Here is a 56,415-nt window from a genome sequence, read left to right as displayed (position 1 = left end):
GCGGTGTCGCCTCCAGCGGGGTGCACAGCGCTCATAAGCCGCTCCTGGGTCGGTGTCCCGGACTAGGGACGCGAGTCTCCAACGGGTCCACCCTATCCAGCCGGGGGCATGGCGAAGGGCCCCGTCCGAACACCGGACGGGGCCCTCCTACCGTGGCGTGGCGTGCAGCGATCAGTGGTGGCCGTGGCCGCTCGTGATCTCCTTGTACTCCTCGACCGTGGGCTTGGGGATCTGGTTGTTCTCCCCGTAGTACGCGTTGCTGAGCTTGGCACGCAGCTTCGCGGAGCCCTTGATCTTCCGCTCGACACCGTTCTCGTCGACCGTCGGGCCGAGCTCGACCGGCTTGTACTGCTCGTGCGCCGTGAGCGTGTGCAGCTGCTCCTGGCTGAGCGGCTCGTGGACCTCGATGAACTCACCGTGCGGCAGCCGCTTGATGATGCCCGACTCGCGGCCGTGCAGCACCTTGTCGCGGTCCCGGCGCTGCAGGCCGAGGCAGATCCGCTTGGTGACGATGAACACGAGCACCGGTACCACGAAGAAGGCGACGCGGACGAACCAGGTGATCGCGTTGATCGACAGGTGGAAGTGGGTGGCCCACAGGTCGTTGCCACCACCGACCAGCAGTACGAAGTACCACGAGATCCAGGCGGCACCGAACGCGGTGCGCGTCGGCGCGTTGCGCGGCCGGTCCAGGATGTGGTGCTCGCGCTTGTCGCCGGTGACCCAGGCCTCGATGAACGGGTAGACCGCGATCGCGACCAGGACCAGCGGGAAGATCACCAGCGGGATGAACACGCCCAGGACGAGCGTGTGACCCCAGAAGTTGATCTCCCAGCCCGGCATCGTACGGATCAGGCCCTCGGAGAAGCCCATGTACCAGTCGGGCTGGGCGCCCGTGGACACCTGGTCCGGACGGTAGGGGCCGATGGCCCAGATCGGGTTGATCGTGGCGATCGCCGCGACGGCCGCGATGACGCCGAAGACCAGGAAGAAGAAGCCTCCGGCCTTGGCCATGTACACCGGCATCAGCGGCATGCCGACGACGTTGTTGTTCGTCTTGCCGGGGCCCGCGAACTGCGTGTGCTTGTGGTAGACGACCAGGATCAGGTGGCCGACCACCAGGCCGAGCATGATGCCCGGCAGCAGCAGGATGTGGACCGAGTAGAACCGGGCCACGAAGTCGCCGCCCGGGAACTCGCCGCCGAAGAGGAAGAACGACAGGTACGTGCCGACGATCGGCACGGACAGGATCGCGCCCTCCATGAAGCGGACACCGGTGCCGGAGAGCAGGTCGTCCGGGAGCGAGTAACCGGTGAAGCCGGTGAACATGCCGAGGACGAACAGCAGGAAGCCGAACAGCCAGTTGATTTCACGCGGCTTGCGGAACGCGCCGGTGAAGAAGACGCGCATCATGTGCACGAACATGCCGGCGAGGAAGATCAGCGCCGCCCAGTGGTGGATCTGCCGGACCAGCAGACCGCCGCGGACGTCGAAGCTGATGTGCACCGTCGAGTTGAACGCCTCGCTCATCAGCTGGCCCTGCAGCGGCACGTAACTGCCGTGGTACACCACCTCGTTCATCGACGGGTGGAAGAACAGGGTCAGGTACACACCCGTGAGGATGAGGATGAGGAAGCTGTAGAGGGAGACCTCACCCAACATGAACGACCAGTGGTCGGGGAAGATCTTCCGCATGTTCGACTTGGCCAGGGTGTAGATGCCCAGGCGTCCGTCGGCCCAGTCGGCGACACGCTCGCCGGCCGGCGCCCGTCCGCGCGACGCGGACCCGTTGCTCGTTGTAGTGCTCATCCGCGCTCCCAGAAGGCAGGACCGACGGGCTCCTCGAAGTCGCCGAGCGCCTCGAGGTAACCGTCCGCGTTGACGCCGATGCGCAGCTGCGGCAGGGCGTGACCGGCCGGGCCGAAGATGACCCGGGCACCGTCGGAGAGGTCGAAGGTGGACTGGTGGCACGGGCAGAGGACGTGGTGCGTCTGCTGCTCGTACAGGGAGATCGGGCAACCGACGTGGGTGCAGATCTTGGAGAACGCCACGATGCCCTCGTGGGACCAGGACAGTTCCTTCTTGTCCTTGATGTTCTCCGGCTGGAGCCGGACGATCATCAGCGCCGCCTTGGCGATCTCCACCTGGAAGTCCTCGCTGGTCTCCTCCAGGCCCTCGGGCTTGGCGAAGGTGAGCGAACCGACCTGGACGTCCGAGGGACGCAGCGGCTGGTTCGTGTTCATGTTGACGAGGAGCTTGCCCTTGGACCACATCGTGTGGCGCAGCTTCGTCCCGGGCAGGGGGCCGAGGTCGCGCAACAGGAAGAGGCCGGAGAGCGGGAACATGGCCAGCGCGCCGAGCATCGTGGTGCGGATCAGCTTGCGGCGGCCGATCACCGACTCCTTGGCGCCCTGCCGGAAGTCGGCCATGACCTTGGCCTTGACCTCGGGGGACGCCTCCACCGGGTGACGCTCGTCGGCGATCTCCACGTCGGACATCAGGGTGCGGGCCCAGTGGACCGCGCCCGCGCCGATCGCGAACAGCGCCACGCCGAGCGTCAGGCCCAGCGCGAAGTTCATCGCGCTGATGTGCCCGAGCGGGAAGACGTAGATCGACTTGTCGTTCGGGATCCCGACGTACGAGGCGATGAAGCCGAGGGTGGCCAGCATCGACACGGTGAACAGCAGGGCGACCGTGCGCTCGGAGCGCTTGGCGGCCCGCTCGTCGATGTCCTGGATGCGGTGCTCGTGGGGCGGCAGCCCCGGGTCGGCGAACGGGTTCTCCTCGTCCGCGACGGCTACCGCACCGGACTCGGTGTCCTGCTCAGCGGGCAGGTTCTCTTCTGGAATGTCGTGGCTACTCATGACTTCTTGGCCTTTGCGGTCCGAGCGGCGACCCAGACGGCGACGACGATCAGCGCGCCGAGGCCGAAGATCCAGGCGAACAGGCCCTCGGAGACCGGGCCGAGACCGCCCAGCTTGAGACCGCCGGGGTTCTCGGTCTGGTCACCGTTGACCGCGTTCAGGTACGCGATGATGTCCTTCTTGTTCTGCTGCGACAGCGTGGTGTCCGGGAAGGACGGCATGTTCTGCGGGCCCGTCAGCATGGCCTCGTAGATGTGCTTGGGGGCGACACCCTCGAGACTCGGGGCGAACTTGCCGTGCGTCAGCGCGCCGCCCTCACCGGTGAAGTTGTGGCACTGCGCGCAGTTCGTACGGAAGAGCTCACCGCCCTTGGCGATGTCGGCGCCTTCCGGGCTGTAGTCGTTCTTCGTCGGGATCGCCGGGCCGGCGCCGAGGGACGAGATGTACGCCGCGAGCTGGTCGATCTGCGTCTGGTTGTAGATCGGCTTCTTCCGCGGCACCTGGGCGCCCTGCGAGGTGGCGGCCGGCATACGACCGGTGCCGACCTGGAAGTCGACGGCCGCGGCACCCACGCCCACCAGGCTCGGACCGTCGGAGCTGCCCTGACCGTTGGTGCCGTGGCAGCTGGCGCAGCCCACCTGATAGAGCTTCTTGCCCTCGTCGATGGCGAGGGACTGGGCGGTCGTGTCGGCCTGCGCCTGGGTCGCGGGCGCGAACGCTGCGTACAGCCCCCCGGTGGCCGCCAGCGCGAGGAGTAGGACGACGACAGCCGCCAGCGGATGGCGTCGTCGTGCGGAGAGCTTTTTCACGGATTACCCCGGTGTCAGGATCTTCTGCGTCGATGCTTCTGGAAGTGGATCGGGTCGTCGGGGGCGATCGGCTCCCCCGATCGGGGGACCGTCCGCCGCGCGGCGGCCGACTACCGGATCATGTAGATCGTGGCGAAGAGGCCGATCCAGACGACATCGACGAAGTGCCAGTAGTAGGACACGACGATGGCGGCGGTCGCCTGCTCATGCGTGAACCTGCGCGCCGCGTAGGTGCGGCCGAGGACCAGCAGGAAGGCGATGAGACCACCCGTCACGTGCAGGCCGTGGAAGCCGGTGGTCAGGTAGAACACCGAGCCGTACGGGTCCGAGGACAGCGAGAGGCCGTCCTTCTTGACCAGCTCGGTGTACTCGAAGATCTGACCGCCGACGAAGATCGCACCCATGATGAAGGTGACGATGAACCAGCCCCGGAGCTTCTTCACGTCCCCGCGCTCGGCGGCGAACACGCCGAGCTGGCAGGTCAGGGAGGAGAGCACCAGGATCGTGGTGTTCGTCGCCGAGAACGGGAAGTTGAGATGGCTCGCCATCTCCTTCCAGTGAGCCGGCCCGGTCACCGATCGCAGGGTGAAGTACATCGCGAAGAGGGCCGCGAAGAACATCAGCTCGGAACTCAGCCAGATGATGGTTCCGACGCTGGTGAGGTTCGGCCGGTTGACCGACGGGTGCGCGTGCCCGGTTTCTACTGTCGTTGCTGTCGCCACGACCGACATTATGTCGGTCGCTTATCTCGCCCTCACTCCGGGGGGTGCCGTTCGGAGTGTCCGTACCGTCTGTAGTGCCCGGATGGCGCACCGAAGAGGCGTGCGCGCCGGTGTCGACCCCGTGTTCCAGGGGGTAGCATCCGCACTGATGGGTCCGTTCCGTACGACGACGACGTCCCGGAGGGAAGCATGCAGCCGACCGCCACGGTGCTGGTCTACAGCGACGACTCCAACACCCGCGCCCAGGTGCGGCTGGCCTCCGGGCGCAGGCCGGCTCCGGACGTTTCCGAGGTGGAGTTCGTGGAGTGCGCCACGCCGGGAGCCGTGCTCAGGGAGCTGGACAAGGGCGGCATCGATGTGTGCGTGCTGGACGGCGAGGCCGTGCCGATGGGGGGCATGGGCGTGTGCCGGCAGATCAAGGACGAGATCTTCAATTGTCCGCCGGTGCTGGTGCTGATCGCTCGGCCTCAGGATGCGTGGCTCGCGACCTGGAGCCGCGCGGATGCCGCGGTGGCGCTGCCGGTCGAGCCTGTTGAGTTCGCCTCTGCTTTGGCCGGTCTGTTGCGGCGTCGGGCCCTTTCGAGCGCCTGAGAGCTCGGTCCCCGGCATCTGGTGGCGACTGCCGCTGCTGTGTGGTTGTTCGCGCCCACGCGGCGGAGCCGCATACCGACACAGCCCCGCGCTCGTGAGTGCGCTACACGCTCTCCGGACTCAACCGTGCCGTCATCGCGGGGTTCGAGGTGCCGGGGGCGAGGGCGCTGCCCTTCTGCCACTTCTCCCAGTCCACATTCCAGTCGCCGAAGCCGTTGCCGAACGGTTCCATCTGTTTGCCGCCCGAGTTGACGACCTGGACGATGTCGCCCTGCCGGACCGTGTTGTAGAACCACTGGGCGTACGAGGTGCTCATCCCGGTGCAGCCGTGGCTGACGTTGGCGTACCCCTGGGAGCCCACGGACCAGGGTGCGGCGTGCACGTACTCGCCGCTCCAGGTGACCCGGGCCGCCCAGTAGACGTTCAGGTCGTAGGAGTCGCTGGAGCCCGCCGAGATGCCGATGGTGGATCCGCGCATCCGTACGACGTAGCTCTTGTTCAGGATCACCTTGACGCCGTTGCGGGTCTCGTAGCCGGGCTTGCCGGTGGTGATGGGGATCTGCTTGATCGCCTGGCCGTTCTTGTAGATCGTCATCCGGTGTGACGCGGAGTCCGTGACCGCGATGACGCTGTCCCCCGTGGTCAGCTTCACCGGCTTGGTGTCGCCGCCCCAGAGGCGTTCGGCGATCTTCACCCCGGCGAGGTTGCTGTAGGCCGTGACGGTGGCGTGGACGGGCCAGTAGTCCTTGGGGCGGTAGTGCAGCGTCTTGTCGTCCACCCAGTACCAGGAGCCCTCCACGGCGGGCACCGAGTCCACCCTGAGGGCACGCTCGACGATGGCCCGCTGCGCCCTGTCCTTGACGGGCTGGCTGAGGGTGGCCGTGACGGGCTGGCCGACGCCGTACGTCCCGGAGTCCGGGCCGAAGGTGACGTTCAGGACCTTCCTGGCCTTCGGGGTGCCGGTGTCGAACTCCAGGGTCTTGCGGCCCGGGTTGCCGTCCTCGTCCTCCGTGCTGATCTGCACCGTGTAGTGGGTGCCCGCGGCCAGCGGCGAGGTGCTGTGCCAGCGGCTGCCGTCGGCGGAGAGTTCACCGGCGACGTAGCGTCCTCGGGAGTCGGTGGCGGTGACGTCCGTGATGCGCGCGTCCGAACCCGAGGCGGTGATCTCCAGAGGTTTGTCCGGGTCGACCTGCTTGCCGTCGCCGACCGGGGCGTTGAAGGCGATGTCGTCCGCCGCGTCGTACGGCTTCGCCGCCGGGTCCCCGTCCCCGCTGCAGGCGACGAGACCCGCACCGAGGGCGATCACCACCAGGGTGCAGCCGACGACCGTGCCGTTCCTCAAGAACGCTGTGTGGCTCATGCCCTCACGCTAGGAACGTCCGTCAGGCATGGCGCGCCGGGCAATCCGTGTGGGGGACGCAAGGCGCGGCAAAAGAGGGAGCCCCGACACTCCAGGCGGTGTGTCCGGGCTCCCGTCGCGCTCGGCGCGTGTTACTGGGTGCGGTTCTCGCCGCGGTAGTACTCGAAGACCCAGCCCCACAGGCCCACCAGGACCAGCGGGGCCGAGAAGTACAGCAGCCACCAGCCGATCGCGATCGCCAGGAAGGCGAGCGCGCCGCCGATGCCGAGGGCGAGCGGCTGCCAGCTGTGCGGGCTGAAGAAGCCGATCTCACCGGCGTCGTCGGCGACGTCGGCCTCCTTGTTGTCCTGCGCTCCCGCGTCGACCCGCCGGGCCGTGAAGGCCAGGTAGTAGCCGATCATCACGCTCAGGCCGAAGGCCAGGAAGAGCGCGGTGGTGCCGGCCGGCTCCTTCGACCACAGGCCGTAGATGATGGCCATCACGAGGATGAAGACGGCCAGCCACAGGAACATCTTGCCCTGGATCTTCACTTGCCGGCCTCCTTGCCACCAGCGACGCCCTTGCTGCCGGCACCCGCGTACTCGAGCTGCTCGAGCGCGGCGATCTCCGGGTGGTGCAGGTCGAAGGCGGGGGATTCGGAGCGGATCCGCGGCAGCGTGAGGAAGTTGTGCCGCGGCGGCGGGCAGGAGGTCGCCCACTCCAGCGAACGGCCGTAGCCCCACGGGTCGTCGACCTCGACCTTCTTGCCGTACTTGGCCGTCTTCCACACGTTGTAGAGGAACGGCAGGATCGACAGGCCGAGCAGGAAGGAGGAGATCGTCGAGATCGTGTTCAGGGCGGTGAAGCCGTCGGCGGCGAGGTAGTCCGCGTAACGACGCGGCATCCCCTCGGCGCCCAGCCAGTGCTGCACCAGGAAGGTGCCGTGGAAGCCGATGAACAGCGTCCAGAAGGTGATCTTGCCGAGGCGCTCGTCGAGCATCTTGCCCGTCATCTTCGGCCACCAGAAGTGGAAGCCGGAGAACATCGCGAAGACGACGGTGCCGAAGACCACGTAGTGGAAGTGCGCCACCACGAAGTACGAGTCCGAGATGTGGAAGTCCATCGGCGGCGAGGCCAGGATGACACCGGTCAGACCACCGAACGTGAAGGTGATCAGGAAGCCGGTCGCCCAGAGCATCGGCGTCTCGAAGGACAGCGAGCCCTTCCACATCGTTCCGATCCAGTTGAAGAACTTCACGCCGGTGGGGACGGCGATGAGGAACGTCATGAAGGAGAAGAACGGGAGCAGCACGCCACCGGTGACGTACATGTGGTGCGCCCACACCGTCACGGACAGACCGGCGATGGCGATGGTGGCGCCGATGAGGCCCATGTAGCCGAACATCGGCTTACGGCTGAAGACCGGGATGACCTCGGAAATGATGCCGAAGAACGGTAGCGCGATGATGTACACCTCTGGATGGCCGAAGAACCAGAAGAGGTGTTGCCACAGCAGTGCGCCGCCGTTGGCCGCGTCGAAGACATGGGCCCCGAACTTGCGGTCCGCCTCCAGGGCGAACAGCGCGGCCGCCAGGACCGGGAAGGCCAGCAGCACGAGCACACCGGTCAGCAGCACGTTCCACACGAAGATCGGCATGCGGAACATCGTCATGCCGGGGGCGCGCATGCAGATGATCGTGGTGATGAAGTTGACCGAGCCGAGGATCGTGCCGAAGCCGGAGAAGGCCAGACCCATGATCCACATGTCGGCGCCGACGCCCGGCGAGCGGACCGCGTCCGACAGCGGGCTGTAGGCGAACCAGCCGAAGTCGGCCGCGCCCTGCGGGGTGAGGAAGCCGCCGACCGCGATGAGCGAGCCGAACAGGTAGAGCCAGTAGGCGAACATGTTCAGCCGCGGGAACGCCACGTCGGGCGCGCCGATCTGCAGCGGCATGATCCAGTTCGCGAAGCCGGCGAACAGCGGCGTCGCGAACATCAGCAGCATGATCGTGCCGTGCATCGTGAACGCCTGGTTGAACTGCTCGTTCGACATGATCTGCAGGCCCGGACGGGCCAGCTCGGCGCGCATGAGCAGCGCCATCACGCCGCCGATCAGGAAGAACGCGAACGACGTCGTCAGATACAGCGTGCCGATCGTCTTGTGGTCGGTGGTTGTCAGCCACTTGACGACGACGTTACCGGGTCGCCTGCGCCGTACCGGCAGCTCGTTCTCGTACGACTCAGCTGCCGCGGCACCCTGGGGTTCGTTGAGGATGCTCACAGGTTGTTCGTCTCCCGGTTCTTCTCGTGGCTCGTCTGCGCGATGCCGGCGGGAATGTAACCGGTCTGCCCCTTCTTCGCGAGGTCCTTGAGGTGCTGCTCGTACGTTGCGGGCGAGACGACCTTCACGTTGAACAGCATCCGGGAGTGGTCGACGCCGCAGAGCTCGGCGCACTTGCCGCGGAAGGTGCCCTCCTGGTTGGGGGTCACCTCGAAGGCGTTGGTGTGGCCCGGGATGACGTCCTGCTTCATCAGGAACGGCAGCACCCAGAAGGAGTGGATGACGTCACGCGAGGTGAGGATGAAGCGGACGGTCTTGCCCTTGGGGAGCCACAGGGTGGGACCGGGGTTGCCCGTCTGCGGGTTCCGCGTGGCGGGCGTGCCGAAGTCGTAGACACCGCCGGCGTTCGCCGGGAAGTCGTTCTTGAACCGGTCCGGAATCGCGGCCAGGTTCTTGTCGGTCTTCGCGTCGCCCGTCACCCCGTCGACGGGGGTGACGTAGTTGAAGCCCCAGCTCCACTGGTAGCCGATGACGTTCACGGTGACGTCGGGCTTCTTGGAGAGGCTGAGGAGCTTCGACTCGTCGCGGGCGGTGAAGTAGAAGAGCACCGAGACGATGATGAGCGGGACGACCGTGTACAACGCCTCGATCGGCATGTTGTACCGGGTCTGCTGGGGAACCTCGACCTTGGTGCGGCTGCGACGGTGGAACATCGCGCTCCACAGGATCAAGCCCCACACCAGCACGCCGACGGCGAGCGCGGCCGCCCAGGACCCCTGCCACAGGGAGAGGATCCGCGGAGCCTCTTCCGTGGTCGGGGTGGGCATACCAAGGCGGGGGAAGTCCTTGTATGTGCAACCGGTTGCGGTCGCCAGGACCAGGCCCGCGGTCAGTGCCTGCAGCAGCTTCCGCCGCATCGGGCGCCGCGGCGAGCGGTCGGAGCCGTTGGGACTCACGTAGCGCCTTCCCGAGAGTCTCGCCCGCGCGGTTGGCTGCGGCCTTCTCGCTGGTCGGTCGCCGCCCTGCGTCGGGCAGGGGTTTGGATGTTTATGCGGACCAAACCCTACTGGACGCCTTCCGGCGGGTTGCGGGGAGGGTGCCGTACGCGCCGCGGGTGTCGCCGGGACGCCTAATAGCTCGGGAGTGCGGCTTGTGTGGCGAGTGCGGGTGGTTTGTGGTTGCTCGCGCCCACGCGGCGGAGCCGCATATCGACACAACCCCGCGCGCCCCGCCCCTTCGGGCCACGCTGCCCTGAACGGCGTCTAGCGTTGCTGTGTGGGCTACTTCGATGCTGCTTCCGGTGCTCCCCTTCATCCCGTTGCCCGGCAGGCCCTACTGGCCTCGATCGATGAGGGGTGGGCCGATCCCGCACGGCTGTACCGGGAGGGGCGGCGGGCGCGGTTGCTGCTGGACGCGGCGCGGGAGGCGGCCGCCGACGCGGTGGGCTGCCGTCCGGACGAGCTGGTCTTCACCTCCTCCGGGACGCGGGCGGTGCACGCGGGGATCGAGGGGGTGCTGGCGGGCCGCCGCCGGGCCGGACGCCACCTGATCGTGTCAGCGGTCGAACATTCCTCGGTGCTTCATTCGGCGGAGGTGTTCGAGGCGTCGGGCGGGACGGTGACACAGGTGCCGGTCTCGCGCGCGGGCGCGGTCACCCCCGGGCAGTACGCGGAGGCGTTGCGTCCGGACACCGCGCTGGCTTGCCTGCAGTCGGCCAACCACGAGGTGGGCACGGTGCAGCCGGTGGCCGGGGTGGCCGAGGTGTGCCGGGCGGCCGGGGTTCCGCTGCTGGTGGACGCGGCGCAGTCCCTGGGCTGGGGTCCGGTGGAGGGCGACTGGTCGGTCCTGACGGCCAGTGCGCACAAATGGGGCGGACCGTCGGGCGTCGGGCTTCTCGCGGTGCGCAAGGGGGTGCGGTTCGCGCCCCAAGGGCCCTCGGACGAGCGGGAGTCGGGGCGGGCGGCCGGGTTCGAGAACATCCCGGCGATCGTGGCGGCCGCGGCCTCGCTGCGGGCGGTACGGGCGGAGGCGGCCGAGGAGGCCCCGCGACTGCGGGAGCTGACGGAGCGGATCCGGGCGCGGGTGCCGGAGCTGGTCCCCGATGTGGAGGTGGTGGGTGATCCGGTGCGCCGGCTGCCCGGGATCGTCACCTTCTCCTGTCTCTACGTCGATGGAGAGACGCTGCTGCACGAGCTGGACCGCGCGGGCTTCTCCGTCTCCTCCGGTTCGTCCTGTACGAGCAGCACGCTGACGCCGAGCCATGTGCTGAAGGCCATGGGGGTGCTGAGCGAGGGCAACGTGCGCGTGTCGCTGCCGCCGGGGACGTCGGCGGAGGACGTCGAACGGTTCCTCGCGGTGCTGCCGGAGGCGGTGGCGGGGGTCCGGGAGAAGCTGGGGGCGCCCTCCCCGCGGACCGCCGGGCCGGAGGACGCCCTGGTCGTCGACGCCCTCGGCAAGCGCTGCCCGATCCCGGTGATCGAGCTGGCGAAGGTCTTCGGGGACGTCCCGGTCGGCGGCACGGTCCGCGTCCTGGCGGACGACGAGGCGGCGCGCCTGGACATCCCGGCCTGGTGCGAGATGCGGGGACAGGAGTACGTGGGAGAGGAGCCGGCGGAACGGGGGTCGGCGTACGTGGTCCGCCGGCTCTCCTAGTGCCGCGGCAGGCGACGTTCGCCCGTCAAGGAGCGGCGTCCGGTGCGTGCTCTGGGGGTACCCCCTGCTCGAAGAGCTTGGGGGTGGGGGTCCCCCCTGCTCGAGCGAAGCCGAGAGCTTGGGGGAGTGCCGGGCGTCGCGACGGGGCGAACGTTGCCTGTTGCGGCACTAGCCACGTGGTGTGGCCCCGCTGCGGCCTCAGGCCAGGTGTTCCTGGACCTCCGCGGCGGCCTCGTCCCCGTACGCCTTGGTGAAGCGTTCCATGAAGTGCGCCCGCCGCAGCTGGTACTCCTGCGTGCCCAGCGTCTCGATGACCAAGGTCGCCAGCATGCAGCCCACCTGGGCCGCCCGCTCCAGCGTGACCCCCCACACCAGCCCCGAGAGGAACCCGGCCCGGAAGGCGTCGCCGACCCCGGTCGGGTCCACCTTCGCCGTCTCCTCGGGCACTCCGACCTCGATCGGGTCCGCACCGACGCGCTCGATGCGCACGCCGCGGGAGCCGAGCGTGGTCACCCGGTGGCCCACCCGGCCGAGGATATCGGCGTCCGACCAGCCCGTCTTGGTCTCGATGAGCCCCTTCTCGTACTCGTTGGAGAAGAGGTAGGTCGCCCCGTCCAGCAGTATCCGGATCTCGTCGCCGTCCATGCGGGCGATCTGCTGGGAGAAGTCCGCGGCGAACGGGATGGACCGGGAGCGGCACTCCTCCGTGTGGCGCAGCATCGCCTCCGGGTCGTCGGCGCCGATGAGGACCAGGTCGAGGCCGTCCACCCGGTCGGCGACCGTCTTGAGCTCGATGAGCCGGGCCTCGCTCATCGCGCCGCTGTAGAAGGAGCCGATCTGGTTGTGGTCGGCGTCGGTGGTGCACACGAAGCGGGCCGTGTGGTGGGTCTCCGAGATCCGCACGGAGTCCGTGTCCACTCCGTGTCGGTCCAGCCATGCGCGGTACTCGTCGAAGTCGGAGCCGGCCGCGCCGACCAGGATCGGCTTGGTGCCGAGCTGTCCCATACCGAAGGCGATGTTCGCGCCCACCCCGCCGCGGCGTACGTCGAGGCGGTCGACCAGGAAGGAGAGGGAGACCGTGTGCAGCTGGTCCGCGACGAACTGGTCGGCGAAGCGGCCGGGGAAGGTCATGAGGTGGTCGGTGGCGATGGAGCCGGTGACTGCGATACGCACGGCTAGGACACGCTCCTGGGGCGGAGGGGATGGACAGTTCACGCTACCCGGTCCACCGGGCCCTCTGAAGCAGGCGAAACTACCCGATGGTAGATCTTTCCTGGTGGGCTCGGGCCTGCCTACGGTGCGGCCATGACGAAGCTCGAGGTCCTCGGCACCGCCCCGCTCGGCACGGAACCGGAAGGCGATCTGGCGTCGCTGCGCGGCGACTGTGCCCGCATGGTCCCGCACTGGGCCGCACCGGAGAAGGCCGCTCCCGTGCCGGTCTCACCGTCCCTGATCCACGGGGTCAGCGTGCCGCCCGCCTCCGCCCGCCTCCTGGACGCGATGTCCGACTACGGGGACTGATCCCGCGCCTGGCCGCGCCCGGCCGGCGCACCCGCGAGGGAACCGTGCGCTCCCCCGCCGCGTCCCATCGCCGTCCCCCGTAAGAGGGAGGCGGGATACGACCTTCCGTGCCCCTTTTCCGGCACGGCGGGGTCTCCTGGGACAGCGTGGAGCCGAAGGAGCGATGCGGTGAACACCGAGCGACCCGACGACGTGAGCGAGACGGCGGACGTCCCCGAGGAGGGGGGCGGCGCCGTGCCGCGACGGCGTTCCCCGGTGGTGGTCGCCTCGGTCGCGGCCGCGGTCCTGCTGGTGGGGGGCGGCGGAGCGTATCTGGCCACGACCCTGTCCGGCGGGGCGGGCGGCTCCTCGGCACCGGGCGGTGACGGCGCTCCCCCGGCGCTGGCCCTCGACGGCCGTGGCGGGGTCGGCTCGCCGGGCATCGCGGTGGGCGAGCCGAACCCGTACGGCACGACGTACCGCGCGGCGGGCAAGCTCCCCAGCGGCCCCGGTTCGGCGCCCGTGTACTGGGCGAAGGGCGAGGTGACGCGGGACGAGGTGGCCCGGCTCGCCAAGGCGCTGGACGTGAGCGGCACGCCGCGGCGGGCCGGCGACTCCTGGACGGTGGGCGGCGGCAAGGACGGGGCGCAGCCGTTGCTGCGGGTGGCCGGGCAGGCGCCGGGGATGTGGACGTTCAGCCGGTACGGGCCCGGGTCCGACAACCTGTGCCGGGGCACCAAGGTGTGCGCCCCCGCGCAGGGCTCCGCCGAGGGCTCCTCCGCCGCGGTGAGCGAGGCCGTGGCGAAGCGGGCCGCCGCTCCGGTGCTGAAGGCGCTCGGCCAGGACGACGCCAAGCTCGACGTGCACCAGGTCCTGGGCTCCGTGCGGGTGGTGAACGCCGATCCGGAGGTCGGCGGGCTGCCCACGCACGGCTGGTCGACCGGTGTCCAGGTGGCCGCGGACGGCCGCGTGGTGGGCGGCAGCGGCAATCTGAAGGCGCCGGTCAAGGGAGCGGCGTATCCCGTGCTCGACGCCAAGCGGACGCTGGAGCTGATGAACGGCGTGCCCTCGTACGGCCGAAAGGGCATCGGCGGCTGCGCCAGTCCGGTACCGGTGAAGGAGCGGGACGAGAAGCCGTGCGGGGCGTCCACCGCGGCGCCGGAGCGGGCGTCGGCGACGGTGGAGGGCGCGGTGTTCGGGCTGGCCCGGCACTCCGTGAACGGCCGGGCGGTGCTGGTGCCGTCGTGGCTGTTCGAGGTACGGCCGACCGGGGCCGGGGACGGCCTCACGGTGACGTATCCGGCGATCGACCCGCAGTATCTGACCACTCCGCAGCCGCCGGGGCAGCCGAGCGGGACGTCGTCCCCGGGGAGGAGCGCTCCGGGCGGGACGCCGTCCCCGGCGCCCACGAAGCATGACGTGAAGGTGATGGGCTACACCGCCGTCGGCCGGGACCTCACCATCGCCTACGAGGGCGGGGTGTGCGCCGACTACGCGGCGTCGGTGAGCGAGGGCTCGGACAAGGTGACGGTGACCGTGACCGAGACGCCCTGGCGGGGCAAGGTCTGCATCATGATCGCCAAGGTCTACCACGAGACGCTGCACCTCAAGGCGCCGCTGGGCGACCGCCAGGTGGTCGGTTCGGACGGCACGCCGATCCCGAAGGGGACGGTGCCCGCCGACGGGGCGGGGCCTCCGCTCGCGCGGTAGGAAGCTCCACGGACGGAGGAAGGCGGCGCCCCCGGGTGGGGGACGCCGCCTTCACACGCCTACCGGTGGGGGCTGCTCAGCTGAAGGAGTCGCCGCAGGCGCAGGACCCCGTCGCGTTCGGATTGTCGATGGTGAAGCCCTGCTTCTCGATGGTGTCGACGAAGTCGACGGTCGCGCCGCCCAGGTACGGGGCGCTCATGCGGTCGGTGACGACCTTGACCCCGCCGAAGTCCTTCTCCACGTCGCCGTCGAGCGAGCGCTCGTCGAAGAAGAGTTGGTAGCGCAGGCCGGAGCAGCCGCCGGGCTGGACCGCGACGCGCAGCGCCAGGTCGTCACGGCCTTCCTGGTCGAGCAGGGCCTTGACCTTGGCCGCGGCGGCGTCGGTCAGGATGATGCCGTCGGTGACGGTGGTGGTCTCGTCCTGTACGGACATCTACATCTCTCCCGGGTTGTACGGAGACTGCTTGCCGACGAGTGCAACCGGCGTGGCCGCGGATTCATTCCGGGCCCGCGCGCGTCTTTTCGCGTCTCGCTTCTTCCTCATGCTCGCATACCCGCCGGAACACGCATACCGGCCTGTGGAGGGACGGCCGTGGGAAGGCCGGGATTCACGTCACATCGACGCTATCGCCATCGTCAAAGTGACATGAAGCGGTTATGATAGATAGCGTCAATTCGACGAAAAGGCTTGTCCCGCATGTCCCGTCGGCCCGCCTGAAGGGCCGGCGAGCCGCAGAACAGAAAGGGTGCGTGTCGTGACCACCGCCCAGACCCAGGAGCTCGACGTACAGCCGACGCCCCTCGCCCTCCTGCTGCTCGGCCGTGAGGCCGACCCCAAGAGCGAACGGGGCGTCGAGTGTCCCGGCGAGCTTCCCTCGCCGTCCGACCCGGACCTGGTCGAGCGCGCCCGCGCGGCCAAGGAGAAGCTGGGCGACAAGGTGTTCGTGCTCGGGCACCACTACCAGCGCGACGAGGTCATCCAGTTCGCGGACGTCACGGGTGACTCCTTCAAGCTGGCCCGGGACGCCGCGGCGCGGCCGGAGGCCGAGTACATCGTCTTCTGCGGTGTGCACTTCATGGCGGAGTCGGCGGACATCCTGACGTCCGACCACCAGAAGGTGGTCCTGCCCGACCTCGCGGCCGGCTGCTCCATGGCCGACATGGCGACGGCCGAGCAGGTCGCCGAGTGCTGGGACGTGCTGACCGAGGCGGGGATCGCCGAGCAGGTCGTGCCGGTGTCGTACATGAACTCGTCCGCGGACATCAAGGCGTTCACGGGCAAGCACGGCGGCACGATCTGCACGTCGTCGAACGCGAAGCGGGCCCTGGAGTGGGCGTTCCAGCAGGGTGAGAAGGTCCTGTTCCTGCCGGACCAGCACCTGGGCCGCAACACCGCGGTGCGCGACATGGGCATGTCCCTGGACGACTGCGTCGTCTACAACCCGCACCGGCCGCACGGCGGCCTGACGGCCGAGCAGCTGCGCGCCGCGAAGATGATCCTGTGGCGGGGCCACTGCTCGGTGCACGGTCGCTTCGACCTGGACTCGGTGAACGACGTGCGGGAGCGGATCCCCGGCGTGAACGTGCTGGTGCACCCCGAGTGCAGGCACGAGGTGGTGACGGCGGCGGACTACGTGGGTTCGACCGAGTACATCATCAAGACGCTGGAAGCGGCCCCGGCGGGCTCGAAGTGGGCCATCGGCACGGAGCTGAACCTGGTGCGACGACTGGCGAACCGTTTCGCACCGGAGGGCAAGGAGATCGTCTTCCTCGACAAGACGGTCTGCTTCTGCTCGACGATGAACCGCATCGACCTGCCGCACCTGGTGTGGGCCCTGGAGTCCCTGGCCGAGGGCAACCTGGTGAACCGCATCCAGGTGGACAAGGAGACGGAGGCGTTCGCGAAGCTGGCGCTGGAGCGGATGCTGGCGCTGCCGTAGCGGTTTCGTCTGTACGCGCGTGAGAGCGCCTCTCAGTGTGAGAGGCGCTCTTCGCCGTTCCGGCCTTGTCCCTGGCCGCGCGTGCCGCAGCGATGCGCTCGCTCGCCCACCGCTCCCGCGTGGCGTGATGGCGTGTCCCGCAGCATGACGGCCGACTCGCGCGAAGACGCAGCCGGACTTCGCCACGGACCCGCGACAGAGCGGGCCGCACACATGGGCATGCACACGCCGCCTGGGCCTTGGAGGGCGTGGCTCAGACGCCGTTCCTCATGGCCCCGAAGTCCTGGCCCGGACACCAGTCGCAAGGTGACCGGTGGCCTTGAGAGCTTCGTTTCCTGCTGCTGATTGCCCGGCTTCTGCGGCCCGCCGCCGAGGGATGATCGCCGGGCCCGCTCGGGGACCGTGGCCCGCTCAGAAGTCGTAGCAGACGTAGGCGCCCTCGGGCTGGCGGGCGATCCGGTCCGAGCCCCAGCAGTGGAGCATCGGCCCAACGCGGTACAGGGCGGCGCCACCGGCCAGCAGGACAAGGACGGCGAGCACGGCGGTCACGATCCGCATGACGGTCATCCGCCGTACGAGCCACCAAGCCCCGGCGACCGCAAGCGTCCCCAGCCCCAGCATGACGGCCGATATCGGGGCGGTGTTGTTCTGAATCCCGGGAAAGCGGTCCGGGTGCGCGGCGTGTTGGACGGCGGCGAAGGCGAAGAAGAACAGCAGCAGCCCCAGCAGCAACAATCCGACGGAGCCGGCCCCGCGGCCCACGGCCCGGCCCCGGCTCCGCGGGCTTCCAGGCGCCTCGCCGGCGTCCGCGCGCACCAGCCGCCGGTCGAGGACCGCCCGGAGCCGGTCCACCTCCTCCGGGGCCGCCACGGCCCGCTTGGGTAGGACGGCGAAGCCGACGGCGGACTTGTCGGCGCTGAGAAGCACGAACAGGTCCGGCGTCTCGACATAGCGCGAGTAGAGGTGCCAGTCGTGGCTGGCCGAGCTGTGCGCGGTGGTGAGCCGGACCCCGGTGTCGTCGACCGTCCCGCGGATGTCCCCCTGCCGTTCGGCGAGCCGGTGGAGGCGGCGCGCCTGCAACCACGGCACCGCAGTCCTGAAGGCGAGGAAGACCACCACCCCCGCATACAGGGGCCACGGTGTGTCGCGGCGGCCGGAGCCAGCCGCCGACAGCAGGGCGCCGACGATCGTGACCGCCACCGTCCAGACCAGCGCCACGCGCTGAAAGCGTCCCGCGCCGGTGCTCCTCGCGCGTGCGCGCAGCGCGGACGCCAATTCGCCAGCGGTCGGCCGATAGGCCAGCTCCACCCGTCTCTCGGCGACCGCGTCCGTTTCCCGACCCTCGGCCATGTCCCCTCCCCGGTTCGGTGATCAACCGGATCGTAGTGGCTTTCTCAGTCGCTCCGGCGACCTGCGGTGGTCGGCGCCCTACGTCATCGAGGTCACGTGATGCTGCATGATGCCTGGGTGGGCGGTGGCGGCCGAGCTGCGGCGAGGTCCCCGGCACCACGCATCCGGCCACCCTCACCTGGGACCACGACGGCCTGCACCCCCTGTCTCAAACGGAACGCAAAACGACGACGGACGCGGCCACTGCGCCCCAGGAGGAGATCGACTCCCGTTTCTACGCCAGCACCGCCGGGTCAGGTCACTCCACCCGTGGACGCACCAGTCCGGACTCGTAGGCCATGACCACCAGCTGCGCCCGGTCGCGGGCGCCCAGTTTCGCCATGGCCCGGTTGACGTGCGTCTTCACCGTCAGCGGGCTGACCTCCAGGCGCTCGGCGATCTCGTCGTTGGAGTGACCGCCGGCGACCTGGACGAGCACCTCGCGCTCCCGGCCGGTGAGGGTGTCGAGCCGGTCGGAGTGGGCCGGGTCGCGGCCGCCGTCGTCGCCCTGGGCGAGGAACCGGGCGATGAGCCCCTTGGTGGCGGCGGGCGACAGCAGTGCCTCGCCGCCGTGCGCGACGCGGATGGCGTTCAGCAGGTCCTCGGGCTCGGAGCCCTTGCCGAGGAAGCCGGACGCGCCGGCGCGCAGCGACTGCACGACGTAGTCGTCGACCTCGAAGGTCGTCAGTATGACCACCCGGACATGGGCGAGGGCCGGATCGGCGCTGATCAGGCGGGTGGCGGCGAGGCCGTCCGTGCCGGGCATGCGGATGTCCATGAGGACGACGTCGGGACCCCGCTCCGTGGCCAGCCGTACCGCCTCCGCCCCGTCGGACGCCTCGCCCACCACCTCCATGTCCGGCTCGGAGTCGACGAGCACGCGAAAGGCGCTGCGGAGCAGCGCCTGGTCGTCGGCGAGCAGGACGCGGATGGTCATACGGGCGCTCCCTGGGCGGCGGTCACACGGTCTCCCCGGCTGCGGTCGTCGTGTGGTTCTCGACCGGCAGGATCGCATGGACCCGGAAGCCGCCTCCGTAGCGGGGACCGGTGGTGAGGGAGCCGCCGACGGCGGTGACGCGCTCCCGCATGCCGAGCAGGCCGTGGCCGCCGTGGCCGTCGTCGTCGCCGGGTGCGGTGTCCTCGCCCGGGCCGTCGTCGAGGACCGTGATCTCCACGTCCGGGCCCACGCGGACGACGCTGACCTCGGCCTTGGCGGTGGGTCCCGCGTGCTTGCGCACGTTGGTGAGGGCCTCCTGGATGACGCGGTAGGCGGCCAGGTCCACGGCGGCGGGCAGGGCCGTGCCGTCGTCGGCGCGGGCGACCTCCACGGGGAGCCCTGCGCTGCGGAAGGTGTCGGCGAGCTCGTCGAGGCGGGCGAGGCCGGGGGCGGGTTCGGTGGGGGCCTCGGGGTCGCCGGACTGGCGGAGCAGGCCGACGGTGGCGCGGAGTTCGTTGAGTGCGGAGCGGCTGGCCTCGCGGACGTGGGCGAGGGCTTCCTTGGCCTGGTCGGGCCGCTTGTCCATGACGTGGGCGGCGACGCCGGCCTGCACGTTGACCAGGGCGATGTGGTGGGCGACGACGTCGTGCAGGTCGCGGGCGATGCGCAGCCGCTCCTCGGCGACGCGGCGGCGGGCCTCCTCCTCCCGGGTGCGCTCCGCACGCTCGGCGCGCTCCCTGATGGCCTGCACGAAGGCGCGGCGGCTGCGCACGGCGTCGCCGGCCGCGGCCGCCATGCCGGTCCAGGCGAAGAGGCCGAGGTTCTCCTGGGCGTACCACGGCAGGGGGCCGGCGAGCATGGCGGCGCCGGTGAGCACGGTCATGGTCAGCAGGCCGACGCGCCAGGCGGTGGGGCGGTCGGTGGTGGAGGCGACGGTGTAGAGGGCGACGACGGCGGACATCGCGACGGGGGCGCGCGGGTCGGCGGTGACCAGCTCCACGAGGGAGAGGGCGACGGTGACGGCGAGGACGGCCATGGGGCGCCGCCTGCGGAGGACCAGCGCTGCCGCGCCGAGCACCATGAGGACGAGGCTGAGTGCGTCGGGGGTGTGGGCGCCCCAGGTGGCGCCTTCGCCGTGGGGGTCGGCGAAGGAGGTGGCCAGCATGGCGACGAAGACACCGAAGGCCAGCACGGCGTCCAGGGCGAGGGGGTGGGCGCGGATCTGGCACCGGGTGCGTTCCAGGGTGCTCACGGCTTCACGGTACGGGGCGCCCGCGGCGGGCGGAACCGAGGCCGGGTCTGACCGGCGGCGCATACCGCCCGGGGGCTGCGCCCCCAGGCCCCCGATCGGCCTGAACGGCCTCCTCCTCAAACTCCCCCAAGCTCTGCGAGCAGGGGGGACCCTCAGGGGCTGGATTTCGCTGACCTGGGCTGAACCGTGCCCGTCACCCCGGGATCAGCCCGTCCCCGCTCAGCATCTCCCGGACCTCCTCCAGGCTCGCGTCCGGCGACGGCAGGATCAGCTCCGACGGTTCCAGGGAGTCGTCCGGAAGCGGAGCGCCCAGACGGCGGACCTCCTCGAGCAGCGCCGTCAGGGTGCGGCGGAAGCCGGACTCGTCACCCTGCTCCATCTCCGCGAGCAGCTCGTCGTCCAGCTTGTTCAGCTCGGTGACGTGGGCGTCGTCCAGGCGTATCTGCCCCTCACCCATGATCCGTACGATCATGTCGCCTCCTCAGGCGCGAGACCGGCTACTGCTTGTCGAAGCGCGGGGTGTCCTGCGGCTGGGACTGGTTCTGACCCTGCCCGGTGCCGCCCTCGATCGCCTGCCGCTGGTCGGACGAGCCTCCCGCCAGCTCCGCCTTCATGCGCTGCAGCTCCAGCTCCACGTCCGTACCGCCGGAGAGCCGGTCCAGCTCGGCCTGGAGGTCGTCCTTGGCCATCCCCGAGGGGTCGTCCAGGGCACCGGAGGCCAGCAGTTCGTCGAGCGCACCGGCGCGGGCCTGGAGCTGGGCCGTCTTGTCCTCGGCGCGCTGGATCGCGAGGCCGACGTCGCCCATCTCCTCGGAGATGCCGGAGAACGCCTCGCCGATCCGGGTCTGTGCCTGGGCCGCCGTGTAGGTCGCCTTGATGGTCTCCTTCTTCGTGCGGAAGGCGTCCACCTTCGCCTGCAGCCGCTGGGCCGCCAGCGTGAGCTTCTCCTCCTCGCCCTGCAGGGTCTGGTGCTGGGACTCCAGGTCCGTCACCTGCTGCTGGAGCGCCGCCCGCCGGGACAGCGCCTCGCGGGCCAGGTCCTCCCGGCCCAGCGCGAGCGCCTTGCGGCCCTGGTCCTCCAGCTTCGACGACTGCTGCTGGAGCTGGTTGAGCTGGAGCTCCAGGCGCTTGCGCGAGGTGGCCACGTCGGCCACGCCGCGGCGCACCTTCTGCAGCAGCTCCAGCTGCTTCTGGTACGAGTAATCGAGGGTCTCGCGCGGGTCCTCGGCCCGGTCAAGGGCCTTGTTCGCCTTCGCGCGGAAGATCATCCCCATACGCTTCATGACACCGCTCATGGGCTTCGCGCGCCCCCTTCTGACCGACTCCGGCTCACAGTCCTGCGACAGAACCCACAGTACGGGCCCTGCATCCATTACCGCACTGTTCGGGAACGGATGCGGTCATCCCCAAGGACGACTGCGTACGGTCCCGCTCCGGCGTAGGGAGTAGGTGTCCCCCGGGCTTACGTACGGGGAGACGCCGGGATTCCCTCAGCCACCCTGTGGAAGAACGTCGGCGGTCTTCCTTTTACGGCCGCTCTGTCCCCCTGGAGACGAGCGGTGTTGCCGGATCGTTCCCCACGGGGCTGGGGTCCATGCGGGGGCACCCCGTACCCTTGGGTTTTGTGTTCCGTAGCCGTGCCAAGGAAGAGAAGGCCCCGATCGCCGACAAGGCGCCGGTGACCGACTCCAAGCAGCCCCGCGACCCGCAGGCCCCGAAGGGCAGGCCCACGCCCAAGCGCAGTGAGGCCCAGTCCCAGCGGCGCAGCGTCGCCAACAGCTCGATGTCGCGCAAGGATGCCGCCAAGCGGCAGCGCGAGGAGCGGCGCATCGCGCTGGAGAAGCAGCGTCAGGCGCTGGCCGGCGGTGACGAGCGGTATCTGCCGGCCCGGGACAGGGGTCCGGTCCGCAAGTTCGCGCGCGACCACGTCGACTCCCGGCTCAACGTGGCGGAGTTCTTCCTGCCCATGGCCGTGGTCATCCTCGTGCTGAGTGTGGTGCGGGTGGGCGCGCTGCAGTCGATCGCGCTGCTGCTGTGGCTGATCGTGATCCTGGGGATCGTCGTCGACTCGGTGTTCTCCGCGTTCCGGCTGCGCAAGCGGCTCAGCGAGCGCTTCCCCGACCAGAACAAGCGGGGCGCGGTCGCCTACGCTCTGATGCGCTCCCTGCAGATGCGTCGGCTTCGGCTGCCGAAGCCGCAGGTCAAGCGCGGAGAGCGGCCCTGAGCACGACGTCTTTCTCCGGGGGCGCGGCGGACGCCTGGCTGAGCAAGCTGGGGGGGCTGCGTGATGTCGTACGGCAGGAGCTGGTGGCCCGGCAGCTGGACGAGCAGATAGCCGGGCGGTACCCGGTCGGGCAGCGGCTGCGGGTGCTGGACGTGGGCATGGGCCAGGGGACGCAGGCACTGCGACTGGCCCGGGCGGGGCACCAGGTGACCGGGCTCGAGCGCGACGAGAGGATGATCGCCGTCGCCCGCGAGGCCCTGTCCGGTGAGCCGGAGGGCATCCGGGAGCGGATGCGGATCATCGAGGGCGACGGCCGGGACACGGGCGTGCACTTCCTGCCGGGCAGCTTCGACGTGGTGCTGTGCCACGGGGTGCTGATGTACGTCGAGGAGCCGGACGCGCTGCTGGCGGGGATGGCCCGCATGCTGGCGCCCGGTGGGCTGCTCTCCCTGCTGGTGCGCAACGGCGACGCGCTGGCGATGCGGCCGGGCCTGTCCGGTGACTGGGCGGGCGCGCTGGCCGCGTTCGGCACCGTGTCCTACACCAACCGGCTCGGCCTGGAGGTGCGCACGGACCGGCTGGCGGCGTTGACCGCGACGCTGGCGGGGATCGGCGCACCGCTGCACGCCTGGTACGGGGTGCGGGTCTTCACCGACACGGCGGCGGACGACGCGGCGATTCCCGCCGATGTCGAGACGCTGCTGGCGGTGGAGGAGCGGGTCGGACGGACGGACCCGTACCGCGGGGTCGCCGCGTTGCTGCATCTGTGCGGCGTGCGCGGCTGAGGGGTCCTTGCACTATGAGCGTCCGATGAGGTCGCGTGGTCCGGTGCCGTGCATCGCAAGGCGCCGGAGAGCCCTCGGTGGGGGTCCCCCCTGCTCGAGCGAAGCCGAGAGCTCGGGGGAGGAGCTACCAGGGCTTTTCGGCAACTCGGCGAGGTGCGGTGCCAGGCCGCGCGATCCGGGCGGGCATAGGGCAAAGGCCCCTGAGAGCCGCCCGGCCGATCCCGTTCGGGTGAGCACCGGGGGCAGGACAGTCGGCTCTTGGTGACACTCGGGGCATGGACGCTTCCCGTACCCGTGTCCCGTACCGGCTGTGCGCCCCGCTCCTCGTCTGCTGTCTGGTCCTGCTCGGCGGCTGCACCGGCGGCTCCGGGTCCCCGGCCCGGACGGAGGACACGGCGAGCGCACAGGCGGCCCCGACCACGGCGGGGGACGACCTGCAGAGCGAGTACCAACGGGTCGTCAAGGACGTCCTGCCGTCCGTCGTGCAGATCCGGACGGGCAACGCCCTGGGGTCCGGCGTGGTCTACGACGGCAAGGGGCACATCGTCACCAACGCCCATGTGATCGGGCGCGACCGGGCGTTCGAGGTGACCACCGCCAACAGCGAGCAGCCCCTGACCGCCCGGCTCGTCTCCTCGTACCCGGAGCAGGACCTCGCCGTCATCCGGCTGGACAAGGTGCCGCGCGGGCTGAAGGCGGCCGCCTTCGGGGACTCGGCCAAGGTCGAGGTGGGGCAGATCGTGCTCGCCATGGGCTCCCCGCTCGGGCTCGCGTCGAGTGTGACGCAGGGGATCGTGTCGGCGACCGGACGGACTGTCAGCGAGGGTGGCGACGGGGGTACGGGCGCCACCATCGGGAACATGGTGCAGACCTCGGCTGCGATCAACCCGGGCAACAGCGGGGGCGCGCTGGTCAACCTCGGCAGCCAGGTCATCGGCATCCCCACGCTCGCCGCGGTCGACCCGGAGCTCGGGGGCGGCGCGGCGCCCGGCATCGGCTTCGCGATCCCGGCGTCCCTGGTGAAGACGATCGCCGACCAGATCATCAGGACCGGGCACGTCACCGAATCGGGACGCGCGGCCCTCGAGATCTCGGCCCGCACGGTGGTGAACGACAGCTACCAGCCGGCCGGGGTCGCGGTGGTCGACGTCAAGAGCGGGGGCGCGGCCGACAGGGCGGGGCTCAGGGCCGGCGACATCATCACCGGACTCGGTGACACGCGCATCACCACGGTGACGTCCCTCGCGGAGGCGCTCGCCGGTGACAAGCCGAGGCAGCGGACGACGGTGACGTTCCTTCGGGACGGTCACCGGAAGACGGTGGACGTCACCCTGGGCGAGCAGTAGGGATGGGCGAGGGCCGGGCCCCCGCCCCGGGCCAGTGGACTACTCCTCGGCGTGCAGGCTCATGGGCCCGTAGATCTCCGTGCCGTCCTCGAACAGCCGCACCTGGTCGGCGCCTCCGGCGAGCAGTTCCTTCCAGTGCTCCCCGATCCAGGACTCGGCGTCCCCCTGCGTGGTGAACTCCTCGGGCACGACCGCGGGCTGGACCTCCGTCCCGTCGGCCTTCTCGAACCGCCACGTCCATGCCACCATGTACGCCTCCACGATGTGAGCACCTGCGAACCAGGGGCCGGATCTTGGTCCGGCTCGTGATCCGAGGGTAGCCGGACGCGCAAGACCTGCGGCGACCCGGGAAAATCGGGTCCGTGGAACTCACTCTGCTCGGTACCGGTGCCCCGCTCGGACTCCCCCGTCCCGACTGTCCCTGCGCCGCCTGCGCGCGGGCGCTGGGGCCCGAGGCGCGGGCGGCGACCTCCCTGCTCGTGGACGGGGCGCTGCTGCTCGACCTGACGCCTGGCGTGGCGTTCGCGGCCGCGCGTGCCGGGCAGTCGCTGGCGGGCGTACGGCAGGTGCTGCTCACGCATCCGCACGACGGTCCCCCGGTGGAGGTACCGGCGGCCCTGCCGCAGCCCGGGCGGGTGCCGGACGGGCGGGAGTTGGCGCTGCTGACCGGACACCGGGTGCGGGCGCTCGCGATGGACGCGCCGGGCACGGGGTACGCGGTGACCGGCCCGGACGGGATGCGGCTGCTGTATCTGCCGCCGGGCGCGGCGCCCGCGGGGCTCGTGGGGCCGGCGGAGCCGTACGACATGGTGGTCGCCGATATCGTGGGGCGGCCGGACGCGCTGGCGAAGCTGCGGGCGGTGGGGGCGCTCGGGCCGACCACGGACGTCATCGCCGCCCATCTGGACCATGACGTCCCGCCGGGCGCGGAGCCGGCGCGGCGGCTCGCGGCGGCGGGGGCGCGGGCGGTCCCGGACGGCACGGTGCTGCCCGTCGGAGCCTATGAGGACGTACCGGACGTGCCGCGACGCACCCTCGTGCTGGGCGGGGCCCGGTCGGGCAAGTCGGTGGAGGCGGAGCGGCGCCTGGAGGCGTTCCCGGACGTGCTGTACGTGGCGACGGGCGGGACGCGGAGCGGGGACACGGAGTGGGCGGCGCGGGTGGCCGCGCACCGTGAGCGGCGGCCCGGCTCCTGGCGCACCGCCGAGACCTGCGACCTCGTACCGCTCCTGAAGGAGGACGGGCCGCCGCTGCTGATCGACTGTCTGTCGCTGTGGCTGACGGACGCGATGGACGCGGTGAACGCGTGGGACGACGCCGAGTGGGCGACCGGCGGCGAGCGGGTGCTGCGGGCCCGGGTGGAGGAACTGGCGGCGGCGGTCCGTGAGACCCGGCGGACGGTCGTCGCCGTCTCGAACGAGGTGGGCTCCGGCATCGTCCCGGCGACCGCGTCCGGCCGCCGCTACCGCGACGAACTCGGCCGTCTGAACGCGGCGTTCGCGGCGGAGTGCGAGCATGTGCTGCTGGTGGTGGCCGGTCAGGCGCTGGCGCTCCGCGGATGACGGCCGAAGGGATGGCTTTCACGGCACACCCTGACTGCGGGTGGCGCCCTGGCGTTCGATCTCTGCCGGTACTGTTCGGCGAATGAGCTCGCTTAATCTCGACGACTTCACCGATCTGATCGAGCGCCCCGACGGCGGGGTGCGCCGCGACGCGGAGGCGCGCCGGGAGCGTCAGATCGTGCCGCCCGGGGCACTGGGGCGCCTGGACGACCTGGGTGAGTGGCTGGCGGCGGCGCAGTCCGCCGTGCCGGTGCGGCCGATCGAGCGGCCGCGCGCGGTGCTGTTCGCGGGTGACCACGGGGTCGCCTCGCTCGGCGTGTCGGCGCGGCCGGCGGGCGGCGCCGACCAGCTGGTGCGGGCGGTCCTGGAGGGCGCCGGCCCGGCGTCGATCCTGGCGCGGCAACTGGACGTGCCCGTGCGGGTGGTGGACATGGCGCTGGACTGCGACCCCGACGGGCTTCCGCAGGACGTCGTACGGCACCGGGTGCGGCGCGGCAGCGGACGCATCGACGTGGAGGACGCGCTGACGCTTCAGGAGGCGGAGGCGGCGTTCCGGGCGGGGGTCGCGGTCGCGGACGAGGAGGCGGACGCCGGGACGGACCTGGTCGTCCTCGGTGATGTGAGCGTCGGCGGGACGACGCCGGCGGCGGTGCTGATCGCCGCGCTGTGCGGGACCGACGCCTCCGTGGTGACCGGGCGCGGGGGCCTGGCGATCGACGACCTGGCGTGGATGCGCAAGTGTGCGGCGATCCGGGACGCGCTGCGGCGGGCCCGGCCCGTGCTCGGGGACCAGTTGCAGCTGCTGGCGGCGGTGGGCGGTGCCGATCTGGCCGCGATGACCGGCTTCCTGCTGCAGTGTGCGGTGCGCAAGACGCCGGTGATCCTGGACGGGGTGGTGTCGGCGGCGTGCGCGCTGGTGGCGCAGCGGATCGCGTTCCGCGCGCCGGACTGGTGGCTGGCGGGCCAGAGCAGCGGGGAGCCGGCCCAGGCCAAGGCTCTGGACCGGATGGCCCTGGAACCGCTGCTCGACCACGGTGTGACGGTCGGTGAGGGAGCCGGGGCCCTGCTGGCGCTGCCCCTCGTGCAGGCCGCCGCAGCGCTGGCCGCGGAACTCCCGGAGAAGCCCGGGGAGGCCGAGGACCAGGAGTCACCTTCTCGGCCGTGAACGGCCGAGCTTGTGCGCTCGGTCGTTCACACCTCGTCGCGCTCCCGACTGCCCTCTACGACAGGACGGTCACGGGTCGCATCTCCCTCTCCGGTCAGGCCGGTTGTGGGACGGGCATGGTGACGAATGCCCACGCCGAGCGTGCGCGGTCGCGCACGTCGACCCCGGCGACGACATCGGCGGGGCCAGCGAGCCCGCACCGACGACAGCGGAAGTGGTCCCGGTCGGGCCGGTTGGCCCGACCGGTGTGCCCGCAGCGCGGACAGCGTTGCGAGGTATGGCGCGCATGCACCACCAACTTCACGGCATCGGACCGTAGTACGACTCCCGCACACATGATCCCTGTTCGCCCAGCGACCACCACAACCGGTGGTAGCTAGTGCCGCAACAGGCAACGTTCGCCCCGTCGCGACGCCCGGCACTCCCCAAGCTCTCGGCTTCGCTCGAGCAGGGGGGGGACCCCCACCCCCAAGCTCTTCGAGCAGGGGGGACCCCCAGAGCACGCACCGGACACCGCTCCTTGACGGGCAAACGTTGCCTGCCGCGGCACCAGGACAACCGTTCCCGTCACTTGACTTCTGCGGGCAGCGGTGCGGGGCTTCCGCGCCACGCAGAGAGCAGGTGCGGCGACGCTCCGCGTCGCAGCCACGGGAGTCGATTCCTCCCCGGCGTGAACGCCGGGGCATCCTCGCCAGAAGCAAGTGAACTGGTCGTTTTCTGTCTTGAACCGCTCCCCTGCACACCCCCAGACGCCCCATATCATCACCCTTCATGGGAGATGCCCGATTTAGCATGGAACCGGAACGCTCGGTTCGGCCGGGGGGCGGGGGGCGGGCCTCCCGGCGGGCCGCCGCGTACGCCGTCTGGTACCTGCGTGCCGTCACGTTCATCAACTTCCTCTCCGCCGTCTGGGTCTCCTTCGGGCAGGACGTGCGACGGCACAACCAGGAGAACCTGTTCACGCCGTACCTGCTGACCGCGGGCTTCGCCTCCGGCGTGTTCACGATGTTCCTCGCCGTCACCATGCGGCGTCGCAAGCGGGCGGCGTGGATCCTCAACCTGGCGCTCAGCGGCCCGTTCCTGCTGCTGTTCGCGTTCGCCATGACCTTCCCGGAGATCCGGCAGTACGCCCAGAACTGGTTCTCCCTGGTCCTCACCGCGGCCTTCGCCGGCGCGCTCCTCGTCGGCCGGCGCGAGTTCTACGCCAAGGGCGACCGGTCCAACCCGCGGCTCGCCGCCGCCGTCGCCGCCGGCGGCCTGCTCGCCTCCTCGCTGCTCGCCGCGTTTCTGGTGACCGTCACCAACACCGCGCGGGACGCCCGCCGTTCGACCTTCCCGGAGCGCTGGCGCTACGGCACGCTGCGCCTGGTCTCGGTCACCGTGGACGACTCGCACTACCCGGGGATCGCCACCCCCAACTGGGTCAACGTCACCATCAACGTGTTCAGCACGCTGCTCGTCCTCGTCGTCCTGTACGCCGCCTTCCGCTCCCGGCGCGCCGTCGACCCGATCACCGAGGACGACGAGAAACGACTGCGGGCGCTGCTCGAACGGCACGGCGAACGTGACTCCCTCGGCTACTTCGCACTGCGCCGCGAGAAGAGCGTCATCTGGTCGCCCACCGGCAAGGCGGCCGTCGCCTACCGCGTCCTCGGCGGCGTCTCGCTCGCCTCCGGCGACCCGCTCGGCGACCCGGAGGCCTGGCCAGGCGCCATCGAGCCCTGGCTCGCCGAGGCCCGCGCGCACGGCTGGATCCCGGCCGTGATGGGCGCGAGCGAGGAGGCCGGAACCGTCTACGCGCGGCACGGGCTGGACGCCCTGGAACTCGGCGACGAAGCCGTCGTGGACGTCGGCGAGTTCACCCTCGACGGGCGGGCCATGCGCACCGTCCGCCAGGCCTGCAACCGCGTGCGACGCGCCGGGTACACGGTCCGCATCCGGCGCCACGCGGACATCCCCGCCGACGAGATGGCGTTCCTGCTGCAGAAGGCCGACGACTGGCGCGACGGGGCCACCGAACGGGGCTTCAGCATGGCGCTGGGCAGGCTCGGCGACCCGGAGGACGGGCAGTGCGTGATGCTGGAGTGCAGGGACGGCGAGGGACGGCTGCGGGCACTGCTGTCCTTCGTGCCGTGGGGACCGCACGGCCTGTCGCTGGACCTGATGCGGCGCGACCGGGACTCCGACAACGGCCTCATGGAGTTCATGGTCATCGAACTGCTGCGCCGCGCCCGGGAGATCGAGGTCACGCAGGTCTCGCTCAACTTCGCCATGTTCCGCTCCGTCTTCGAACGTGGTGCACGGCTCGGCGCCGGACCGGTGCTCAGGCTGTGGCGTTCGCTGCTCAGCTTCTTCTCGCGCTGGTGGCAGATCGAGTCGCTGTACCGGGCCAACGCGAAGTACCGGCCCATCTGGGAACCCAGGTTCCTGCTCTTCGAGAAGAGCGCGGACCTGCTGCGCATCGGCATCGCCTCGGCGCGTGCCGAGGGGTTCCTGGAGGCACCGGGACTGCCGAAGTGGTTGCACCGCAAGCACCTCCAGTCACACAGGTGAGGAGCACGGGGGAGATGACGAGCGGCGGGGGGATGACGAGCGGCGGGGAGATGACGAGCGGCGGGGAGTCGATGAGCGCCGGACAGATGGGGACCGCTGGATGAACGCCCTCGCCCGCCTGGTCCGCGCCGAGTGGGGACCGCCGTACGTCACCGTGCGTCAGGCACTCGTCCGGCGCACCTGGCGGGCGCTGCCGATGACGCTCGCGGCCGTGTGCCTCACGTCGGTCCTGCAGTTCGTGCAGAACCAGTCGTGGGGCTTTCAGTTCGTGCAGAACATCGGGTCCGTACGGGCCGAGGGGCCGCTGTGGCTGGCCCTGCTGCGCACCCCGCTCTCCCTCTTCGTACCGGCTCTCGACCTGCCGGTGTGGGGGGCTCTGCTGCAGATACTGTTCGTCTTCGGGATCGCCGAGATCTGCCTGGGCTGGTGGCGCACCCTCGTCATCGCCTACGCGGCCACGCTGTCCGGCACCCTGTACGCGCGCGTGGGCATCGGCCTGGGCGCGCACCATCCGCTGGGGCTGCCCGCGACCGACGCGCAGGTCGTCGACACCGGGCCGTCGGCGGCGGTGATCGGGCTGGCCCTGTTCCTGTGCTGGCGGTACGGCGCGCGCGTCACGGGGAGCGTGGTGGTCACGGCGATGCTCGTGGAGCTGGCCGTGAAGGACAACCTCGCGGGCAAGGAGCACATCGCGGCGATCGGGGCGGTGGTGTTGTTGTGCTCGGTGTCGGAGCTGCGTCAACGTTCCCCGGACGCCGCGTGGTTGCGTGATACCCGGGGGTGAGGGTCCGGGGCGTGTCGGCTCGGCCAGCTACGCTGCCGCCGTGTCCAGGATCCCGCCCGCTCATGGCCTCCGTTTCGCCTTCGGCACCCTCACCGTGCTTCCCGTCGAGGTCACCCGGTGGGACCGGGACGCAGCGCGTGGAGGCATGTTGTGCGCACCCCTCGCCGGAGTCGTCGTCGGGGGGATCGCCGGGTCGGCCGGGGCGGTGCTGGATCTGCTGGGTGCGGGAGCCCTGGTCGCCGCCGTCGGTTCCGCTGCCGTGCCCGCCGTGCTCACCCGGGGGCTGCATCTGGACGGGCTGGCCGACACCGCCGACGGGCTCGGAAGCGGCAAGCCCGCCGAGGACGCGTTGCGGATCATGAAGCAGTCCGACATCGGGCCGTTCGGTGTGATCACGCTGGTCCTCGTGCTGCTGGCGCAGGTGGCGGCGCTCGCGCAGGCGTACGGCCACTCCTTGGAGCGGGGGGTCCTCGCGGCGGTGGTCTCCGCGACTGCGGCCCGGCTGGCCCTCACCCTGGCCGCGCGCGACGGCATACCGGCCGCCCGGCCCGAGGGTCTGGGGGCCGCGGTCGCGGGCGTGGTGCCGGCGGGCGGTGCGCTGGTGGTCGGCGTCGCCGTCGCCGTGGCCGCGGCGGCCGGGGGCGCGCTCCTCGGGGCGTACGACACGGCCCGGACGACCCTCGCGGTCGTCGTCGCGGTCGCCGCCGCCGAACTGCTGCTGCGGCACTGCGTGCGCCGCTTCGGCGGGGTCACCGGTGACGTCTTCGGCGCTCTCGCCGAGACCGCCGCGACGGCGGCACTCGTCGTGCTGTCACTGGGCTGAACAGGGCTGCCGCCACGCCTCAGGTCGTACCGGACGCTCCGCGGGGCGGACTTCGGGGAGTGCGCGACCGCCCCCAGGCGGTGATCGCCGACGCCGGGCACCACGGAAACCGGCCACCGCGCGTAGGCTCGTGCCGGGTGTTTCCCTGCCCAGGTGAAAACCGGATGCGGGGCAGGGCCTAGGGTCGGTTCCCGGGCCGGCCGACCCCATCCGTTCGGCCACCTGAAACTCAATCGGAAGCGAGATTTCACCACCGTGACTGCTCTCACTCTCAGCACCGCCGCCGCGGCCGGCCTGCGCGCCGACGCGATCGTGGTCGGTGTCGCGAAGGGCGCTGAGGGCCCGGTCGTCGCACCGGGCGCCGAGGCCGTGGACCAGGCGTACGACGGCAGGCTCGCCGCCATCCTGCAGACCCTGGGTGCCTCCGGTGCCGAGGGCGAGGTGACGAAGCTGCCCGCGCCCTCCGGCTTCAAGGCCCCCGTCGTGGTGGCGGTGGGCCTCGGTGCCGAGCCGGAGAAGGACGAGGCGTTCACCGCCGAGGCGCTGCGCCGCGCCGCCGGATCCGCGGCCCGCGCGCTCGCCGGTTCCAAGAAGGCCGCCTTCGCGCTGCCGATCACGGACGCCGCCGACGCCGGCGTCATCGGCGAGGGGGCGCTGCTCGGCGCGTACTCCTTCGACACGTACAAGGAGAACGGCAAGAACGGCCGGAACGCCAAGAACGGCAAGGCCCCGCTCGCCGAGGTCACCCTGCTCGGCGGCAAGCCCCGCGACAAGGCGTACAAGGCGGCCGTGGAGCGCGCCGTCGCCGTCACCGAGGAGCTCAACCGCGCCCGCGACCTGATCAACACCCCGCCGAACGACCTGAACCCGGCGGCCTTCGCGGCCCTCGCGCAGACCGCGGCCAAGGAGCACGGCATCAAGGTGCAGGTGCTCGACGAGAAGGCGCTGGCCAAGGGCGGCTACGGCGGCATCCTCGGCGTCGGCGCGGGCTCCGCCTCCGCCCCGCGCCTGGTGAAGCTGTCGTACACGCACTCCAAGGCGAGCAAGCACCTGGCCCTCGTCGGCAAGGGCATCACCTACGACTCGGGCGGCATCTCGCTGAAGCCCGCCGGCCACAACGAGACCATGAAGTGCGACATGTCCGGCGCGGCGGCGGTGTTCGCCGCGGTCGTGGCCGCCGCCCGCCTCGGCCTCGAGGTGAACGTCACCGGCTGGCTCGCCCTCGCCGAGAACATGCCGTCGGGCTCCGCGACCCGCCCCGGTGACGTGCTGCGCATGTACAGCGGCAAGACCGTCGAGGTCCTCAACACGGACGCCGAGGGCCGGCTGGTCCTCGCGGACGCGCTGTGGGCGGCCTCGGAGGAGAACCCGGACGCGATCGTGGACGTCGCCACCCTGACCGGCGCGATGATGCTGGCGCTCGGCAGCCGCACCTTCGGGATCATGGCGAACGACGACGCGTTCCGCACCGCGGTCCACGAGGCGGCCGAGGAGGTCGGCGAGGACTCCTGGCCGATGCCGCTGCCGGAGCACCTGCGCAAGGGCATGGACTCCCCCACGGCCGACATCGCGAACATGGGCGAGCGGATGGGCGGCGGCCTGGTCGCCGGCCTGTTTCTGAGGGAGTTCGTCGGCGAGGGCATCACCTGGGCCCACCTCGACATCGCGGGACCGGCCTTCAACGAGCAGGGCCCGTTCGGCTACACCCCGAAGGGCGGCACGGGCTCGGCGGTGCGCACCCTGGTCCGCCTCGCCGAGCTGACGGCCGCCGGCGACCTGGGCTGATCGCAGCACACGACGATGAGGGCGGCCCCCTGACCGACGTGGTCAGGGGGCGCCCTCGTCTCGCACCGGGCGTTACGCCGTCGACGAAATCCGTACGGCCCACCGCCGCCGCGACCTTGCGACGTGACGGATCAGACGTCTCACACACCGGCCCGGCGTCTCGGTGGCCGTCGACAAGTGCAAAGATGGGGTCTCGGCAGGACAGGGCCCCACCGAAGGGCCGAAGCATCAAGCGGCCGGACACCAGCCGCCTGCCGGTCACCGACGACCGGCGCACGGCGCACATGCATGGAGGACGTGACGTGGCGAACGACGCCAGCACCGTTTTCGACCTAGTGATCCTCGGCGGCGGTAGCGGTGGTTACGCCGCGGCCCTGCGCGGGGCGCAGCTGGGCCTGGACGTCGCCCTGATCGAGAAGGACAAGGTCGGCGGCACCTGCCTGCACCGGGGCTGCATCCCCACCAAGGCCCTGCTGCACGCGGGCGAGATCGCCGACCAGGCCCGCGAGAGCGAGCAGTTCGGTGTCAAGGCCAGCTTCGAGGGCATCGACGTACCGGCCGTCCACAAGTACAAGGACGACGTCATCTCGGGCCTGTACAAGGGTCTGCAGGGACTGATCGCCTCCCGCAAGGTGACCTACATCGAGGGTGAGGGCTACCTGTCCTCCCCGACCTCCGTCGATGTCAACGGCCGGCGGATCCAGGGCCGCCACGTCCTGCTCGCGACCGGCTCCGTACCGAAGTCGTTGCCCGGTCTGGAGATCGACGGCAACCGCATCATCTCCTCCGACCACGCCCTCGTCCTGGACCGCGTGCCGAAGTCCGCGATCATCCTGGGCGGCGGCGTCATCGGCGTCGAGTTCGCCTCCGCGTGGAAGTCCTTCGGCTCCGACGTCACGATCATCGAGGGCCTCAAGCACCTCGTCCCGGTCGAGGACGAGAACTCCTCCAAGCTTCTCGAGCGCGCCTTCCGCAAGCGCGGGATCAAGTTCAACCTCGGCACCTTCTTCCAGAAGGCCGAGTACACCCAGGACGGTGTGAAGGTCACCCTCGCCGACGGCAAGGAGTTCGAGGCCGAGGTCCTCCTCGTCGCCGTCGGCCGCGGCCCGGTCTCGCAGGGCCTCGGCTACGAGGAGGCCGGGGTCGCCATGGACCGCGGCTACGTCCTCGTCGACGAGTACATGCGCACCAACGTCCCGACCGTCTCCGCCGTCGGCGACCTGGTCCCGACCCTCCAGCTGGCCCACGTCGGCTTCGCAGAGGGCATCCTGGTGGCGGAGCGTCTGGCGGGTCTGAAGACCGTTCCGATCGACTACGACGGTGTGCCGCGGGTGACGTACTGCCACCCGGAGGTCGCCTCCGTCGGCATCACCGAGGCCAAGGCCAAGGAGATCTACGGCGCGGACAAGGTCGTCGCCCTGAAGTACAACCTGGCGGGCAACGGCAGGAGCAAGATCCTCAAGACCGCCGGCGAGATCAAGCTCGTCCAGGTCAAGGACGGTGCCGTGGTCGGCGTCCACATGGTCGGCGACCGCATGGGCGAGCAGGTCGGCGAGGCCCAGCTGATCTACAACTGGGAGGCGCTGCCGGCCGAGGTGGCCCAGCTCATCCACGCCCACCCGACGCAGAACGAGGCGCTCGGCGAGGCCCACCTGGCCCTGGCCGGCAAGCCGCTGCACGCACACGACTGACCCTCGGTCGACGAACGCGACGACACAGACTTCCGCTTCCCCCGGATCTCGACTTCGCTCGAACCGGGGGGACTCCATCCGTAAGGAGCAACCGAAACCATGGCGGTTTCCGTAACCCTTCCGGCGCTCGGTGAGAGCGTCACCGAGGGCACTGTCACCCGCTGGCTGAAGGCCGAGGGCGAACGCGTCGAGGCCGACGAGCCGCTGCTCGAGGTCTCGACCGACAAGGTCGACACCGAGATCCCGGCGCCGGCTTCCGGCGTGCTGTCCTCCATCAAGGTCGCCGAGGACGAGACGGTGGAGGTCGGCGCCGAGCTGGCCGTCATCGACGACGGCACCGGTGCCCCGGCCGCGGCCCCGGCCCCCGCCGCCGAGGCCGCCCCCGCCCCGGCCCCGGCCCCGACCCCCACGGCCGCTCCGGCCGCCCAGGCCCCGGTGGCCCCCTCCACCGAGCAGGCCGCCCCGGCCCCGGCTCCGACCGCCGAGGCCACCGCCGGTGCCGGCACCGCCGAGGGCACCGAGGTCGTCCTGCCCGCGCTCGGCGAGTCCGTCACCGAGGGCACCGTCACCCGCTGGCTGAAGTCGGTCGGCGACACCGTCGAGGCCGACGAGCCGCTGCTCGAGGTCTCCACGGACAAGGTCGACACCGAGATCCCGGCACCCACCTCCGGTGTGCTGCTCGAGATCGTCGTCGGCGAGGACGAGACCGCCGAGGTGGGCGCCAAGCTCGCCGTCATCGGCGCCCCGGGTGCCGCTCCTGCGGCCGCCCCGGCCCCGGCCGCCCCCGCCCCGGCGCCCGCCGCCGAGGCCCCGGCCGCCCCCGCGGCTCCGGCTGCCCCGGCCGCCCCCGCGGCTCCGGCTGCCCCGGCCGCCCCCGCCGCTCCGGCTCCGGCTCCCGCCGCCCCGGCGGCCCCCGCCGCTGCCGCCCCGGCCCCGGCCCAGCCCGCGGCCCCGGCTCCGGCTCCCGCGCCGGCCGCGCCTGCGCCCACTCCCGCCCCGGCCCCGGCTGCCGCTCCGGCCGCCGCCCAGCCGACCGACGAGGGTGCCTACGTCACCCCGCTGGTGCGCAAGCTCGCCGCCGAGAACGGCGTCGACCTGTCCGCCGTCAAGGGCACCGGCGTCGGCGGCCGTATCCGAAAGCAGGACGTCATCGCCGCCGCCGAGGCCGCGAAGGCCGCCGCCGCAGCCCCGGCTCCGGCCGCCGCCGCACCGGCCGCCAAGAAGGCTGCCCCGGCGCTCGAGGTCTCCCCGCTGCGCGGCCAGACCATCAAGATGCCGCGGATCCGCAAGGTCATCGGCGACAACATGGTCAAGGCGCTGCATGAGCAGGCCCAGCTGTCGTCGGTCGTCGAGGTCGACGTCACCCGCCTGATGAAGCTGCGCGCCAAGGCGAAGGACTCCTTCGCGGCCCGCGAGGGCGTCAAGCTCTCCCCGATGCCGTTCTTCGTCAAGGCCGCCGCCCAGGCGCTGAAGGCCCACCCGGTCATCAACGCCCGGATCAACGAGGCCGAGGGGACCATCACCTACTTCGACACCGAGCACATCGGTATCGCGGTGGACTCCGAGAAGGGCCTGATGACCCCGGTCATCAAGAACGCCGGTGACCTGAACATCGCCGGTATCGCCAAGGCCACCGCCGACCTGGCGGCCAAGGTCCGCGGCAACAAGATCACGCCGGACGAGCTGGCCGGCGCGACCTTCACCATCTCCAACACCGGTTCGCGCGGTGCGCTCTTCGACACGATCATCGTGCCGCCGGGCCAGGTCGCGATCCTCGGCATCGGCGCCACGGTCAAGCGCCCGGCCGTCATCGAGACGGAGGAGGGTACGGTCATCGGCGTCCGCGACATGACCTACCTGACGCTGTCCTACGACCACCGCCTGGTGGACGGCGCCGACGCGGCCCGTTACCTGACGGCGGTCAAGGCGATCCTGGAGGCGGGCGAGTTCGAGGTCGAACTCGGCCTCTGACTCCCCTCAGGGACCCGGCTGTGCGGCGCCCCCGTCCGGAGCTCTCCGGGCGGGGGCGCCGCGTTTGCCGGGTGTAAGCCTCGTCTCACCTGCGCGAAAGCGCCGGTATGCGCCCTTCCCCCAGACGGTGGCGGCCGTATTGTCTAAACGTCGAACGCCCCCGGGGGCCACTGGGCCCCTCTCTAAGGAGCCCTCATGACCGCGCCCGTCGTCCACTCGCTGCGCGAACAGATCCGCGAGCACATCGTGGAGGGGATCGTCAGCGGTCGCTGGAAGCCGGGCGAGCGGATCGTGGAGCGGCGGATCGCGACCGAGCTGGAGGTCAGCCAGACGCCCGTGCGCGAGGCGCTGCGCGAGCTGGAGTCGCTGCGGCTGATCGAGTCGGCGCCGAACAAGGGCGTACGGGTGCGGAACCTGTCGGCGGCCGACCTGGAGGAGAGCTACCCGGTCCGGGCCGGTCTGGAGGCGATCGCGGCGGAACTGGCGGCGCAGCGGCTGGCGGAGGACTGCTCGGCGCTGGAACCGCACGTGGCCGCACTCTACGAGGCGGACCGCAGGTCGGACGGTACGGCGCAGGTACGGCACACCGTGGCCTTCCACCGGGAACTGGTCCGCGCGGCGGGCAACTCGGTGCTGCTGCACACCTGGGAGGGCCTGGGCATCGAGGTCTTCACGGCCCTGTCGATCCGCTGGCTGGGCACGGTCCAGCAGTCGTACGCGGAGGAACACGAGGAACTGGTACAGGCGTTCAAGCGCCGCGACCCGAGGATCGCGGACCTGGTGAAGGCCCACGTGCTCGGCTGCGCGCCGAGGGCGTAGCCAGTCGGGTCGCGGCCGCTTCGGCGGTTCAAGCCCCCGCAATCCCTGGACCGCCCGCCGTCCGCCGGGCCACGGACGAACGCCGGTCAGCTCTCTCCGTCGCAACGGCGAGCAGCCCCACGGCAACGGCGAGCAGCCCCCCACGGCCGCGATCGGCGGTGTCGAACTGCCCGCGGCCATCAACCGGAAACCTCCTCGAACACGAGAGCAGAGCCCCGCTCAAGCGCGCCCCGACCTGCAAAAACCGTGGGCGGGAGCGTCACCCGGTGCCACCGCCGGAGGCACCCCGTGCCGACTTTCTCGTGATCAAGAGGTTTTGCCCCTCAACCCTTTGATCGATCATCGATCAGGGAGGTAGAGTCCCCGATGGACTCTCACCGGAGCCCACCGCCCTGTCCTGCCAAAGACTTAGGGCAACCCATAACCCTCACAGGGAACCCCCTTCGACTGAGGAAGGCGGCGACATGACCGACCCCCAGGCCATCCAGCCGAGCGAGCTCGACCAGCTCCCGGACCGCGACCCCGAGGAGACCGGCGAATGGCAGGCCTCCCTGGACGCCGTCGCCAAGGCGGCCGGGCCGCACCGTGCCGCGTACCTGATGCGCCGCACGCTGGAGCGCGCCGAGGGGAGCGGCATCGCGCTGCCGAAGCTCCTCGACACCGACTACGTCAACTCCATCCCCACCGCCGCCGAGCCGTCCGTGCCCGGTGACGAGGAGATGGAAGCCCGGATCACCGCCTGGAACCGCTGGAACGCGGCGGCCATGGTCACCCGCGGCAGCAAACACGGCGTCGGCGGCCACATCGCCACCTTCGCCTCCGCCGCCTGGCTCTACGAGACCGGCTTCAACCACTTCTTCAAGGGCAAGGAGAGCGACGGCTCGGGCGACCAGCTCTACATCCAGGGCCACGCCTCCCCCGGCATCTACGCCCGCGCCTTCCTCGACGGCCGCCTGACCGAGCAGCACCTGGACAACTTCCGCCAGGAGGCCGGCGGCAACGGCCTGCCCTCCTACCCGCACCCGCGCCGCCTGCCCTGGCTGTGGGAGTTCCCGACCGTGTCGATGGGCCTCGGCCCGCTCTCCGCGATCTACCAGGCGCGCTTCAACCGCTACCTCACCAGCCGCGGTATCAAGGACGTCTCGTCCTCGCACGTGTGGGCGTTCCTCGGCGACGGCGAGATGGACGAGCCGGAGTCGACGGCTGCTCTCGCGCTCGCCGCCCGTGAGGAGCTGGACAACCTCACCTTCGTCATCAACTGCAACCTGCAGCGCCTCGACGGCCCGGTGCGCGCCAACTTCAAGATCGTGCAGGAGCTGGAGGCCCAGTTCCGCGGCGCGGGCTGGAACGTCGTCAAGACGCTGTGGGGCACCGCCTGGGACGAGCTGTTCGCCCTCGACACCACGGGCGCGCTCGTACGCCGCCTGCGCGAGGTGCCGGACGCGCAGGTCCAGACGTACCAGACCCGCGACGCCGCCTACATCCGCGAGGACTTCTTCGGCAAGGATCCGGCGCTCGCCGAGATGGCGAAGCTGCTGAGCGACGACAAGATCATCGAGTGCTTCCACTTCTCCCGCGGTGGCCACGAGGCGCGCAAGGTCTACGCCGCGTACAAGGCCGCCCTGGAGCACAAGGGTGCCCCCACGGTGATCCTGGCCCAGACGGTCAAGGGCCACACCCTCGGTGAGGGCTTCGCGTCGAAGAACGCCAACCACCAGATGAAGAAGCTGACGGCGGACGAGTTCAAGGCGATGCGCGACCGCCTCGGCCTGCCGATCAAGGACAGCGACTTCGTCGACGGCGTGGTCCCCTACGGCCACCCGGGCGCCGACTCCCCCGAGGTCCGCTACCTCCAGGAGCGCCGCGCGGCCCTCGGCGGCCCGGCCCCGGCCCGCCGCGTCCACCCGGTGGCCCCGCTGCCCGTGCCCGCCGAGAAGGCGTTCGCCGCCTTCGACAAGGGCTCCGGCTCCCAGAACGTCGCCACGACCATGGCGTTCGTCCGTCTGGTCAAGGACCTGGTCCGCGACAAGGAGACGGGCAGGCGCTGGGTGCCGATCGTCCCGGACGAGGCGCGCACCTTCGGCATGGAGTCGCTCTTCCCGTCCCTCGGCATCTACTCGCCCAAGGGCCAGACGTACGAGCCGGTCGACCGCGACCAGCTGATGTACTACAAGGAGGCCAAGAACGGCCAGATCCTCAACGAGGGGATCACCGAGGCCGGTTCGATGGCCGACTTCATCGCCGCTTCGACGTCGTACGCGACGCACGGCGAGGCGATGATCCCCTTCTACATCTTCTACTCGATGTTCGGCTGGCAGCGCACCGCCGACCAGATGTGGCAGCTCGGCGACCAGCTCGGCCGCGGCTTCCTCGTCGGCGCCACCGCCGGCCGTACGACGCTGACCGGTGAGGGCCTGCAGCACGCGGACGGCCACTCCCCCGTCATCGCCGCGACCAACCCGGCGGCGCTGACGTACGACCCGGCGTTCGCGTACGAGATCGCGGTCATCGTCAAGGACGGTCTGCGCCGTATGTACGGCGAGGCGGCGCCGGGCGAGGACCAGAACGTCTTCTACTACCTGACCGTATACAACGAGCCGCTGCCGCAGCCCGCGAAGCCCGCCGCCCCGGGAGTCGACGAGGGCATCGTCAAGGGCCTGTACCGCTTCAACACGGCGGAGTCCGCGGGTCTCGCCCCGGCGGCCAACGCCCCGCGCATCCAGCTGCTGGGCTCCGGTACGGCGATCCACTGGGCGCTGAAGGCGCAGAAGCTGCTCGCCGAGGAGTGGGGCGTGGCCGCGGACGTGTGGTCGGCGACCTCCTGGACCGAGCTGCGGCGCGACGCCATGGAGGCCGACGCGGCCCTGCTGCGCGGCGAGGAGCGGGTGCCGTACGTGCGCCAGGTGCTCCAGGGCGCCGAGGGCCCGGTGCTGGCCGTCTCCGACTACATGCGCCAGGTCCCGGACCAGATCGCGCAGTGGGTGGAGCAGGACTGGTCCTCGCTGGGCGCCGACGGCTTCGGCCTCTCGGACACCCGTGAGGCGGCCCGCCGCCACTTCGGCGTCGACGCCGAGTCGATCGTGGTCGCGGCCCTCGCCCAGCTCGCGGGGCGCGGCGAGGTCAGGGCGACGGCCGTGAAGGAGGCCCGGGAGAAGTACGGCCTGTAAGGGGTCCTTGCTCTATGAGCGCCCGATGAGGTCGCGTGGTCCGGTGCCGTGCATCGCAAGGCGCCGGAGAGCCCTAGCAGTTGAGCTACTAGGGCTCTCCGGCAACGCGGCGAGGTGCGGTGCCGCGCCGCGCGACCGGGTGAAGGGGTACGGCGGTCTCGCCGTACCCCTTCTCTGTCGGTGGCCCCCGGCATGATGAACCCATGCGTGCCGCCCGTCTGATCAAAATGGTGCTGCTGCTCCAGGCCCGGCCCTCCATGACCGCCGCCGAGCTGGCGAAGGAGCTGGAGGTGTCCGAGCGGACCGTCACCCGGGACGCTCAGGCGCTGTCGGAGGCGGGGATCCCGGTGCACGCGGACCGGGGGCGGATCGGCGGCTACCGCCTGGTCGGCGGGTACCGCACCCGGCTGACCGGTCTCGCCCGCAGCGAGGCCGAGGCGCTGTTCCTGAGCGGCGTGCCCGGCGCGCTGCGTGAGATGGGTCTTCAGGACGCGGCCTCGGCGGCCCGTCTGAAGGTGTCGGCGGCCCTCCTCCCCTCGCTGCGCGACGCCCCGCGCACGGCGGCGCAGCGGTTCCACCTGGACGCGCCCGACTGGTTCAAGGAGCCCGAGACACCCGCCCTGCTCCCGGCGGTCGCGGACGCCGTGTGGGACGACCGGCCGGTCACCGCGCGCTACCGGCGCGGCGAGGACGTGGTGGAGCGCGAACTGGAGCCCTACGGGCTCGTGCTGAAGGCGGGCGTCTGGTACCTGTGCGCGCGGGTCGGCGAGCCGCGGGGGCGCCCCGCACGGGACGCGGGGCACGGCTCCTTCCGGGTGTACCGCATCGACCGCTTCACGGCCGTGGACGTGGGCGGGGAACGGTTCGCCCGCGACGAGGAGTTCGACCTGCCCGCCTTCTGGGCGGAGCGCGCCGAGCAGTTCGCGCGGTCCATCCTGCGGGCCGAGGTCGTGGTGCGGCTGTCCGAGGACGGGGTGAGAAGACTGCCGTACGCCGTCGGCCACGCCGCGGCTCGGGAGGCGCTGCGGGACGCGGGCGCCCCGGACGAGCGCGGCCGGGTGACGGCGACCCTGCCGGTGGAGTCCGAGGAGGTCGCGCACACCCAGCTCACGGCGCTCGGCCCGGAGGTCGAGGTGCTGTCGCCCGAGGGGTTGCGCGCGCGTTTCGCGAGCGACGCTCGGCGGCTCGCGGGGCTCTACGCCACCTGACGTCCCGGCGCACTCCGCGTGCGCCCGTTGCGCCGAAGGCCGATGCTGGTCCCGTGATGGACGAGATGGAGTTCTGGGAGCTGGTGGACGCCAGCCGCGAGGCCGCCGAGGGCGACCCCGAGGAACAGGCCGACGTGCTCGTCGAGCGGCTGCTGCAACTGGACCCGGAGTCGGTCGTGGACTTCGCCCGGCACTTCGAGTCCCGGTTCAACCGCTCCTACCGCTGGGACCTGTGGGGTGCCGCCTGGGTGCTGCTCGACGGGGCCAGCGACGACGCGTTCGACTCCTTCCGGTGCTGGCTGATCGGCCAGGGCCGGCATGTCTTTGAGGGCGCCCTGCACGATCCCGACTCGCTCGCCGACCTGCTGGGGGAGTTCGACGAGGAGATCGACGGCGACGGAGAGGAACTCGGCTACGCGGCGGACGAGGCGTACGAACAGCTCACCGGCACCGAGACACCCGACCTGGGCATCCCGCCCGCGCCCGCGGAGCCGGAGGGCACGCCGTTCGACCTGGAGAACGAGTCCGTGCTGGCCGAGCGCTACCCGGGACTGTGGGACCGTTTCCGGGCCTGAGGCTATGCCGCGCGTCGGCGGGTGGCCTCCGAGGGCAGGTAGGCCTGTGCCTGGCCGGCGCCCGGGAGGTGGGGGTGCGGCGCCCGGCCGGGGTTCGCCGCGTGGTGGAGCGGCGCCTTGTTGGCCTGGTCGAGGGCGGACGCCGCGGCCGCGGCCGGGCCGAGGACGACCGCGGCGACCGCGCAGAGCACCGTCCACGGGTTGCGCGCGGCCCCCGCCCAGGTGCTCGTCCTCTTCGTCTCCGTACTGCTGCTGCTCATGATCCACACCCCCGGTTCGGCTGTTGCCGGAACCGTAGGCCGCCAGGTTCTCAGGACCCTGCGGACGACCTGTGGCGTCGCTGTGGACCGCGGCGGGCGAACCGGGGCACGGGGCCATGACGGGCCCTCACTTCCTGCCCTGGAGGTGGGCCGCTGTCTGTCTGATCGACGGGAGCAGGGCGGTGAGGGCCGCGCCGGGGCAGTTGGTCATATAGCCGTCGTTGTGGCCGGCGAGGGCGGGCAGGAGGGCGCTCTTGCCCTCCCGGTACCGGCTCTGGCCGTTGCTGGAGACCAGCTTGACCTTGCCGCGCGGGTCGATGTCCGCGAGGCCCAGCTTCCATGCGGCCAGGGCGGCGATCGCGTCGGTCATCGCCCTGGGCACGGACACGCCCTGGGAGAAGGTGCCGATGGCGGCGATGCCCGAGGTGCGGTGGTTGAAGCCCTGGGTGTGGGCGCCGGTGACGGGGCGTTCGGCGCCGCCCGAGCGGCCCTCGTAGATCGCGCCGCAGCGGTCGACCAGGAAGTTGTAGCCGATGTCGTCCCAGCGGCGGTTGCCGATCTGGCCCGCGTACAGCGCTCGGATGATGCGGGGTGTGTCGGCGCAGTCGTACTGGTTCGGCGAGGCGGTGTGGTGCACGAAGACGGCGACGACCTTGTCGTCGTAGCGCGGCGCCGGCCGGCTCCCGGCGCCTTCCTCCGCCTGCGCCCAGGCGGACCTCGGCAGGATGCGCGGCCTGGGCGCCGTGTGCAGGACGGCGGAGCGGGCGCCGACCGGCCGCGGGCGGCGTACCTCGACCGGGGTTTCGGCACTCAACGTCCCGATCAGCAGCGCGGCACCAGCGGTGGGCGTACAGCCGACCAGCAGCAGGACGACGCTCGAGATCCGCACCGAACGGAGCGAACGGAGCGGGCGTCTTTTCCTGCCCCTTCGTGCTCTTCGGAAGACACGCATGGACCCACTGTCCATCCCCTCCGTCGCGTCCGCGATGTGTGGTGTGCCACCCGGTGGAACCATCGTCCCGGTCCAGGACGTTTTCACCAGTGCGCGCCGCGCGGGTCGCCCGGGCAATCACACGCCGGCCGGCGGTCCGGAGGTTGTCCCCCGGGTGGTGCAGCGCAGGTCGGCGCGCGGGCCGATTCCGCGCGCCGCGTGCGTGGGGCTGATCACCGGGACCCCGCTGCGCGTACTAAGGGGTCCAAGAGAAAGGCGGCTTCGTGGACCTGCTCGACATCCTTCTGATGCTGGTCATCCTGGCCTACGCGGCGTCCGGCTACCGGCGGGGACTGGTGGCCGGCTGTGTCTCCCTGGCCGGTTTCGTGGGCGGCGCCGTCGTCGGCGTGTGGATCCTGCCCTGGGTGATGCATCTGGTGACGCGGGGGACGACCGCGGCCACGGTGACGGCGGTGTTCACGGTGCTGGTCCCGGCGGCGATCGGCCACGAACTGGCGGGCCGGCTCGCGCTGAAGCTGCGGCGCGAGCTTGACCACGGGCCGCTCAGGGTGGCCGACGGGATCGGCGGGGCGGCGGCGAACTCGCTGTCGGTGCTGATCGTGGCGTGGGTGGCCGCGAGCGTCCTCGGCGCCTCCTCCTCGCCACTGGTCACGGAGGCGATCCGGGACTCACGGCTGCTGGGCGCCGTGCAGAACGTGATGCCGGACACCACCCCCACCTGGTTCTCGCGCGCCACCTCCGCGCTCACCCAGGCCGGCTTCCCACAGGTCTTCAACCCCTTCGAGAACGAGCCGACGGCGGGGGTGGCCAAGCCCTCCGGGGACAACGTCACGCCGAGCGCGACGAACGCCGCCAAGCTCAGCACGGTCAAGATCGAGGGCGCCTCGGGCCTGCAGGGCCGCGAGGGCAGCGGGTTCGTGTACGCGGCGCGGCATGTGATGACCAACGCCCACGTGGTGGCCGGCATCGACCACCCGAGCGTGCGCGTCGGCGGCGTCGGTCCGGCGTACGCCGCCCGGGTGGTGCTCTTCGACCCCGACCGGGACGTGGCCGTGCTGTACGTGCCGGATCTGCGGGCGCCGGTGCTGCGCTTCGACGACGACGCCAAGCGCGGTGACGCGGCCGTGGTCGCGGGCTATCCGCAGGACGGCGACCTGACGCTGCGGGCCGCCACGGTCGCGAACAAGATCCAGGCGACGGGTCAGAACATCTACAGCACGGACACCGTCACGCGGGAGATCTACTCCATCCGCTCCACGGTCCTGCCCGGCAACTCCGGCGGCCCGCTGCTCACCACCGACGGCGAGGTGTACGGCGTGGTGTTCGCCCGGTCCACCTCCGACCAGGAGACGGGGTACGTCCTGACGGCGGACGAGGTGGCGGGCGACGCCCAGCGGGCGGCGAACGCCACGACACCCGTGGACACGGGCGAGCTCGTCACGTCCTGAGGGGTCCTTGCACTATGAGCACCCGATGAGGTCGCGTGGTCCGGTGCCGTGCATCGCAAGGCGGAGGGTCGCCCGCGTACTGGGCGTACGCGGGTGACCCGACAACGCGGCGAGGTGCGGTGCCAGGCCGCGCCACCCGGGCGGGCACAGTGCAAGGACCCCTGAGCCCGCGGGTGTCACAGAAAGCGGCCCATGAGCACGTCGTCGACGTACTCGCCCTCGATCAGGAACTCCTCGGGCAGGACGCCCTCCACCACGAAGCCCTCGGACTCGTAGAGCTTGCGGGCGGGGGTGTTGTGGCCGAGGACGCGCAGGGTGATGCGGTGGGCGCCGCGGCGGCGGGCCTCGTCCTGGGCGGCCCGCAGCAACGCCCGGCCGACGCCTGCGCCGCGAGCCTGCTCGGCGACGGCCAGGCCCTGGATCTGCCGGACGTGGGAGTTGCACGTGAGTGAGGTCGGGAACCCGAGCCGGACGTAGCCGACGAGGGTGCCGTCGAGTTCCGCGACGAGGTGGTCCCGCGGCCCGAACCGCTCGTTGTAGAAGGGCTCGTACGGCGGCTGGGGGCGGGGCTGGACGGCGTGCAGCGGGGACCAGGTCTCCCGGTCGAGCCGGCCGAGCGCCTCCTCGTCGTCGGGGATGGCGAGCCGTATGTACGCAGCGGGCATGAAGGTCACTGTACGGCGGGGTACGCATGTCCTGACCGGAGTTTTGGACGGCGACGGGCAGGATGGATTCATGGAACTTTCAAGGATCGCCGTGGCCGGTGCGTCCGGTCTCATCGGCAGTGCCCTGATCCGGTCACTGGTCGCGGAGGGGCACGAGGTGGTGCGCCTGGTGCGTCGCGCCGCCCGGGACGAGGACGAGGTCTGCTGGGATCCGGAGGGGAGTTACGTCGACACGGCCGGACTGGCCGGGTGCGACGCGGTGGTCAACCTCGCCGGGGCCGGTGTCGGCGGCCACCGCTGGACGGACGCGTACAAGAAGACGCTGCGGGACAGCAGGGTGCTCGGCACGGCGGCTCTGGCGGAGGCCGTCGCCTCCCTGCCCGAACCGCCGCGCGTCCTGGTGAACGCGAGCGCGATCGGCTACTACGGCGAGACCGGGGACCGGGTGGTCGACGAGGAGGCCCCGCCCGGGGACGGCTTCCTGTCCCGGATGTGCGTGGAGTGGGAGGAGGCGACGGATCCCGCGCGGGAGGCGGGCGTGCGGACGGTGTTCCTGCGCACGGGACTGGTGGTGGCGCGTGAAGGCGGCGCCTGGGGCCGGCTGTTCCCGCTCTTCCGGGCGGGGCTCGGCGGGCGGATGGGAGACGGGCGCCAGTACTGGTCGTTCATCTCGCTGTACGACGAGGTGGCGGCGATCCGTCATCTCCTGGGCACGGACGGGCTGTCCGGGCCGTTCAACCTGACGGCTCCCGAGCCGCTGACGAACAGTGAGATCACGGCGGTGATGGGGCGGGTGCTGCACCGGCCGACGCTCTTCTCCGTGCCCGCGCCGGCACTGCGGCTCGCGCTCGGCGAGATGGCCGGGGATGTGCTCGGCAGCGCACGGGTGGTGCCCAAGCGGCTGCTGGAGTCCGGGTTCTCGTTCACGTTCCCCGAGATCGAGGACGCGTTGCGGGCGGCGCTCCGGCAGTGACCGGACGGCACGCCGGCGGGCGGAACCTTTCGTGTTCGACCACATGCGACCGCTGTGCGACCGTGCTCTGTTGATGCGCGACTTCACTTGACCGTGCGCGGCCCTACCCTCGAGCAGAACTCGGGTATTCCTGAAGCCGGTCGCGGGCATGACGTCTTCGCCGACCGCGCAACCTCGAGGAGGGGCACGTGTTGAAGCCCGTGTATCAGGCGGACGTCGTCATCGTGGGGGCCGGGGTGGCGGGCCTCGCGGCGGCCCACCGGCTGACCAGCGCAGGAGTGAGTACCACCGTCCTGGAGGCCGCCCATGGTGTGGGCGGCCGGATGTCGACCGAGAAGGTCGACGGCTTCCGGCTCGACCGCGTCGGACAGCTCCTGTCCACGTCGTATCCCGAACTGGGCCTGACTCCCGGGCTCGACGCGCTCGTCCTGCGGCCCTTCGCGCCCGGCGTCCTGGTGCACAGCGGCGGCCGCCACCGGCGCGCGGGCGCTCCCCCGGTGGCAGGGGGCGCACGGGGAGCGCTCAACGTCGTGCGCGCTCTCGCCGGTGCGCCCCGCTCGGGGGGCGGAACGGCCGGCGTGCGGGCCGTCCGGCCGAGGGCGGCGGGATCTCCTGCCCCGCTCGGCGGTGCCGTGGACCAGGCGCGGCTCAACGCGGCACTGGCCCGGATGGCGGCGACCCCGGTGGAACGGCTGCTGGCGCGGCCCGAGTTGCCCGCCGGGCGCGCGCTCGCGGCCCGTGGGCTGCCCGCCCGTACGGTCGAGGGCTTTCTGCGTCCGCTGCTCGCCGCGCTGTTGTGCGACCCCGAGCTCGGCATGTCGAGCCGCGCCGCCGACCTCGCGCTGCGCGCCTTCGCGAGCGGCCGGCTGTGCCTGCCGGAGGGCGGCGCCGAGGTGCTGCCCGAACTGCTGGCTCAGGCGCTGCCGCCGGGCACGGTGCACACGGGCGTGCGCGCCACCTCGATCTCCACCACCTCGGTCACCACCGCCGAGCACGGAGAATTCCGCTGCCGCGCCGTGCTGTTGGCCACCGACGCCCATGCCGCCGCCGAGTTGCTGCCCGGGCTGCGCGTGCCCGACTTCCACCCCGTCACGGTCGTCCACCACACCATGGACGAGCCGCCGCCGACCGGCGCGTCACTGCTGCTCGACGCGGACCGCGACGGCCCGGTGGCGCACACGGCGGTGGTCAGCCTGGTGGACCCGTCCCGGGCGCCCGCGGGCCGGCCCCTGGTCTCCTCCACCGTCCTCGGCGCGCCGCCGGAGGACGTCGACGGCGCGGTACGCGTCCATCTGACCCGTCTGTACGGCACCTCGACCACGCGGTGGGAGACGCTAGCCGTACACCACACCGCGCGGGCCGTCCCGGTGATGCGGCCGCCGCACGACGTACGCCGGCCGGTGCGGCTGCTGGCCGGTCTGTACGTGTGCGGCGACCACCGGGACACGGGCACGGTGCAGGGGGCACTGCACTCGGGCCACCGGGCCGCCTCCGCGGTCCTGGCGGACCTGGGCACGGGTCCGACCAAGCTGGCGGACCCGCTGCCGACGGCGGCCTGAGCGGGCCCCCGGGGGGTCAGTGCAGGGCGGCGACCTTGTCGCGGTAGCCGCGCACGGGGGCGGCGTCCTTGTACGGCTCCAGGCGGCGCTCGAAGTCCCGTACGTACTCCGTCGCCCGCACCGACCGCATCTCCGCCGCCTGCCCCGCGGCCTCGGCGGCGAGCTGGCACGCCTGGTCCAGCTCGCCGAGGCCGAGCCGCGCCGTGGCGAGCACCACCCGGCAGAACAGCCGGCTGCGGGCGTAGCCGGGCGCCCGCAGCTGCAGCGAACGCTCGGCGTGCTGGATGGCGGCCCGGTACTGCTGGAGGTCCCGGTGGCAGTGCCCGAACTCGTCGGCGAGCTGCGCCTCGTCGAAGAACCGCGCCCAGTACGGGGCCTCGTCGCCGGGCCGGGCGGACTCCAGCGCACGCTCGGCCCGTACGAGGGAGGACGTACAGGCGCGCACCTCGCCGAGCACGCCGTGCCCGCGCGCCTCCACGGCGTGCAGCAGCGCCTGCACGACGGGCGGCGCCGAGGTGCCGACACCCTGCTGTGCCACACGCGCGAGCTGCACGGCTTCACGGCCGTGGCCGAGGTAGACGGCCTGGCGGCTCATCGTGACCAGCACGTACGCCCCGTACATCCGATCCCCGGCGGCCTGGGCGAGCCGGAGCGCCTGGACGAAGTAGCGCTGGGCGAGGCCGTGCGCGCCGATGTCGTACGACGTCCAGCCGGCGAGCCGGGTCAGATCGGCGGCGGCCCCGAACAGCCGGCGGCCGGTCTGCTCGCCGTAGGTGCCGCGGAGCATCGGCTCGGCCTCGTGTTCGAGGTAGCGCACGAGGGCCTGGCGGGCGTGGCCGCCGCCGTACGCGTTGTCGAGGGCGCGGAACAGCTCGCCGACCGAGCGCAGGGCGGCGATGTCTCCGCCGGTGACCTTCTGGCCGGGGCCGCGCTCGGACTGGCCGCGCTGCCGGGGCAGGGCGGGGCGGCCCTGGGCGGGGACGCGGGGGGCGCTCTCCCCTCGGGCGACCTTGTCGTCCGGGCGCCCGATCAGCCAGTCGCGGCTGGGGACGACGAGCCCGGCCGGCGTGAACGCGATCTTCCGGAGCTCGGCGTGGCTGCCGGAGTCCTTGCGCCACAGGCCGCTGACGATGTCGACGGCCTCCTCCGGGGTGGCGGCGAACTCCAGCCCCGCGTACACCGGGGCGCAGGCGTCGAGCCCGAGGTCCTGGGCGGTGAGCCGGCGTCCGAGCCTGCGGGTGAACACCTCTGCGATCAGCGCCGGGGTGGTGCCGCGCGGCTGCTGCCCGCGCAGCCAGCGCGTCACGGACGTCTTGTCGTATCTCAGATCAAGCCCGTGTTCGAGGCCCAGCTGGTCGACGCGACGGGCGAGACCTGCGTTGGAGAACCCCGCTTCTGCGATGAGCGCGGCGAGCTGTCGGTTGGGGGTGCGCTGCGCGGGTCGTTCCGTCATCTGCGGTGCGGTCTCCTGCCTGCCACTGAAATCGTCTGTGAGCAGCCCTTTGGCCTGGTGGACGGCGTGAATGTAGCGGAGAGTGAGCAGACGATCGCAGTCTTCGGTACCCATTCATCCGATCGTGTGAGGATTGCTGGGTCGAGCTGACGGCGGCCCGGGCGGCACCCTTCCTCCGGGCCGGACGTACAGTGGCGTGGGCGCGTTTCGCGCCTTACGAGGCTTCTAGGGAGGCGCTTGCCGTGAGTGAGTTGCGGTTCGTCCGTATGGGGTTCGGGGCCGATGCCGTCGACTACCAGGAGGCGTGGGACGAGCAGCGCCGGGTGCACGCCGCCCGCTTCGCGGACGAGATCCCGGACACCTGCCTCCTCCTGGAGCACCCTCCGGTCTACACGGCGGGCCGGCGCACGGCGCCCGAGGAGCGGCCCCTGGACGGCACGCCGGTCATCGACGTGGACCGCGGCGGCAAGATCACCTGGCACGGCCCGGGTCAGCTGGTGGGCTACCCGATCCAGAAGCTCCCGCGCCCGGTGGACGTGGTGGCCCATGTACGGCGTCTGGAGGAGGCCCTGATCCGCACGTGTGCGGAGTTCGGCCTGGAGACCACGCGGGTGGAGGGCCGAAGCGGGGTGTGGGTCCTCGGGGACCCGGTCGACCAGCGCCCCTCCCTGGGCGGTCTCTCCCTGGACTTCGACCCGCGCCTGCACGACGAGGAGTTCGACCCGCGGCTGAACGGCCCGGAGTACGCGCCGTCCAACGCGGGGCAGCGGCGGGAGGACCGCAAGATCGCGGCGATCGGCATCCGCGTCGCCAAGGGTGTCACGATGCACGGCTTCGCGCTGAACGTGAACCCGGACAACGCGTGGTTCGACAAGATCATCCCGTGCGGGATCCGGGACGCGGGGGTCACGTCCCTGGCCAACGAGCTGGGCCGGGACGTGACGATCGAGGAGGTGCTGCCGGTGGTGGAGCGGCACCTGCGGGACGTGCTGGAGAACGCGGAGCTGATGCCGCGGGAGGTCGAGCGGGCGTCGGCGTGAGGGACCGCCGGGGGCGAAACGAATCCCGTGCACCCCGGCAGGGAATGCACCCCAAGGTGCCCCCAGGTTGGCCTCGACACGGGGGCAGACAACCACGGGCGTACCCTGGTGTACGCCGAAGAATCGAAGCTACAGGGAGCCGATGTGTCCGCAGTCGCACCCGACGGACGCAAGTTGCTGCGCCTGGAGGTCCGCAACAGCCAGACCCCCATCGAGCGCAAGCCCGAGTGGATCAAGACCCGGGCGAAAATGGGTCCCGAGTACACGAAGATGCAGAACCTCGTGAAGAGCGAGGGCCTGCACACGGTCTGCCAGGAAGCCGGCTGCCCGAACATCTACGAGTGCTGGGAGGACCGCGAGGCCACCTTCCTCATCGGCGGCGACCAGTGCACGCGCCGCTGCGACTTCTGCCAGATCGACACCGGCAAGCCCGAGGCCCTCGACCGCGACGAACCGCGCCGCGTCGGTGAGTCCGTGGTCACCATGGACCTGAACTACGCCACCATCACCGGCGTCGCCCGCGACGACCTGGAGGACGGCGGCGCCTGGCTGTACGCCGAGACCGTGCGGCAGATCCACCAGCAGACGGCGCAGCGCGAGGGCGGCCGTACGAAGGTCGAGCTCCTCGCCCCCGACTTCAACGCGGTCCCGGAGCAGCTCGAGGAGGTCTTCTCCTCCCGTCCCGAGGTCTTCGCCCACAACATCGAGACCGTCCCGCGGATCTTCAAGCGCATCCGCCCCGGCTTCCGCTACGAGCGCTCCCTCAAGGTGATCACCGCGGCCCGCGACTACGGCCTGGTGACGAAGTCGAACCTGATCCTCGGCATGGGCGAGACCCCCGAGGAGGTCAGCGAGGCGCTGCGCCACCTGCACGACGCCGGCTGCGAACTGGTCACCATCACCCAGTACCTGCGTCCCAGCGTCCGCCACCACCCCGTGGAGCGCTGGGTGAAGCCGCAGGAGTTCGTGGAGCTGAAGGAGGAGGCCGAGCAGATCGGCTTCTCCGGCGTCATGTCCGGTCCGCTCGTGCGCTCCTCGTACCGCGCCGGGCGGCTCTACCGGATGGCCATCGAGCAGCGTCAGGCAGATGCTCCGCGGCAGGGCGGCACATACGTCGCCGCACAGGCCGTCTGACCCGGCCGTCACCCTGATCCTGGCACCCCGTGCCACTTCCCGTGTGTGAATCCGCACACAAGCGGCTACCGCCGGGTAGTGGCCGATTGACGCGGTCCCGACCGTCCCCGCAGATAGCGGGCACCGTCGGGGCCGCGTCCGGCTTCTCGCACTGCGCAGCAAGGCTTCATTGGCGTTTGACCGGTCGGTCACGTCCTGGTAACACCAATCAGTGAGCCTGGCTTTACGCCCGGTAGCACCCACGCCCCTAGCCGCCGACCCGAGGGGGGACCTCCACCATGCAGGCCGCACCCGTACGTGCCAACGCGATCCCGTCGTTCACCGATGCACTCCGTGCCATCGAGTCGCTGCTCATGAGCGGCGGCCAGCGGACCGCCCGTCGCAACGCCTGGACCTCCGTCCTGGAGGACCGCCGCCGCGCCAAGGACCGGGTCGAGGCCGAGCGCGTCCTCGATGCCGCGGCGTCCCGCTCGTAACAGCCGGTCCAGGCCGCGGCGCCCCGCCGGCGACAGCCACGCGGTCCCGCTCACGGCCGCCACACGGCGCCTCCCCGGCGCACCGGAGCGTCCCCACCGCTCCGCACCCGCTCCACCCGGCACTGCCGTCGTAGCCGCTTCCCGGGCCACGTAGACTGCGTGGCATGGCGAGGAAGGAACCTGCAGCGGACGCTGCGAACGCCGGGCGACTGAAGCAGATCGCCCTGACCTACAAGATGACCCGCAAGGCCGATCCGAAGATCGGTCTTGTACTCGCGGCTGTCGGAATCATCACCTTCGGTGTCTTCCTCGCGATCGGTTTCTTGATCGGCCACCCCATCTATCTCGGCATTCTGGGCCTCCTGCTCGCCTTCCTCGCGATGGCGATCGTCTTCGGACGCCGGGCCGAGCGCGCCGCCTTCGGCCAGATGGAGGGCCAGCCGGGCGCCGCAGCGGCGGTCCTGGACAACATCGGCCGCGGCTGGACCACCACCCCGGCGGTCGCGATGAACCGCAACCAGGACGTGGTGCACCGCGCGGTCGGTAAGGCCGGCATCGTCCTGGTCGCCGAGGGCAACCCGAACCGGGTCAAGGGCCTGCTCGCCGCCGAGAAGAAGAAGATGGCGCGCATCGTCGCGGACGTGCCGGTGCACGACGTGGTCGTGGGCACCGGTGAGGGTCAGGTCGAGCTGAAGAAGCTGCGCACGACGATGCTGAAGTTCCCGCGGGTGCTCACCGGTCCGCAGGTGACCGCCACGAACGACCGGCTGCGGGCCCTCGGTGATCTGATGAGCAACATGCCGCTGCCGAAGGGCCCCCTGCCGAAGGGGATGCGGATGCCGCGAGGTGGCCCGAAGGGCCGATGAGCCGACAAGCCGAGACCGCGTCGATCGGCCGTCCTGAGACGTCATGTCCCGGACGGCCGATCGGCGTTTTCGGGCCCAGCAGGAACCTCAGGTCCTGACCTCGACCGTCCCCGCCACCCGGTCGTGCAGCCCCCTGCCGTCCCGGTCCCAGATCAGCGGCGGAATGGCCAGGCACAGCAGGAGTGTGCGGAGCACCACGCGCAGGGGCGACACCCGGCCCATGCCCAGGGCCACCACCCGCAGGCCGAAGAGGCGCTTGCCGGGAGTGAAGCCGATCGTGCCGACCGTGAGGATGCCGAGCACGAAGAAGACGAGCAGCGCCCAGTTGCTCGTGGCCGGCTTGTAGCCGTGGGTGATCAAACCGTATGCGATCAAGACGCACAGGCCCCAGTCGACGGCGAGGGCGCCGAGGCGCCGGCCCGGGCGGGCGATCGAGCCCGGCCCCTGCTCCGGCAGACCGAGCTGCTCCCCGCGGTATCCGAGGTCCGCCCCGGCTTCTTCCATGGCCGCGCGGGGACCGGAGAGCCACGATCCGATTGCTTGCCTGTTGTCCACCCGTCCACGGTATCGCTCCCGATTTGGCGGGCCGGGGTCCGGGGTCACTCGGGCGCGAGCTGGTTAACCTGGGAGAAACAAACGGGTCACGCCTGAGAAACCGCCCGTCCCTATGGTCGGCTGCAGCGTGTGCCACCGCACTGGCCGCACGAACGAACTACCACCCCGGCACGGACGGTCGGGAGTAGGAGGAGCTGGATGTTCCAGAACGCCGACGAGGCCAAGAAGTTCATCGCGGACGAGGACGTCAAGTTCATCGACGTCCGCTTCTGCGACCTGCCGGGCGTGATGCAGCACTTCACGGTGCCGGTTGAGGCGTTCGACCCGGACGACGAGCTCGCCTTCGACGGATCCTCGATCCGTGGCTTCCAGGCCATTCACGAGTCCGACATGGCGCTGCGCGCCGACCTGTCGACCGCACGTGTCGACCCGTTCCGCCGGGACAAGACGCTCAACATCAACTTCTTCATCCACGACCCGATCACGGGCGAGCAGTACTCCCGTGACCCGCGGAACGTGGCGAAGAAGGCCGAGGCCTATCTCGCCTCCACCGGGATCGCCGACACGGCGTACTTCGGTCCCGAGGCCGAGTTCTACGTCTTCGACAGCGTCCGCTTCGCCACCAGCGCGAACGAGTCCTTCTACCACATCGACTCCGAGGCGGGCGCCTGGAACACCGGCGCCCTCGAGGACAACCGTGGTTACAAGGTCCGCTACAAGGGCGGCTACTTCCCGGTCCCGCCGGTCGACCACTTCGCCGACCTGCGCGCCGAGATCTCCCTGGAGCTGGAGAAGGCCGGCCTGAAGGTCGAGCGCCAGCACCACGAGGTGGGCACCGCCGGCCAGGCCGAGATCAACTACAAGTTCAACACGCTGCTCGCCGCCGCGGACGACCTGCAGCTGTTCAAGTACATCGTGAAGAACGTGGCCTGGCGCAACGGCAAGACCGCGACCTTCATGCCGAAGCCGATCTTCGGTGACAACGGCTCGGGCATGCACGTGCACCAGTCCCTGTGGAGCAACGGCGACCCGCTGTTCTACGACGAGGCCGGTTACGCGGGCCTGTCGGACACCGCCCGCTACTACATCGGCGGCATCCTCAAGCACGCCCCGTCGCTGCTGGCCTTCACCAACCCGACGGTGAACTCGTACCACCGCCTGGTGCCGGGCTTCGAGGCTCCGATCAACCTGGTGTACTCGCAGCGCAACCGCTCCGCGGCCATGCGCATCCCGATCACGGGCTCCAACCCGAAGGCCAAGCGCGTCGAGTTCCGCGCGCCCGACTCCTCCGGCAACCCGTACCTGGCCTTCTCGGCCCTGCTCCTCGCGGGTCTGGACGGCATCAAGAACAAGATCGAGCCGGCCGAGCCGATCGACAAGGACCTCTACGAGCTGGCTCCCGAGGAGCACGCGAACGTGGCCCAGGTCCCGACCTCCCTCCCGGCCGTCCTCGACTCGCTCGAGGCCGACCACGAGTTCCTCCTCCAGGGCGACGTCTTCACGCCGGACCTGATCGAGACGTGGATCGACTTCAAGCGCACCAACGAGATCGCCCCGCTCCAGCTGCGTCCGCACCCGCACGAGTTCGAGCTCTACTTCGACGTGTGATATCGACCCCAGGTCAGAGTGGGTAACCGCTCCCCTGGGCCGTCTGTGGGCCGTCGGCCGTGCTCTTCCTGCGTGGAAGGGCACGGCCGACGGCCTGTTTCCGGCCCCGCCGCCGCTTACGACAGCACGTCGCCCTCACCAGGACCGTCGTCCGCGTCGGGTACGCCGAATGCGGCGTCGATGGCCCTGCGAGCCCGGTCCTGACTGTTCGGCATGAGGTGCGTGTACGTCCGGAGCGTGAATCCTGGGTCGGAGTGACCGAGGTCCTCGGCCAGGGCCTTGATGTTCTCTCCGGAGTCCAGCAGCACCGACGCGTAGTAGTGCCGCAAGGCGTGCATGCCGTGCTCACGCGACGGCTTGAACCGCTCCCCCGGCGCCCGGTCCGGAATGACGCCGGCAGCGATCAGAGCAGGCTTCCACAGGTACATGTTGAAGTAGTTCCTGTTCAGCGCCTTGCGCTCCCGCGAGTAGAACAGCAACTTCGCGGTGACGGGCGGCCCGTCCGGGGTCTTCCACGGCAGAGTGACGTCGATGGGGGGCCGGCGGGTGATGTGAGCGGCGAGCGCATCGGACACCACATTGGGCAGCGGCACGTCTCGCAGCTTGCCGCCCTTGGGCGGGGCGAACACCATCTGCGGGCCCACCAGCTTGACCTGCCGCACGACGTGCACCACTCCTTCGACGAAGTCAACTTCGTCAACGGCAAGCCCGAAGATCTCGCCCTGCCGTAGACCGCACCCGGCGCCGACGTCGACGACCGTCGCGTACTGGCTCGGGAGTCCATCCCGGACGGCGATCACCCGGTCCCGTGTCCACGGCTTGATCTTCCGCCGATCCAGCTTGGGCGCCCGCACGGAGCCTGCCCGGCAGGGGTGTGTCCAGCCAGTGTGTAACTCGGTTGTCGGGTTCTAGCGGCGGGCGGCCGAGAGTCGTCCGTCGAAGGTGATGTCGAATGCTTGCAGCGCTGGCTTCCACCGGATCG

52 protein-coding genes (1 of these 52 only partly in view) are annotated in these 56,415 nt (G+C 71.0%); 28 read left to right on the top strand and 24 right to left on the bottom strand.

What is annotated here, in order from left to right:
- The 5 genes from trpD to AB0N14_RS28520 form a co-directional block, all read right to left on the bottom strand.
- A protein-coding gene (gene trpD / locus AB0N14_RS28540) for an anthranilate phosphoribosyltransferase (RefSeq protein WP_366028585.1) crosses the window boundary here: on the bottom strand, positions 1 to 35 show its 5' end (the start). It extends 1,030 nt beyond the left edge of the window; the window shows 35 of its 1,065 coding nt (coding positions 1-35); its start codon is at positions 33 to 35; its stop codon lies beyond the left edge, outside the window.
- A 136-nt stretch (positions 36 to 171) separates the two neighbouring features.
- Positions 172 to 1,809 (bottom strand): cytochrome bc complex cytochrome b subunit, encoded by a 1,638-nt coding sequence (locus tag AB0N14_RS28535; protein WP_366028584.1) that lies wholly within the window; start codon positions 1,807 to 1,809, stop codon positions 172 to 174.
- Positions 1,806 to 2,864: a Rieske 2Fe-2S domain-containing protein gene (locus AB0N14_RS28530; protein ID WP_366028583.1), complete on the bottom strand. Its 1,059-nt coding sequence runs from the start codon at positions 2,862 to 2,864 to the stop codon at positions 1,806 to 1,808. Before AB0N14_RS28530 ends, AB0N14_RS28535 begins: the two co-directional genes overlap by 4 nt.
- Entirely contained in the window at positions 2,861 to 3,673 is an 813-nt protein-coding gene (locus AB0N14_RS28525) for a c-type cytochrome (protein ID WP_263229504.1), read from the bottom strand. The genes AB0N14_RS28530 and AB0N14_RS28525 overlap by 4 nt, the downstream gene beginning before the upstream one ends.
- Before the next feature lie 110 nt (positions 3,674 to 3,783).
- A complete protein-coding gene (locus tag AB0N14_RS28520; RefSeq protein WP_103843096.1) occupies positions 3,784 to 4,404 on the bottom strand; it encodes a heme-copper oxidase subunit III in 621 nt (206 codons plus the stop codon).
- A gap of 180 nt (positions 4,405 to 4,584) precedes the next feature.
- On the opposite strand from AB0N14_RS28520, the gene AB0N14_RS28515 reads away from it, so the two are divergent.
- Complete coding sequence (locus AB0N14_RS28515) at positions 4,585 to 4,986, top strand: hypothetical protein (protein ID WP_366028581.1); 402 nt, start codon at positions 4,585 to 4,587, stop codon at positions 4,984 to 4,986.
- Positions 4,987 to 5,089: 103 nt separating this feature from the next.
- On the opposite strand, the gene AB0N14_RS28510 is transcribed toward AB0N14_RS28515, so the two are convergent.
- The 4 genes from AB0N14_RS28510 to coxB all read right to left on the bottom strand — a co-directional run bounded on the left by AB0N14_RS28510 (position 5,090) and on the right by coxB (position 9,562).
- Complete coding sequence (locus AB0N14_RS28510) at positions 5,090 to 6,346, bottom strand: Ig-like domain-containing protein (protein ID WP_366028580.1); 1,257 nt, start codon at positions 6,344 to 6,346, stop codon at positions 5,090 to 5,092.
- 131 nt (positions 6,347 to 6,477) lie between these two features.
- The gene (locus tag AB0N14_RS28505; RefSeq protein WP_366028579.1) at positions 6,478 to 6,876 is read right to left on the bottom strand and encodes a cytochrome c oxidase subunit 4; all 399 of its coding nucleotides are present in this window, start codon (positions 6,874 to 6,876) and stop codon (positions 6,478 to 6,480) included.
- A complete protein-coding gene (gene ctaD, locus AB0N14_RS28500) occupies positions 6,873 to 8,606 on the bottom strand; it encodes a cytochrome c oxidase subunit I (protein ID WP_366028578.1) in 1,734 nt (577 codons plus the stop codon). The genes AB0N14_RS28505 and ctaD overlap by 4 nt, the downstream gene beginning before the upstream one ends.
- Positions 8,603 to 9,562: a cytochrome c oxidase subunit II gene (coxB, locus tag AB0N14_RS28495; protein ID WP_366028577.1), complete on the bottom strand. Its 960-nt coding sequence runs from the start codon at positions 9,560 to 9,562 to the stop codon at positions 8,603 to 8,605. Before coxB ends, ctaD begins: the two co-directional genes overlap by 4 nt.
- Before the next feature lie 319 nt (positions 9,563 to 9,881).
- Here coxB and AB0N14_RS28490 point away from each other — a divergent pair, with 319 nt between their 5' ends.
- The gene (locus AB0N14_RS28490; RefSeq protein ID WP_366028576.1) at positions 9,882 to 11,258 is read left to right on the top strand and encodes an aminotransferase class V-fold PLP-dependent enzyme; all 1,377 of its coding nucleotides are present in this window, start codon (positions 9,882 to 9,884) and stop codon (positions 11,256 to 11,258) included.
- 198 nt (positions 11,259 to 11,456) lie between these two features.
- On the opposite strand, the gene AB0N14_RS28485 is transcribed toward AB0N14_RS28490, so the two are convergent.
- Positions 11,457 to 12,431: a carbohydrate kinase family protein gene (locus AB0N14_RS28485; RefSeq protein WP_366028575.1), complete on the bottom strand. Its 975-nt coding sequence runs from the start codon at positions 12,429 to 12,431 to the stop codon at positions 11,457 to 11,459.
- Positions 12,432 to 12,563: 132 nt separating this feature from the next.
- Between AB0N14_RS28485 and AB0N14_RS28480 the strand changes: the two genes are divergently transcribed.
- Both AB0N14_RS28480 and AB0N14_RS28475 read left to right on the top strand, forming a co-directional pair.
- Complete coding sequence (locus AB0N14_RS28480; protein WP_366028574.1) at positions 12,564 to 12,779, top strand: hypothetical protein; 216 nt, start codon at positions 12,564 to 12,566, stop codon at positions 12,777 to 12,779.
- A 168-nt stretch (positions 12,780 to 12,947) separates the two neighbouring features.
- A complete protein-coding gene (locus tag AB0N14_RS28475) occupies positions 12,948 to 14,468 on the top strand; it encodes a hypothetical protein (RefSeq protein WP_366028573.1) in 1,521 nt (506 codons plus the stop codon).
- Between the two features lie 76 nt (positions 14,469 to 14,544).
- Here AB0N14_RS28475 and AB0N14_RS28470 read toward each other — a convergent pair whose 3' ends face one another.
- Positions 14,545 to 14,901 (bottom strand): iron-sulfur cluster assembly accessory protein, encoded by a 357-nt coding sequence (locus tag AB0N14_RS28470; RefSeq protein WP_366028572.1) that lies wholly within the window; start codon positions 14,899 to 14,901, stop codon positions 14,545 to 14,547.
- 322 nt (positions 14,902 to 15,223) lie between these two features.
- Between AB0N14_RS28470 and nadA the strand changes: the two genes are divergently transcribed.
- Positions 15,224 to 16,408, top strand: a complete 1,185-nt coding sequence (nadA, locus tag AB0N14_RS28465; RefSeq protein WP_366028571.1) for a quinolinate synthase NadA — start codon at positions 15,224 to 15,226, stop codon at positions 16,406 to 16,408.
- 411 nt (positions 16,409 to 16,819) lie between these two features.
- Here the strand turns inward: nadA and AB0N14_RS28460 are convergent, their stop codons facing one another.
- From AB0N14_RS28460 to AB0N14_RS28440, 5 genes are all read right to left on the bottom strand, one after another.
- Complete coding sequence (locus AB0N14_RS28460; RefSeq protein WP_366028570.1) at positions 16,820 to 17,758, bottom strand: YcxB family protein; 939 nt, start codon at positions 17,756 to 17,758, stop codon at positions 16,820 to 16,822.
- Between the two features lie 298 nt (positions 17,759 to 18,056).
- Entirely contained in the window at positions 18,057 to 18,734 is a 678-nt protein-coding gene (locus AB0N14_RS28455) for a response regulator transcription factor (protein ID WP_366028569.1), read from the bottom strand.
- Between the two features lie 22 nt (positions 18,735 to 18,756).
- On the bottom strand, positions 18,757 to 19,986 hold the full coding sequence (locus tag AB0N14_RS28450) for a histidine kinase (protein WP_366028568.1): 1,230 nt from the start codon (positions 19,984 to 19,986) through the stop codon (positions 18,757 to 18,759).
- Positions 19,987 to 20,179: 193 nt separating this feature from the next.
- Entirely contained in the window at positions 20,180 to 20,458 is a 279-nt protein-coding gene (locus tag AB0N14_RS28445; protein WP_366028567.1) for a hypothetical protein, read from the bottom strand.
- Positions 20,459 to 20,483: 25 nt separating this feature from the next.
- Complete coding sequence (locus AB0N14_RS28440) at positions 20,484 to 21,281, bottom strand: PspA/IM30 family protein (RefSeq protein WP_366028566.1); 798 nt, start codon at positions 21,279 to 21,281, stop codon at positions 20,484 to 20,486.
- Positions 21,282 to 21,580: 299 nt separating this feature from the next.
- On the opposite strand from AB0N14_RS28440, the gene AB0N14_RS28435 reads away from it, so the two are divergent.
- The 3 genes from AB0N14_RS28435 to AB0N14_RS28425 all read left to right on the top strand — a co-directional run bounded on the left by AB0N14_RS28435 (position 21,581) and on the right by AB0N14_RS28425 (position 24,341).
- Complete coding sequence (locus tag AB0N14_RS28435; RefSeq protein ID WP_366028565.1) at positions 21,581 to 22,210, top strand: DUF3043 domain-containing protein; 630 nt, start codon at positions 21,581 to 21,583, stop codon at positions 22,208 to 22,210.
- Between the two features lie 83 nt (positions 22,211 to 22,293).
- Entirely contained in the window at positions 22,294 to 22,995 is a 702-nt protein-coding gene (locus tag AB0N14_RS28430) for a methyltransferase domain-containing protein (protein WP_366028564.1), read from the top strand.
- Positions 22,996 to 23,270: 275 nt separating this feature from the next.
- Complete coding sequence (locus AB0N14_RS28425; protein WP_366028563.1) at positions 23,271 to 24,341, top strand: trypsin-like peptidase domain-containing protein; 1,071 nt, start codon at positions 23,271 to 23,273, stop codon at positions 24,339 to 24,341.
- Positions 24,342 to 24,380: 39 nt separating this feature from the next.
- Here AB0N14_RS28425 and AB0N14_RS28420 read toward each other — a convergent pair whose 3' ends face one another.
- Positions 24,381 to 24,590 carry a hypothetical protein gene (locus tag AB0N14_RS28420; RefSeq protein ID WP_366028562.1) on the bottom strand — a complete coding sequence of 70 codons (210 nt, stop codon included), beginning with the start codon at positions 24,588 to 24,590 and terminating at the stop codon, positions 24,381 to 24,383.
- A 113-nt stretch (positions 24,591 to 24,703) separates the two neighbouring features.
- On the opposite strand from AB0N14_RS28420, the gene AB0N14_RS28415 reads away from it, so the two are divergent.
- Together AB0N14_RS28415 and cobT are read left to right on the top strand one after the other, a co-directional pair.
- Positions 24,704 to 25,903 carry a bifunctional adenosylcobinamide kinase/adenosylcobinamide-phosphate guanylyltransferase gene (locus AB0N14_RS28415; RefSeq protein ID WP_366028561.1) on the top strand — a complete coding sequence of 400 codons (1,200 nt, stop codon included), beginning with the start codon at positions 24,704 to 24,706 and terminating at the stop codon, positions 25,901 to 25,903.
- A gap of 82 nt (positions 25,904 to 25,985) precedes the next feature.
- Entirely contained in the window at positions 25,986 to 27,068 is a 1,083-nt protein-coding gene (gene cobT / locus AB0N14_RS28410; RefSeq protein ID WP_366028560.1) for a nicotinate-nucleotide--dimethylbenzimidazole phosphoribosyltransferase, read from the top strand.
- A gap of 94 nt (positions 27,069 to 27,162) precedes the next feature.
- Here the strand turns inward: cobT and AB0N14_RS28405 are convergent, their stop codons facing one another.
- Complete coding sequence (locus AB0N14_RS28405) at positions 27,163 to 27,405, bottom strand: zinc ribbon domain-containing protein (protein WP_366028559.1); 243 nt, start codon at positions 27,403 to 27,405, stop codon at positions 27,163 to 27,165.
- A 455-nt stretch (positions 27,406 to 27,860) separates the two neighbouring features.
- Between AB0N14_RS28405 and AB0N14_RS28400 the strand changes: the two genes are divergently transcribed.
- From AB0N14_RS28400 to AB0N14_RS28355, 10 genes are all read left to right on the top strand, one after another.
- Positions 27,861 to 29,621, top strand: coding sequence for a phosphatidylglycerol lysyltransferase domain-containing protein (locus AB0N14_RS28400; RefSeq protein ID WP_366028558.1), 1,761 nt, complete (start codon positions 27,861 to 27,863; stop codon positions 29,619 to 29,621).
- Positions 29,622 to 29,721: 100 nt separating this feature from the next.
- The gene (locus tag AB0N14_RS28395) at positions 29,722 to 30,405 is read left to right on the top strand and encodes a hypothetical protein (RefSeq protein ID WP_366028557.1); all 684 of its coding nucleotides are present in this window, start codon (positions 29,722 to 29,724) and stop codon (positions 30,403 to 30,405) included.
- A gap of 40 nt (positions 30,406 to 30,445) precedes the next feature.
- The gene (locus AB0N14_RS28390) at positions 30,446 to 31,228 is read left to right on the top strand and encodes an adenosylcobinamide-GDP ribazoletransferase (protein WP_366028556.1); all 783 of its coding nucleotides are present in this window, start codon (positions 30,446 to 30,448) and stop codon (positions 31,226 to 31,228) included.
- Positions 31,229 to 31,483: 255 nt separating this feature from the next.
- Positions 31,484 to 33,013 carry a leucyl aminopeptidase gene (locus tag AB0N14_RS28385; RefSeq protein WP_366028555.1) on the top strand — a complete coding sequence of 510 codons (1,530 nt, stop codon included), beginning with the start codon at positions 31,484 to 31,486 and terminating at the stop codon, positions 33,011 to 33,013.
- 302 nt (positions 33,014 to 33,315) lie between these two features.
- Complete coding sequence (gene lpdA, locus AB0N14_RS28380) at positions 33,316 to 34,704, top strand: dihydrolipoyl dehydrogenase (protein ID WP_366028554.1); 1,389 nt, start codon at positions 33,316 to 33,318, stop codon at positions 34,702 to 34,704.
- A 99-nt stretch (positions 34,705 to 34,803) separates the two neighbouring features.
- Positions 34,804 to 36,675, top strand: a complete 1,872-nt coding sequence (gene sucB, locus AB0N14_RS28375; RefSeq protein WP_366028553.1) for a 2-oxoglutarate dehydrogenase, E2 component, dihydrolipoamide succinyltransferase — start codon at positions 34,804 to 34,806, stop codon at positions 36,673 to 36,675.
- Positions 36,676 to 36,870: 195 nt separating this feature from the next.
- Positions 36,871 to 37,494, top strand: a complete 624-nt coding sequence (locus AB0N14_RS28370; RefSeq protein WP_200417025.1) for a GntR family transcriptional regulator — start codon at positions 36,871 to 36,873, stop codon at positions 37,492 to 37,494.
- 464 nt (positions 37,495 to 37,958) lie between these two features.
- Positions 37,959 to 40,661, top strand: coding sequence for a pyruvate dehydrogenase (acetyl-transferring), homodimeric type (aceE, locus tag AB0N14_RS28365; RefSeq protein ID WP_366028552.1), 2,703 nt, complete (start codon positions 37,959 to 37,961; stop codon positions 40,659 to 40,661).
- A 203-nt stretch (positions 40,662 to 40,864) separates the two neighbouring features.
- A complete protein-coding gene (locus AB0N14_RS28360; RefSeq protein ID WP_366028551.1) occupies positions 40,865 to 41,869 on the top strand; it encodes a WYL domain-containing protein in 1,005 nt (334 codons plus the stop codon).
- Between the two features lie 56 nt (positions 41,870 to 41,925).
- Positions 41,926 to 42,444 carry a DUF4240 domain-containing protein gene (locus AB0N14_RS28355; RefSeq protein WP_366028627.1) on the top strand — a complete coding sequence of 173 codons (519 nt, stop codon included), beginning with the start codon at positions 41,926 to 41,928 and terminating at the stop codon, positions 42,442 to 42,444.
- A gap of 2 nt (positions 42,445 to 42,446) precedes the next feature.
- Here the strand turns inward: AB0N14_RS28355 and AB0N14_RS28350 are convergent, their stop codons facing one another.
- Positions 42,447 to 42,704, bottom strand: coding sequence for a hypothetical protein (locus AB0N14_RS28350; protein ID WP_366028550.1), 258 nt, complete (start codon positions 42,702 to 42,704; stop codon positions 42,447 to 42,449).
- 127 nt (positions 42,705 to 42,831) lie between these two features.
- Positions 42,832 to 43,587 (bottom strand): peptidoglycan recognition protein, encoded by a 756-nt coding sequence (locus AB0N14_RS28345; protein WP_366028626.1) that lies wholly within the window; start codon positions 43,585 to 43,587, stop codon positions 42,832 to 42,834.
- Positions 43,588 to 43,919: 332 nt separating this feature from the next.
- On the opposite strand from AB0N14_RS28345, the gene AB0N14_RS28340 reads away from it, so the two are divergent.
- Positions 43,920 to 45,104 (top strand): MarP family serine protease, encoded by a 1,185-nt coding sequence (locus AB0N14_RS28340; RefSeq protein WP_366028549.1) that lies wholly within the window; start codon positions 43,920 to 43,922, stop codon positions 45,102 to 45,104.
- A 176-nt stretch (positions 45,105 to 45,280) separates the two neighbouring features.
- Here the strand turns inward: AB0N14_RS28340 and AB0N14_RS28335 are convergent, their stop codons facing one another.
- A complete protein-coding gene (locus tag AB0N14_RS28335) occupies positions 45,281 to 45,769 on the bottom strand; it encodes a GNAT family N-acetyltransferase (RefSeq protein WP_366028548.1) in 489 nt (162 codons plus the stop codon).
- A 70-nt stretch (positions 45,770 to 45,839) separates the two neighbouring features.
- Here AB0N14_RS28335 and AB0N14_RS28330 point away from each other — a divergent pair, with 70 nt between their 5' ends.
- Complete coding sequence (locus tag AB0N14_RS28330) at positions 45,840 to 46,742, top strand: TIGR01777 family oxidoreductase (protein WP_366028547.1); 903 nt, start codon at positions 45,840 to 45,842, stop codon at positions 46,740 to 46,742.
- 188 nt (positions 46,743 to 46,930) lie between these two features.
- On the top strand, positions 46,931 to 48,301 hold the full coding sequence (locus tag AB0N14_RS28325) for an NAD(P)/FAD-dependent oxidoreductase (protein WP_366028546.1): 1,371 nt from the start codon (positions 46,931 to 46,933) through the stop codon (positions 48,299 to 48,301).
- Positions 48,302 to 48,317: 16 nt separating this feature from the next.
- On the opposite strand, the gene AB0N14_RS28320 is transcribed toward AB0N14_RS28325, so the two are convergent.
- Positions 48,318 to 49,754, bottom strand: a complete 1,437-nt coding sequence (locus tag AB0N14_RS28320) for a regulator (protein ID WP_366028625.1) — start codon at positions 49,752 to 49,754, stop codon at positions 48,318 to 48,320.
- 242 nt (positions 49,755 to 49,996) lie between these two features.
- On the opposite strand from AB0N14_RS28320, the gene lipB reads away from it, so the two are divergent.
- The 4 genes from lipB to AB0N14_RS28300 all read left to right on the top strand — a co-directional run bounded on the left by lipB (position 49,997) and on the right by AB0N14_RS28300 (position 53,270).
- Positions 49,997 to 50,794, top strand: a complete 798-nt coding sequence (lipB, locus tag AB0N14_RS28315) for a lipoyl(octanoyl) transferase LipB (RefSeq protein ID WP_366028545.1) — start codon at positions 49,997 to 49,999, stop codon at positions 50,792 to 50,794.
- Between the two features lie 144 nt (positions 50,795 to 50,938).
- Entirely contained in the window at positions 50,939 to 51,928 is a 990-nt protein-coding gene (lipA, locus tag AB0N14_RS28310) for a lipoyl synthase (protein ID WP_366028544.1), read from the top strand.
- 278 nt (positions 51,929 to 52,206) lie between these two features.
- The gene (locus AB0N14_RS28305) at positions 52,207 to 52,404 is read left to right on the top strand and encodes a hypothetical protein (protein WP_366028543.1); all 198 of its coding nucleotides are present in this window, start codon (positions 52,207 to 52,209) and stop codon (positions 52,402 to 52,404) included.
- 164 nt (positions 52,405 to 52,568) lie between these two features.
- On the top strand, positions 52,569 to 53,270 hold the full coding sequence (locus AB0N14_RS28300) for a DUF4191 domain-containing protein (protein ID WP_366028542.1): 702 nt from the start codon (positions 52,569 to 52,571) through the stop codon (positions 53,268 to 53,270).
- 87 nt (positions 53,271 to 53,357) lie between these two features.
- On the opposite strand, the gene AB0N14_RS28295 is transcribed toward AB0N14_RS28300, so the two are convergent.
- The gene (locus AB0N14_RS28295) at positions 53,358 to 53,825 is read right to left on the bottom strand and encodes an RDD family protein (protein WP_366028541.1); all 468 of its coding nucleotides are present in this window, start codon (positions 53,823 to 53,825) and stop codon (positions 53,358 to 53,360) included.
- 198 nt (positions 53,826 to 54,023) lie between these two features.
- On the opposite strand from AB0N14_RS28295, the gene glnA reads away from it, so the two are divergent.
- A complete protein-coding gene (gene glnA, locus AB0N14_RS28290) occupies positions 54,024 to 55,433 on the top strand; it encodes a type I glutamate--ammonia ligase (protein ID WP_366028540.1) in 1,410 nt (469 codons plus the stop codon).
- Between the two features lie 116 nt (positions 55,434 to 55,549).
- Here the strand turns inward: glnA and AB0N14_RS28285 are convergent, their stop codons facing one another.
- Positions 55,550 to 56,287 carry a site-specific integrase gene (locus tag AB0N14_RS28285; RefSeq protein WP_366028539.1) on the bottom strand — a complete coding sequence of 246 codons (738 nt, stop codon included), beginning with the start codon at positions 56,285 to 56,287 and terminating at the stop codon, positions 55,550 to 55,552.
- Positions 56,288 to 56,415 lie beyond the last annotated feature (128 nt).

Origin of the sequence: Streptomyces sp. NPDC051104, from assembly GCF_040682835.1 — a bacterium.
Lineage (GTDB): Bacteria > Actinomycetota > Actinomycetes > Streptomycetales > Streptomycetaceae > Streptomyces > Streptomyces cynarae.
The sequence above is the reverse complement of the archived record's forward strand: the minus strand, read 5'-3'. Positions and strand labels throughout refer to the sequence as shown.

What these genes read in the sequence shown, in the direction of transcription:
- cobT (WP_366028560.1), top strand. Translation starts at nt 25,986, where the DNA reads ATGAGCTCGCTTAATCTCGACGACTTCACCGATCTGATCGAGCGCCCC.
- AB0N14_RS28335 (WP_366028548.1), bottom strand. Translation starts at nt 45,769, where the DNA reads ATGCCCGCTGCGTACATACGGCTCGCCATCCCCGACGACGAGGAGGCG.
- AB0N14_RS28425 (WP_366028563.1), top strand. Translation starts at nt 23,271, where the DNA reads ATGGACGCTTCCCGTACCCGTGTCCCGTACCGGCTGTGCGCCCCGCTC.
- AB0N14_RS28470 (WP_366028572.1), bottom strand. Translation starts at nt 14,901, where the DNA reads ATGTCCGTACAGGACGAGACCACCACCGTCACCGACGGCATCATCCTG.
- AB0N14_RS28320 (WP_366028625.1), bottom strand. Translation starts at nt 49,754, where the DNA reads ATGACGGAACGACCCGCGCAGCGCACCCCCAACCGACAGCTCGCCGCG.
- AB0N14_RS28455 (WP_366028569.1), bottom strand. Translation starts at nt 18,734, where the DNA reads ATGACCATCCGCGTCCTGCTCGCCGACGACCAGGCGCTGCTCCGCAGC.
- AB0N14_RS28530 (WP_366028583.1), bottom strand. Translation starts at nt 2,864, where the DNA reads ATGAGTAGCCACGACATTCCAGAAGAGAACCTGCCCGCTGAGCAGGAC.
- aceE (WP_366028552.1), top strand. Translation starts at nt 37,959, where the DNA reads ATGACCGACCCCCAGGCCATCCAGCCGAGCGAGCTCGACCAGCTCCCG.
- AB0N14_RS28330 (WP_366028547.1), top strand. Translation starts at nt 45,840, where the DNA reads ATGGAACTTTCAAGGATCGCCGTGGCCGGTGCGTCCGGTCTCATCGGC.
- AB0N14_RS28355 (WP_366028627.1), top strand. Translation starts at nt 41,926, where the DNA reads ATGGACGAGATGGAGTTCTGGGAGCTGGTGGACGCCAGCCGCGAGGCC.
- AB0N14_RS28420 (WP_366028562.1), bottom strand. Translation starts at nt 24,590, where the DNA reads ATGGTGGCATGGACGTGGCGGTTCGAGAAGGCCGACGGGACGGAGGTC.
- AB0N14_RS28520 (WP_103843096.1), bottom strand. Translation starts at nt 4,404, where the DNA reads ATGTCGGTCGTGGCGACAGCAACGACAGTAGAAACCGGGCACGCGCAC.
- AB0N14_RS28370 (WP_200417025.1), top strand. Translation starts at nt 36,871, where the DNA reads ATGACCGCGCCCGTCGTCCACTCGCTGCGCGAACAGATCCGCGAGCAC.
- AB0N14_RS28445 (WP_366028567.1), bottom strand. Translation starts at nt 20,458, where the DNA reads ATGATCGTACGGATCATGGGTGAGGGGCAGATACGCCTGGACGACGCC.
- AB0N14_RS28360 (WP_366028551.1), top strand. Translation starts at nt 40,865, where the DNA reads ATGCGTGCCGCCCGTCTGATCAAAATGGTGCTGCTGCTCCAGGCCCGG.
- AB0N14_RS28300 (WP_366028542.1), top strand. Translation starts at nt 52,569, where the DNA reads ATGGCGAGGAAGGAACCTGCAGCGGACGCTGCGAACGCCGGGCGACTG.
- AB0N14_RS28515 (WP_366028581.1), top strand. Translation starts at nt 4,585, where the DNA reads ATGCAGCCGACCGCCACGGTGCTGGTCTACAGCGACGACTCCAACACC.
- AB0N14_RS28305 (WP_366028543.1), top strand. Translation starts at nt 52,207, where the DNA reads ATGCAGGCCGCACCCGTACGTGCCAACGCGATCCCGTCGTTCACCGAT.
- AB0N14_RS28510 (WP_366028580.1), bottom strand. Translation starts at nt 6,346, where the DNA reads ATGAGCCACACAGCGTTCTTGAGGAACGGCACGGTCGTCGGCTGCACC.
- AB0N14_RS28395 (WP_366028557.1), top strand. Translation starts at nt 29,722, where the DNA reads ATGAACGCCCTCGCCCGCCTGGTCCGCGCCGAGTGGGGACCGCCGTAC.
- AB0N14_RS28480 (WP_366028574.1), top strand. Translation starts at nt 12,564, where the DNA reads ATGACGAAGCTCGAGGTCCTCGGCACCGCCCCGCTCGGCACGGAACCG.
- AB0N14_RS28535 (WP_366028584.1), bottom strand. Translation starts at nt 1,809, where the DNA reads ATGAGCACTACAACGAGCAACGGGTCCGCGTCGCGCGGACGGGCGCCG.
- sucB (WP_366028553.1), top strand. Translation starts at nt 34,804, where the DNA reads ATGGCGGTTTCCGTAACCCTTCCGGCGCTCGGTGAGAGCGTCACCGAG.
- glnA (WP_366028540.1), top strand. Translation starts at nt 54,024, where the DNA reads ATGTTCCAGAACGCCGACGAGGCCAAGAAGTTCATCGCGGACGAGGAC.
- AB0N14_RS28435 (WP_366028565.1), top strand. Translation starts at nt 21,581, where the DNA reads ATGCGGGGGCACCCCGTACCCTTGGGTTTTGTGTTCCGTAGCCGTGCC.
- AB0N14_RS28405 (WP_366028559.1), bottom strand. Translation starts at nt 27,405, where the DNA reads ATGTGTGCGGGAGTCGTACTACGGTCCGATGCCGTGAAGTTGGTGGTG.
- AB0N14_RS28400 (WP_366028558.1), top strand. Translation starts at nt 27,861, where the DNA reads ATGGAACCGGAACGCTCGGTTCGGCCGGGGGGCGGGGGGCGGGCCTCC.
- AB0N14_RS28460 (WP_366028570.1), bottom strand. Translation starts at nt 17,758, where the DNA reads ATGGCCGAGGGTCGGGAAACGGACGCGGTCGCCGAGAGACGGGTGGAG.
- AB0N14_RS28350 (WP_366028550.1), bottom strand. Translation starts at nt 42,704, where the DNA reads ATGAGCAGCAGCAGTACGGAGACGAAGAGGACGAGCACCTGGGCGGGG.
- AB0N14_RS28440 (WP_366028566.1), bottom strand. Translation starts at nt 21,281, where the DNA reads ATGAGCGGTGTCATGAAGCGTATGGGGATGATCTTCCGCGCGAAGGCG.